We start from the raw sequence: 56,360 nt of genomic DNA on the forward strand, positions 1-56,360 counted from the left end.
CTAACAGAACCGTTGCTGCACCTGAATGAAAGCGGCCGCCATGGAATACATGGGTATTTGTCAGACGTTCATCGTCACCAGCAGACCCTCCGAACTGCGGAATACTGCCCAGCGCTGCATTCAGTGTAGCCAGTACCAGCTCCTCCCGGCTCGACAAACCATCGAGAAGCGTTATGGCGAAGGTATTACCTTTGATCGGTGCCAGTCTTGCGCCACGGCAATGGGACAACAATCCGTCTATGACGTTCTGGGCATCCTGCAACGTAAAACGATCCATTTCCCGGATCAGTGCACAATCAATCGAGAAATAACGACGGTCAAAACCGATGGCAGAAATACATCCGCGATCATATCCACGGGAGGTTATCTCGCCGGCCGAGGTACACCCGGAAACAGTGACACCCGGAAACTCTTTTTCCAGTGCCTCACCAAGGCGTGCAAGGTCATATTCAGCAGAACAGAAAAACAGCACAAACCCCAGGTATGGGTGCTGGAGTTCGGCGGCAAGATGAGCCGCAGCCATAGCCGGATCGCGAGTACCAGAACTTGCAACTCGAACCGCAGGCTGGGGCATCACTGACTGCATAGAAGACGATTCCACAGAAAAAGGGCTTCCCGGTAATTCTACGGCATCCGAATATCCCGCCAATGCGACTTCAGTGCTTTTCACAGGAGCGCCAAAGTTTTCATAAGCCATTGATTATATTACTCCTACATCAATAGTTGATGACGCGCCCATCCTGGGCACGACAAAACCGGCACTTTAGTCTTACAAATACGTCGATTTGGGGGTGACACGGAAAGGCTCCGGCCACCCCACACCAGGATCAGAACATCACGATCGCCCCGAGAGCGATTGTGTCCGCATCCGTGGTGGTTACGCCGGTTGAACGGTTTTTGTCCTCGTACATGCTGTACTCGGCAACAACTTTGAAATTGCTGTTGATATCGTGAAACAAACCGATGGTCGTGTTTTCAGTCTCCAGGTTCAGAATTTCCGCATCGGTTTCACCGTAGGAAAGCACCACACGATTGGCCCCAAAGGTATAAGAGCCCTGAACCAGATATCCATCAGCATCGTCTTCAGTCAAAGGGCCGTTAACAATGAGCACTGGGTTATCACCCTTGGATGAGAAGCCCGATGCCGCCAATGTAAGGCCTGCGACTGAAGCTTTCAGGCCGTAGCCAACAGCCGTGCTGTCAACTGTTGTGGCTCCGCTCTCGGCAGACTGATAGCGGCCATTCACCCAGCCAGTCAGGGCCAGGTTGTTCAGGTTAGTGCTGTAAGTAACCTCGGATTCAAATCGTGGCGCCGAATTCTCATCAGCCACGCCCGTAACTGTATCGGCCGGGTCCAGAGCACCCACAGCGATCTGTAAACCACTCATGTCGGGAGAGCGGTAGGTAATCTGCGCCGAAGGCGTCGGGTAAGCGTAACCGGTCCGGATATTACCGAAGGAAACACCACCCGGACTGCCACCCGGGGAACCAAAACCCATAAGGATTTCATCCAGGAAGATATTGGAGCGGGCATACAGGCCAAAATCCTTACCGATAAGGACCTGACCGAAACTACCGTCAACAGTGGCGTAGAACTGACGCACATCAATAGCGGTATCGGTTGGAGAATCAAGACTGTCGTTGATGGTTGTCCAGAAGGATGAACGGCCACCCAGGGTCAGATCGCCCATTTCCTTACTGAAATTAAACCCGATAGTGTTGGGCAAAAACCCCATCTTGATACGGGAATCCCGGGTGTCAGACACATCTTCACTCCGGTTTACATAAAACGCGTTAAAGTAGCCATCTACAGAAAAGGACGTCCCATCCTGGTTGTATAACTCGACGGCAGCATTTGCTCCCGCACTGGCACACAGAGCACCGGCCATCGCGATAGCCATGCCTGTTTTTCTGAAATTGTTGTTGTTCATAGTTCCCCCGATTGTTTTTGAAATTCTGGTTTGGGGTACCAATACTTCTGGCTACCCCAGGCGTGGTCTGTCGCCTGAGTTTCATCTTCTGTTAGGGGGAAGAGCGGGGGAATCAGCCAAGGGGGCTGGTTTTGTGCTCATTTGGGAGGGAGGCAAAACAGAACTTTGGGATTACGACCCTCCCGGGAATTGAGACAACTCCTGCAAACAGTCTTGCAGAAAATCTTCCGGGTCGGCCAGAATCGCGTCATCTGCGACTACACCGAACTGAACCTGCCCGGCATAACTGACAATGCTGATACCCAAGCCGATATTACCGGCCTGAGGCACCCAAAACATCTGTTCGTTAATCCGGCAGCCAGCGATATAGCGCACCTCGGGAGTACCGGGAACGTTCGACACGACAGCACTGGCTTTACGGTAAAAGATATCTGAAAGCGGCTGGCGCAGGGGCTCAGGAATCAGGGTTGAACAGGCCGATAAACTCCAGGCGATTCCGGGCTGCCAGCTCTTTTTCAACCGTCGGGTTTCCTGCTTTATGCGATAAAGCCGTTCCAGGGCACTCTCACCATCCACCGGCAACGGAACAAACACCGTGCCGAAGTAATTGCCAAGAGCACCCGGTTCAGGCCGCAAGTCATCAGGCAGACGACTGCGAATATCAACAGGAACGGCAGCATGCATAACGGCATCATCCAGAGTTGTACCGGAAATACCAAGGCGCGGGCGAACCGCTGCAGCCACACAGCTGAGCAATACATCATTGATGGTTACCCTGGTTGCTCTGGCGATAGACCGGAACCGCTCCAGTGGAACAGGCTCAGACCAACGGCAATGCCGACGGCCTGACAGCGGGCGTTTGAGGTCAGACGGCGTATCTTCCGGCTCAGCCAGAAAATCGCTGAATTCATTCACCAGTTTCAGGCCATTGCGTGCCAGTTGATCCAGCAATGCACCTGCTTGCTCCCACTGAGTTCCTGACTCCGCCTGAACCTCGTCAGTGGCAGTTTCCGACACCGGATCACAACCGAACAACTGCTCAATATGGCTTTTGGCTGCAGATACCCAGGGAGATAATCCGCCGGTTTGCCGGGCGCCATAAACCGCTGGATGCTGCTGCGGGGAAACAGGACAAAGATGGTCAAAAATACCCGTCAGCGACACCCCGTCTGCATAGCAGTGATGCAGGCGTAACAGCAATACCGAGCCGCCCTCTGCATTCGGTGCCAGCCAGAATTTCCACAGGGGCCGGTAAAAAGGCAGGGGCTGATTCAGGCGGGCAGAAACCCAGTCCTGTAGTTCGGCTTCCGTAAAACGATTAAGCACCACATCCAGGTGATGCCCGAGATCAAAATCCGGATCCGGTTCCCACCACCACGCAGCAGCCCGTTTGACCGGCATATACCGGAAGCGCTCCCAGGCCATCCAGTAAACCCGCAGAAACTCCCGGAGCCGGGGCGCAGTCAGGCCATCCACCCGCATCATGACGGTAATCGCCATTGGGTCCCGGGGGTTCTCCAGAGCCAGCCAGGCTGAATCCGCAGGAAGCATGGGATGCGTTTGCTCGTGACTCAAACCCGAAGGTCCCCGGAAGTGGTGGAGTTGAAAAAAGTGTGATCAGCATTGTGCCAGACATACACTACCGGCTCCACAAAGCCTCTGGCAGGGTGTATTACAAAAAAACTACACTCCGACACCCCCTCACTTCTATACTGACTATAGACTTGATCATCCAGCCCCAAAACGACTATGGCCGGGCCGGGAGGAATGCAGTATGAAAGCAAGCCACATCCGCAAACTGATAAAACCGATCAACAGCGCCTACTCTGAGATGTTTTCGGGGCGGGTCTATCGTGTAGGTGAAGGGGCAGTTTCTGTTCGCAATCACAGCGGTGAGGCAAAGCAAACGGTGATTGGCGTACACGGCTTTCTGGAAAATCACTGCTACTTTACCCAGACCTATGACGCGCCGACCACTGAGCTGATCCTTCTGACCTGCAGCAACTACCATATCCCGGTAAACGGTGTAACGCCGGAAACACCGGAATGGGAGGTGCCGATCAAGCATCTGGAAGGCACCGTTGAATACGATGCCTGCATCCTTAACCAGGCACTGACAAATCTGCCCAGCACCCGCAACATAAGAATTCACGGCCATTCACGGGGCGGCGCCGTGATTCTTGAAGCAATTGCACACCGGCCGGAGCTCTACGAAAACGTAGAAGTGGTTCTTGAAGCGCCGGCCCTGCCCCAGGGCAAGGTTTACCCATTGGTTTCAACCATTCTGGAACCCGTCAGCCACGGCATGTGGCCCTGGGTAGTCCGGCTGATCAACAGCGCACCGGCTTCAGCATACGGGCAGACTTTCTTTGGCAAGATGAACCCGAGAAAAAAACAGCTGCTCAGCAAACTGTTTTACGCTACCCGCGACCATCTCACTATTGTCCGCAATATCGAAAACCTGCTTGAGTGGATGTCGCGAACCCCCACAGATATCTACAGCCATGTGCGCCACGGTACCTTCCTGATTCCTGGCGTGGATCACATTCTGGACCGCCCGGCCATGCTCGCCAGCGCACAGCAAAGTCCGACGACAATGCGCATTATCGAAACCAGTGCTCCAAGCCACTTTATTACCCTGGACAGCAAGGAATGGCTACCAGGCTTCGAGTCACTGACAGCTGCCTCCCAAGGCTGAAATCCGAACCTGTATACCCGGGCATAGTTCGCAAACAAAAATCCGACAACTGCCAGGTATACTGCACCCGCGCTTTTCCTCCGGTAAACTACCCGCGCTAATCAAACTCTACCTGGTTTTATCGGAGCTGCCCCCATGTACCGTGAGCGCCTTACTGACACAGAAGTGCGCTCAGAGAGCGCCCGCCGCTTGCAGCAGCTGTTACTGGATTATCACGATTTCCGGCATGCCAAAGCCGGCCACCGGCTTCTCGAAAGCACTCATGACATCGCAGGCTGGCAAGCCAGCCGCCTCAAACTGACGCATCAGGATCTCTATCAGCAACCGGCCTACCAGGCTGGCCTTCAGTTTCTGCTCACTGATCTATACGCTCCCGCCAGCATGACCCGGCGTGACGACAATATAGACCGGGTCTTCCCGAAGATGGTCAAATGGCTACCAGATCACCTGCTGGAAACGCTTTCCGGGCTTGTAGAGCTGAACCTGATCACCCAACAGCTGGATCTTGAACTGGCTGAACGTCTTGACGAGCGTGATATACAAGCGTCATTTCTGACCACTGAGCAGTACTGCAAGGCGTATCGGGCCAGCCAGAAACTGGAACAACGCAAAAAACAGGTGATGCTCGTAGCCGATGTGGGACAACAGCTTGACCGCTACGTTCGTAATCGCACACTGGGCTGGCTGTTATCCATGAGCCGGACCCCGGCGGAAATGGCCAACCTCAGCGACCTGCACGACTTCCTCCACAGAGGTTATTCCGCTTTCCGGAAAATGGATAAAGTGGACTTGCTGATTGACAGGCTGGTGGCGCGGGAGCAACGGGTCATGGAGAATATCATCAACGGCCATCCGGAACCCTTCACCCTCCCGGACGACCTGTAATAAAAACCTGCGTGGCAGGTTACGCCTTCAGAATCTTATCAAGCTGGCTGTTAATCTCCTGCTCAATCCTCGATTTGAAAGGCCGCAGAAGCATACCCAGCTCCAGATGCACGTGCAGATCTTCACCGGTAATGTTCAGATGGCCTTTGGCGCCAGAGCGTTTGAACGTCAGATGATCACCTTCCCACTGGTAGTTCACATCAAACTGGCTGGAGAGATCCTGAGCAAGCGATTCCGCTGCTTCGAGGGCATGATCTTTATCAAGAGAGTGAGTGCGATGTACATCGATTACGGACATGAATCAGTTTTCTCTTCAAAATTGAACAGTTTTTATAGTGTAAGGCGGTATTAAACGACTAGCCACCCTTGTAGCAACCCCGTCAACCGTTAGAATACGGGGTTCAGATTCTGACAGGACATGCCCCATGAGCGAGCAACAAACGCCAGCCAGCCCCGGCAACGGCCAGGACGACGTAACCCACTTTGGTTTCAGCAACGTACCAAAGAGCCAGAAAGCTGGCCAGGTAGCGGAAGTGTTTCACAGTGTCGCGGGCAAATACGACCTCATGAATGATCTGATGTCCATGGGTGTCCACCGGTTATGGAAACGTTTTACCATTGAGCTTTCCGGCGTGCGGCCGGGCCATCAGGTTCTGGACATTGCCGGCGGAACCGGCGACCTGACAATGAAGTTTTCCGATCTGGTGGGAAGTGAAGGCAAGGTGATTCTCGCCGACATCAACGCCTCCATGCTGCAGGTTGGCCGCAGCCGCCTGACCGATCGTGGTTACGCAGGCAATATTGAGTATGTACAGGCAGATGCCGAACACCTTCCGTTCCCGGACAACAACTTCAACGCTGTATCCATTGCCTTCGGTCTGCGTAACGTAACCGACAAGGATCAGGCTTTACGTGACATGACCCGCGTACTGAAGCCCGGTGGCAAACTGATGGTGCTTGAGTTTTCCAAGCCTACCAATCCGCTGCTCAGCAAAGTCTATGACGCCTATTCATTCAAAGCACTGCCACTGATGGGCCAGCTCATTGCAGGCGATAGTGAGAGCTACAAATATCTTGCCGAGTCTATCCGCATGCACCCGGATCAGGACACACTCAAAAGCATGATGGAAGACGCAGGTCTGGTGAACTGCAAATACTACAATATGACCGGCGGCATTGTTGCCCTGCACGTGGGAATCAAACCCTGATGTTCCCCGGCCCGACCCTGCTTACGGCGGTAACCGCCATAATCGAGCGGGCACTGAACGAGGCCCTGGAACTGGATCCCGCCGGGCAACAGGCGCTACTGGATGCTCTTGAGGGGCCGGTACAGTTCCGCATCACAGAGCCGGTTTCACTAACCCTGTCTCTGCACCGCGCCGGCCAGCGTGTACAGGTACACGGCCAGCCAGCAGAAGAGCCATCCCTTGAAATCAGCGGCAGGCCCCTGGCTTTTGCGGCACTGGCCACCGGTGACAACCGCGTGTTCACAGACAAGCGGCTCGAAGTTACCGGTGATACAGGCCTCGCACACCAGTTTCAGCGCGCTCTGGATCAACTGAACCCGGACTGGGAAGCCTCCATGGCAGGGCATATTGGTGATATACCAGCCCATTTTATCGGCAAGCGCATTCGCAATGCCGTGAGCTGGAGCCGACAGGCTATCCGTACTTTGAACGCCAATATCGAAGAATACCTGCATGAGGAAAGCCGCGCGCTGCCCGGCCGTCGTGAACTGGAAGCCACATTCGAAGATATCGACATGCTCAGCCTGCGCACAGAGCGCCTGGAAGCTCGCATAAGCCTGATCACAAATCGTGGCACCACTGACAAACCGGAGACTCCGTGACCCGTCTGCAACGCCTGTTCCGAATTGCCTGGGTATTCTGCCGTTACCGGCTTGACACCTTTCTGCCTCTGGCAGAGCTTCCCGGGCCGTTAAAGATCTTCTTCCTGCTTGCGCCCTGGCACCTGTTTCCTCAACCAAAACTCAGCCGTGGCGATCGCCTGCGCCTGGCTCTGGAAGAACTCGGGCCGGTATTCGTCAAGTTTGGCCAGATTCTGTCTACCCGTCGTGATCTCCTGCCTGACGACATGGCGGAATCACTCAAAACCCTCCAGGATCGCGTCCCGCCCTTCCCCAGTGACGCAGCCCGTAACATTATTGAAACCTCCCTGGGCGCTCCGGTATCTGAACTGTTCAAAGAGTTCAGCGCAGACCCCATGGCATCCGCCTCGGTAGCCCAGGTTCATGCTGCCACCCTGTTGAACGGCCAGGAAGTTGTTGTAAAGGTGCTACGCCCGGGCATAGAAAAAGTGATCCGGCAGGATCTCGCCCTGATGTACCTGATGGCCAATCTGCTGGAGAAATACTGGACAGAAGGCAAGCGCCTGCACCCGGTAGAAGTGGTTGAAGATTATGACGCTACTATCCACGACGAACTGGACCTGCAGCGCGAAGCCGCCAATGCCAGCCAGTTACGCCGGAATTTCGAAAACTCTTCGCTGATATACATTCCCTTTATCGACTGGGACTATACCCGCAAGTCAGTCTTGGTGATGGAGCGTATCCACGGCATCCCCATTGCCGATGTTCCTGCCCTGAAAGCGGCGGGAGTCAACCTGAAGGTTCTGGCCGAGAAAGGGGTTGAGATCTTCTTTACCCAGGTATTCCGTGACAGCTTCTTCCACGCAGACATGCACCCGGGGAACATCTTTGTAGACGTCAGCAACCCTGCCGACCCGAAATACATTGCCATTGATTTCGGTATTGTCGGCACCCTTGCACCGGACGACCAGAGCTATCTGGCGCGTAATCTGCTGGCTTTCTTCCGCAGGGACTACAGGCAAGTAGCGCAGCTTCATATCCAGTCTGGCTGGGTACCACCCGATACCCGGGTAAACGAGTTTGAAGCCGCTATCCGCACCGTATGTGAGCCGATTTTTGAAAAACCCCTCAAGGATATTTCCTTCGGCCACTTCCTGCTCCGGCTGTTTCAAACCGCCCGCCGGTTCAACATGGAAGTCCAGCCGCAACTGGTGTTGCTGCAAAAAACCCTGCTGAATGTGGAAGGCCTCGGCCGCCAGCTGTATCCGGAACTCGACCTCTGGAGCACTGCCCAGCCATTCCTGGAAAGCTGGATGCACAAACGAATCGGACCCTCAGGCCTGATCAAATCCCTTCAGACCCACTTACCCTCGTGGCTGGAACAATCACCGGAAATGCCGCAACTGGTCCACGATGCCCTGCTACAGTTGCGCAGCTCCGGCCCCACCGAAAAACAGAACCAGGATGCACTGGCGCTACTGCGGGAACAGCAACACCGAACGGATCGGCGCTGGCGCCGCGGGATTACTGCTATGGTACTGGTTGCTGCCGCCATCATAGGGACTCAGCCAGAAGCCCTCACATGGGTACAAAGTGTACCCCTCTGGAGCTGGGCGCTGTTGGTTGCCGCCGGGGGGTTGGTCTTGCGGGGTGGCCGCTGAGCCATGCTTTAAACACAACCGGGGGAAATTCAGGCAACTGATGGTTTCATTATGCTCAGCCCTGAATATAATCAATCCTTGAGCCCGACCCCCAAAACCATCCTCGTATTAGAAGTGGAGTTCATTTATGCAGCCAAAAGACATCGTGGCTCAGTTCATCGCTGAGATACATGCCCAGCGTTTTGACAACGCAAAGACCTTACTGGTTGCAGAAGGTTTTGAGTATGTGGGCCCGAATATGCGCTTCCTGAGCCCGGATGACATGATGTCTTATCAGTTCGGTATGGCGGCCATACAGAAAGACCTGATTCTTCGCCAGCTCAGCGCCGACGGCGAACACGTATTCGCGATTCTGGACTATCAGACCAACTTTGAACCGATCGGAGATGTGCGGCTGGCACTCTGGTTCCGTGTCCAGGATGATAAAATCCAGACGATTGAAGCTTTCTATAATGCCGCAGTGGTTGAAAACATGCTGGGGGGTAACCTGCCTTCAGCAGTAAAATAATCCCTGCCCGGGCCCGATAAACCTGCCAGCACAATATTGTTCAGCGATGACGGCTTAACCATGTCAGAATTACCAGCTTCAGGGTTCTGAACAGCGCCAATGTTTCTGCTGCCGTTCACTCGGGAAAACCTGAGAAAACAGCGTTCACACGCTCAGGATTCATAAAAATGAAAGATGTACCAGATAATCTGGCCAACCTCGACTGGCTTGAAGCCATTCAATGGACTGCTGATGGGCTGGTTCCGGCAATTGCCCAGGATGCAGCCAGCGGCGACATTCTGATGATGGCCTGGATGAACCGTGAATCGCTTCAATTAACCGCCGAGGAAGGTCAGGCGGTTTACTGGTCGCGGTCACGGGGTAAACTATGGCGCAAAGGTGAAACCTCCGGGCACCAGCAAATAGTAAAAGATATTCGCCTCGACTGTGATGCAGATGTGATATTACTGAAAGTTGAGCAAAAAGGCGGGATTGCCTGCCATACGGGCCGGCGTAGCTGTTTTTATCGTTCTTTGACAGACGGCCAGTGGGTCAGTATTGAACCCGTTATCAAAGATCCGGATGCCATCTATGGCAAAAACTGAGGAGTGAGTGCATTGAGCAATGTCCTGGAAGATCTGACACGGGTTCTGGAAGCCCGGAAATCAGCCGACCCGGAGAAATCCTACGTTGCCAGCCTCCATTCCAAAGGTCTGAACAAGATACTGGAAAAGGTTGGTGAAGAGTGTACCGAGACTCTGCTGGCCGCCAAAGATGCCGAGCACTCGGGCGACACCCGCGCGGTGATTGGCGAAACTGCGGATCTCTGGTTTCACAGCATGGTGATGCTTTCTAATCTGGGGCTGACCTCTCAGGATATTCTTGACGAGCTTGCTCGCCGGTTTGACCTTTCCGGCCTGGAAGAAAAAGCCTCCCGGAGCCAGTAAGGCTGCAAGCCCCCTGATGAGGGTTTCCGCCAAACGTCTCCGGTAGCGTACAATACAAATGAACCGACACTTTACATTGAGGAACCCATGATGGGCGGCATAGGTATCTGGCAACTTCTTATCGTTCTGGGCATCGTTATTCTGTTGTTCGGAACAAAAAAACTGCGCAACATCGGCACCGATCTTGGTGGTGCCATTCGCGGCTTCAAAAAGTCCATGAATGACGAAGACAGCAAACCCGAAAATCCGGATTCTCTGGAAGGTCAGGCCGAAGAACAGACCCGGCAGGCAGCAGAAGAGAAACCCAAGGATAAAGCCAGCAGCTGAGACCAGACAGAATGTTTGATATCGGCTTCCTGGAATTGCTGATCTGCGGCGTTATTGCGTTGTTGGTACTTGGCCCTGAACGGCTACCAACGGCTGCGCGTGCGGCTGGGCGCTGGATCGGCGGTGCCCGCCGCATGGTGAACCAGTTTACGTCAGAGCTCGACAACCAGTTGAAGGCCGAAGAGTTCAGGAATGAGCTGCGTAAAGCAGGAGATGTTGGCCTTGATGATGTTCAGAAAACCGTGCGCGGAGCTCTGGACGAAGCCAAAAAGTACGAGCATATGATCTTGTCGGGCAAGCCAGAGACCGACAACCAAACTGCGACTGACCACAGCACAGAGGGCGACACCACCGCAGCCTTGGGTGAGAACAGGCCCGACGAGTCAGACGCCGCGCAAAAACCGTCGGATAAGCCTTCATGAATGCAAAAACAGATGGTAAAGAACCGGGCCATCAGAGTAACAACCAGAGCAGCAATTCCCAGCAACCCGAGATGCCTCTGGTTGAGCATCTTCTGGAACTTCGCAACCGCCTGCTGAAAATGGTTCTGGCTGTGATTATCTGCTTTGCAGCCATTTACCCCTTCGCTAACGAACTGTATCTCTGGCTGTCCGAGCCCATCCGCACACTGCTGCCAATCGGCCAGACCATGATTGCAACAGACATTACCTCGCCGTTTTTCGCGCCCCTGAAACTGGCCCTGTTCCTCTCGGTGTTTGCCGCGATCCCGGTCATCCTTTATCAGCTCTGGAGCTTCATCGCGCCCGGCCTTTATGCCCATGAAAAGCGCCTGGCCTTCCCGCTGCTGTTTACTTCGGTCATTCTGTTCTATCTGGGTGCCGCGTTTGCGTATTACGTGGTGTTTCCACTGGTATTCGGATTTTTTACCGCCATTGGCCCGGAAGGCATTGTTGAATTGCCGGACATCAGCAGTTATCTGAATTTTGTGCTGAAAATGTTCTTTGCATTCGGGGTCGCCTTTGAGATCCCTATCGCCACCATTCTGCTTATCCTCAGCGGCATAACAACGCCAGCAGACCTGGCAGCCAAACGGCCTTACGTTGTGGTCGCCTGTTTCATCATCGGCATGATGCTGACACCGCCAGACATTATCTCCCAGACGCTTCTGGCCGTCCCCATGTGGATACTGTTTGAGTTGGGCATTCTGTTCGGCCGGCTGGCCTCCCGTGAGGTATCCGGGCAGGAAGCCGACGAGCCACCAGCCGGATGAATATAGCGTTACTGTTTGATGAGGATTTTGTTGCGGAAAATCGCGTGGTGCTTCGCGGGCGCAGGCTGGAACACATCAAATCGGTACTTGGTGCATCCTCTGGCGACCAGTTGCCGGTAGGCCGAGTAAACGGCCAGATGGGGTTGGGTGAGGTGGTAAACCTCACCGATTCCAAAGCAGAACTGATAGTTGTACTGAATCAGCAACCACCGGCCCCACTGCCCCTCACGCTCATAATCGCCATGCCCCGCCCAAAAATGTTTCGCCGCATTCTGCAAACCAGCACGACACTGGGCGTAAAGGACATCTGGCTGATCAACAGCTACAAGGTCGAGAAAAGCTTCTGGCAAACGCCCTGGCTGTCCGATGAAAACCTGCGGGAAAACATGACTCTCGGGCTGGAGCAGGCAAAAGACACGGTTATGCCTCGCCTGCACACTCGCAAGCTTTTCAAACCATTCGTGGAAGATGAGTTACCCGCACTACTGCAAGGCAAGCGAGCTCTGGTTGCCCACCCTGGCACTTCCACACCCTGCCCTGTCCACGTGAACTGCCCCACGGCGCTGTGCGTCGGCCCGGAAGGCGGTTTCACCCCCTATGAAGTGGACAAGCTGGAAGAAGCGGGGTGCCAGAGCGTTCATCTGGGGCCGCGTATTCTCCGGATGGAAACGGCTGTTCCTGTTCTCATCAGCCGGCTGTTTGACGCCTGCCTCTGACTCAGGAAGCGCCGGACCTGCGCTCCCACATCCGCAACAATGGCGTAATCACCACAACCAGCAACGCACCAGCCAGCAAGCCAAACAGGCCATTTGCCAGTGTGGGCACCACTGCTGAGGAAACGCCCCCCAAATCCACCGAAAAATGATGGATGGCATCGTAAACCGGCGTTATACCGTGAACCAGGATGCCACCGCCCACCAGGAACATGGCAATCGTGCCGAGAATTGACAGGGTTTTCATCAGATAGGGTGCCAGCCAGAGGATACCCCGACCGGTTTTCTGTGCAATAACACCTTCTCTCTGGCTCAGGTACAGGCCAGCGTCATCCAGTTTCACAATACCGGCAACCAAACCGTAAACCACGACTGTGATCATCGCTGCCACCACGGCCAGTACCACAAACTGCATGCCGATACTCTCTCCGGTTACCACGCCGAGGGTTATGGCTATGATCTCAGCGGAAAGGATAAAATCCGTCCGGATAGCGCCTTTTATCTTCTGTTTTTCCAGCACTTTAAGGTCGGCCCCTGGCTTTTTCAACGCCTCCCTCAGCTCTTCCCTATGCTGCTCATCCTCTTCCGTGTGCAGAAACTTGTGGGCAAGCTTTTCCGCTCCCTCAAAACACAGAAAAGCCCCACCAAGCATCAATAGTGGTGTAACAAGCCAGGGGACAAAAAAACTGATCGCCACGGCAGCCGGTACAAGGATTGCTTTATTAACCATTGAACCTTTGGCCACCGCCCAGACCACTGGCAGCTCACGCGCCGGTTTCACACCGGTTACCTGTTGTGCATTCAGCGCAAGGTCATCTCCCAGTACGCCAGCAGTTTTTTTTGTAGCAGCTTTTGTCATCAGGGAGACATCGTCGAGAAGTGTCGCAATGTCATCGAGAAGCGCAAGCAGACTGGTTCCTGCCATCAGTGCAGTTCCTTCATTTTGATAGGGATTTAAGTAATAAGACCCATGGCCTCTGCCGCAATACGGTTTTTAACCGGAGCAACCCCGTCAAGCCAGCGCATACCGGTATTTCTGAGCCACCTAAACGGCAATTCATCACGGCCGAATAACTGTTTAAAGCCTTCCATGGCAAGCATCATGCTCAGATTGTCACCCTTACGGCGACGTTGATAACGCGCCAGGACCAGTTCATGCGCAGGACTCAAACCAGAATTCCTTGCCCGGGCCAGTTCTTCCAGTAAAACCCGTACATCACCGTATCCCAGGTTGGCACCTTGCCCTGCGAGGGGATGGATGGTGTGGGCAGCATCACCTATCAACACGACACCCTGTGCAACGTAGTCTTTGGCATGACGCTGTCTGAGCGGAAACGCAAAACGCCGGGAAACAGCTTCAATGGTGCCGAGCTCGCTTTCAATTGCCTGCTCAAGTTCCGAAACGAAGGCAGTATCATCCAACGTCATCAGACGCCGGGCCTCTATAGTGTCCTGTGACCAGACGATAGAGCTGAAATGCTCATCGCCACTTTCCGCAGATAGTGGCAGGAACGCCAGTGGTCCGGTCTGAGAAAATCGCTGCCAGGCAGTGTACTGGTGGGGCTGAGTTGTACGTACAGTGCAGACAATGGCCTCCTGGTCATAATCCCACTCACGGGTTGGCAGCCCGACCCACTGGCGCAATCTGGAGTTGGCTCCGTCGGCAGCAACCACAAGCCGGGCACCGGGCGTGCGACCATCAGAAAGCTCAAGGTTGCATTGATTGCCATTCAGCGAACACCCCGTAACCTGCACCTTGTCGATCAACTCGACAGAGCTGTTTTCCACAACTTCGAACAGCGCTCTGACCAGACTACGGTTTTCAACAATCGTTCCCAGCGCACGGGCCTGCAATTCTGCTGCATCAAAATGGATACGGCCGGTACCGTCTCCGTCCCATACGGTCATCCCCTGATAGGGACAATGACGTCCGGCAGCGACACTTTGCCAGGCTCCCAATGATTCCAGCAGCTGCTGACTGGCAACGGAAATAGCACTGACCCGCGGCTCAAAATCCGCCACATCTGCTGCCGCAGACGGAGCTTGTAACAGATCTGCGCGATCAGCCGCTTCGATCAGGCCCGTTTTCCACCCCTGCCGGGACAGACCAATAGCCAGCGCGGTCCCAGTCATGCCCCCGCCTACAACAAGAATGTCGAACACTTCGGGATCATTCATATTTTATCGCTTACCGACAGCCCGTTAATGACTGCCCTGCGTCCGCCGGTGCCCATGGCTTTGCGGGCAAACAGTCGCTTGGCACCAGGGAACAGATCCAGACCCACCAGCCCGGCATCACGGGCTACGGCCATTGGTGCCGGCGATTTACCAAAGATACGGATCAGAGAGTCCGAGAATTGTACAGTTTGCTTCCAGTCCGGGCGGTGCAACTCATGGTAACGGCGCAAAATCTGAAAGTCGCCCGGCGACCGGCCCTGTTCAGCAGCCAGCCGGAACTGCTCTGCCAGAGTCATCAGCCCCCGCAACGCCAGGTTAAAGCCCTGCCCGGCAACCGGATGCAAAGCGTGCGCGGCATTACCTACAAGTGCTACGCCTGGCCGTACCGGCTCATCAACCGTGGTCAGTGTCAGAGGGTAGTGATTACATTCACCAATCCGCGTAAACCGGCCCAGTCTCCAGCCAAACCTATCCTGAAGCCGCTGACATTTGTCCCCATCGGACATTGCCAGAACTTCTTCAAGTTCCTTATCACTCAGTGTCCAGACCAGTGTCGACTGCTGACCGGCACGAGACGGTGAGCCGTGAGGCAACAGGGCCATAGGCCCGGCATCGGTAAAGCGCTCGAATGCGGTGAACTGATGGCTGTCGCTGGTGGAGACGTTCGCAATCAGAGCATTCTGCTCATAGCCATGATGCCTGGGCTGGAACCCGAGTTTCTCTCTCAGCCCGGAACGACCACCATCTGCAACAATCAGACATTGACCAGTGATTGTGCAAGTTCCATCGCCAGTCTTTACGGCAACGCTCACACTTTGCGGGCAAGACTCCATACCAGTGACCTCCGCCGGCGCCTGCCACTGGGTATTCGTGTCCAGCAACGCCCGCATCAGGCACAAGCCCATCCACCGATTATCCACCACATAACCCAGGGCCTGCTGCCCGTATTCACTGGCTGCCAGGCGGGTGGCACCAAAGTGGCCCCGGTCGGAGACGTGAATATGCCGGATAGGCGTTGCATGCTCAGATAACCGTGTCCAGAGCCCCAGCTCTTCGAATACCAGCCGCGAGCCCCAGGCCAGCGCTGTAGAACGAGCGTCATAGCTGGGCTGGTAGGCATCGGGCAAGGCATCTGCAGACAATGGAAAAGCCTCGACCACGGTCACCCTCAACGCTGGCGCAGTTCTGGCAAGAGCCAGGGCCAGTGTCGCACCGGCAAGTCCGCCGCCAGCAATGATCACATCGGTATCGGAGTGTGTCACAGGCTCATCCCGCCATCAGTGCTTCGATCTCATCAACCGTTTTAGGCACGCCGTTTGTCAGTACCCGGCAACCCTCTTTGGTCACCACTACGTCGTCTTCAATACGGATTCCAATACCACGCCATTTTTCGTCCACATCGGTATTATTCGGCGCGATATACAGGCCTGGCTCAACCGTCAACACCATACCCGGCTCAAGCAACCGCCAGGCTTCACCAACTTTGTAATCGCCTACATCGTGCACATCCAGCCCCAACCAGTGGCCAGTACGGTGCATGAAGAAGGGTTTGAAGGCTTCGCTGGCAATGGCATCATCAACTGTGCCCGTCAAAATACCCAGATCAATCAACCCTGCAGTCAGCACTCTCAAGGCTGCTTCGTGGGGATGGTTCCAGTGATTACCGGGGCGAACCGCATCAATGGCCGCATACTGGGACTCCAGCACCACGTCGTAGACTGCCCGCTGTTCAGGGCTGAACTTGCCGCTGACAGGGAAGGTCCGGGTGATGTCAGATGCGTAGCATTCCACTTCACAGCCTGCATCAATCAGTACCAGATCGCCCTCATGCAGAGGCGCTGTATTCTCGATGTAATGCAGGATGCAGCCATTGGCACCACTACCAACAATGGACGGGTAAGCCGTAGACCGGGCCCCATGCTCCATGAAAGTATGAATCAGCTCGGCCTCAAGGTTATATTCATTACCACCCTTCCTGGCACGCTTCATCGCACGGACATGGGCTTCGGCACTGATTTCACCGGCGCGCGCCATAGCTTTGATCTCGTTCGCACTCTTGTATAGGCGCAGATCGTGCAGCAGATGCTCCAGCGATACGAACTCACCCGGCGGATGGGCACCGCTTTTTACCTTGCTGCGAAGAACCTTGACCCAGTCCATAACCCGGGTATCGAAACCCTGGTCTTTGCCCAGCGGGTAATACACCCGGCTGCGCCCTTCGATCATACCCGGCAGGATGTCATCGATATCGGATACCGGGAAGGCGTCGTCCAGTCCGTAACCTTCGATTGCCCCCTCGGGGCCTACAAGAAACCCATCCCATAGTTCCTTTTCGGGGTCTTTCTCTTTGCAGAACAGTACCGACTCCCCGTACTCCCGGCCCGGAATCAGTGCTAATACCGCCTCAGGCTCGCCAAAACCGGTCAGGTACTGGAAATCACTGTCCTGACGGAATGGGTGCAACACATCCCGGTTCCGGACACGTTCAGGCGCAGCCGGAATAATGGCTATGCTGTCTGGTGCCATGCGTTCCATCAGTTTGCGACGGCGCTCGGCAAATTCTTTGACGGGTATAATAGATGACATGGATTCTCCCGCAGTATGTGAGGTGCTTTAGTGCAGCGTTGGCGCTAGCGGTGCCGGTTTTTCCGGAGGATTGAACTCGGTGAATACGGCCAGAGCCCCGAGCCGGATGTACTCCGTTATCTCCATCAGCTGCTGCTCGCTTTCCTGGTCAGATTCCTGGTCTTCCGAAACCTGGCTGATAGCCACCATGTCTTCGATCAGCTCACGAATTTCTTCCGGAGCTTCGCCCAGGGATTCCCCCGCAGCCAGGGCCATACCTTCAAGAAAACCACGCACCCAGGCCACCAGGGCTTCCAGGCGTTGATCGATCGCATAGTCATCATCAGGCAGCAGTGGATGGAAGCTCATATCCGCTGACTTCAGGAAATTCAGTGTTTGTCCGTAGGCCTCGTTCATGAATACGGACAAGTCACTGGATTCTCCGGCCGCACTCTCGGGCAGCCCCATGTGTTCGCAAACCATGGCCAGCCACTCATCTTCCTCTATGCGTGATCCGGCCGCCAGGCGACCGCAAAGTGCACCGTGCAGTTCGGAAGGATGACTGAAGGCTTTATGAACGCTGAATACGTTGGCCCAGCGCTCGAATTCTGCGGCATAAGCAGTGTCGGTTTCTGACATGAACCAAGACAATCCTGTGTTGTGGAGTATGAGGGCTATCCTAGCATTCAGGCGCCATCAAGGCACTCGCCAGTTGATTTTCACAGAGCAAGGGAGGAATATGTTATAACATATCAATCACCTCTACAGGACAGCGAGATGTTCCCTAAAAAGCTCTTGGCATCATCCATTGTATCGGCACTTCTCACCGCGACCGTCAGCTCACACGTTATAGCCGCAGACAATCCTGGCGCGCATCAGCACGGGCACGCCGATATGCAGCTTGCATTCAGTGCTGATGAGGTTGAAGTCCTGCTGCAATCAGCAGCTGGAAACCTGCTTGGTTTTGAACACCTTCCGCGCACGCCAGAGGATCACCAGGCGATAGAGAAGCTTACCAACTGGCTTGAAGAAACCCCGCTGATTAACACGCCGGAATCAACCTGCATCGTGAAAACCACGACGGTTCAGCATGAAGTTACCGGCGGCCATCATGATGACCATGACCACGATGAGCACGAGCATCACGACCACGATGACCATGACGAACATGACCATGATGAACATGAGCATGACGAACACGAGCATGACGAACACGAGCATGACGAACACGAGCATGACCATGAAAGCCAGCATACCGATATCACAGTAACCCAGACGTTAAGCTGCCAGGGGCTCGACAAGGCATCCGCTCTGACCACACCGCTCACCACCCGTTTTTCTGGCATCGAAGATCTCGATGTTGCCTGGGCCGGTCCGGATGGACAGGGTGCATCGCGCCTGGAGCACGGAGAGAGCTCATTCAAACTCGGGCTCTAGGGTTATTCCCTGTAGGGCGTGACCGCTTCTGCCGTCATTGAATAGGAGGACGTACCTATGTCGGTTTCCGTACGATCGATAACCAGTGTACCTTCAACCCAGACGGGATCGTACAGAGCCTCGAGCTTGAACCCCTCCTTGTACTTGATGTGAATAATCTGGTTAGGCGGCGGGGGCGGCACATGGATACAGGCGCCATAATAGGGCACCAGAAAAAATTCCAGAATGAGCATGTCTTTGGTTGTTTTGAGTGGCACTACAAAACCGGGGATCCGGCCTTGAACGCTAGCCATCTCCGGAACAACCCTCCCGGTCATTATTTCGTCCGGCAGCAAAGGCGGGCCGTCGCCCTCGTGCTCAAGTTCTGGCATATTTTCAAGCAAAGCAAGATCTTCGGCAGGCATCAGGTCCAGCCAGTCGATTTCGCGCAATTCCTGCTTCGTTTCTGAGTGTGCCGGAAGGGTTGCACTCAGCAGCGCAACCAGCAGAACCGGAAAGAGCACCCCTGCAGGGCAACGTAAGGACTGGATCATCAGTAAAACTCTCCGAAAAACTGACAGCGAAGTATACGCCGGCGAATCTATGCCAGACATAATACACGGGGCGGGTAAGGATCAACATGAATAGCCAGTCAGAATCCAGTACGCAAAGACCTGCAGATGAAACCGCGGCCATTGAAGTCAAAGACCTCACATTCCGCTGGGACAAACATCAGCCGGCACTTACATTCCCGGATTTACGCCTGCCACAAGGCGAGCACCTTTTCCTTCACGGCCCCAGCGGAACCGGAAAGAGTACGTTTCTGAGCCTGCTGGCAGGCATGCTTCCGCCAGCAACTGGCAGCATCAGCCTGTTGGGAACAGCCATTCAGAAACTGGGTGCAGGTAAACGTGACCGATTCCGGGCTGACCATATTGGCGTTATCTTCCAGCAGTTCAATCTGGTGCCTTATCTCACGACCGAAGCCAACGTAACCTTGCCCTGCAGGCTCTCGCGAACGCGCAAGGCCTCAACAGGCGAGACTCCGGCTAGCTCCGCCCACCGGTTGCTGACCGCACTCGCCATTCCGGAAAGCCACTGGCAAAGAAAAGTCACGCAACTGAGTATTGGCCAGCAACAACGCATTGCCGCCGCCCGCGCGCTGATCGGAGCGCCTGAGATAATTCTGGCAGACGAACCCACATCTGCTCTGGACAGTGACAATCGTGACCGTTTCATCAATCTGTTGCTGACACTGGCTGAAGAACGCAACACCTCCGTGTTGTTTGTGAGCCATGACCGTTCTCTGGCTCAGCGTTTCCACCATCAGATTCAACTCGGGCAGGTACCGGCATGAAGGCTCGTCTGGCAATCTCACTGGCAACCGCGAGCCTCTGGCACAGACGTAAAGTACTGGCTCTGGTGTGCCTCACCCTCACTCTGAGCGTCACCTTACTGCTCGGCATCCAGTATCTGCGCACAGAAGTAAAACAGTCCTTTACCAGCACTATCAGCGATACAGACCTGATCATCGGTGCCCGCAGCGGTCAAATCAACTTGTTGCTGTACACGGTATTTCATATCGGCGATGCAACAAATAACATCCGGTGGTCTACATTTCAGGAACTCAAACAAGATACCCGCATTGACTGGCTGATCCCCATTTCGCTGGGCGACAGTTACAAAGGGTTTCGGGTTGTCGGCACAGACGAAAGCTTTGGCAAGCACTTCCGGTTCGGGCGTGGGCAGCCTCTGACTCTGGCGAGTGGCCAGTGGTTTGACGGAGTATTCGACGTGGTTCTGGGGGCGGGCGTGGCCAAAAAACTGAATCATGCCCTTGATGACAAAATTATACTTTCCCACGGCGGCGGCAGTACCAGCTTCTCCAACCACACAAATACACCGTTCACCGTGACCGGCATCCTTGAACCCACAGGGACACCGGTGGACCAGGCGGTCTATATCAGCCTGCAAGGAATGGAAGCCATACATGTAGGCTGGGAGTCCGGCGTTGCCATTCCGGGCCGTACACTCACGCCAGAACAAGCTGAGGGCCGGAATTTTACACCCAGCGCCATTACCGCCGTGTTCGCCGGACTGGATCGCAAGATCCTCACATTCCGCGTGCAGCGCGACCTGAATCAATACACGGGTGAACCTCTCTCTGCGATTCTGCCTGGCGTCGCCCTGAGCGAACTCTGGCGGCTGATGAGTCAGTTTGAGCGTGCGCTGCTGGGTATAACCGGTTTCGTGGTCATTACCAGCCTGATCGGATTAATTGCGGTTCTCCTCACACTGCAAACCCAGCGGGCTCATGAAATAGCAATCCTGCGGGCCACAGGCGCCTCCCCGGGCCTGATCGCAAGCCTGTACATCATTGAGTGCCTGGCCCTTGCAGTGGTGGCCTGCGTGATTTCACTGGCCTTGAGCACCTTCGTGGTTTCAATGCTGGGCCCCTGGCTACTCACCAATTACGGGCTTCAGGTTCAGCTCCGCCCACTGAACATTGAGGAATGGGCTCTCCTGGCGTCTGTGCCTCTGGCCGCCGTAGTGGTAGCGCTGATTCCTGCATTCAGTGCCTGGCAACAGAGCCGTTCACAAGGTTTTGGAAGCCCCGGCGAATCGTGATGCACGTCTCGCGGGCGAGCAAAAACAGCTAACAGTGCCTGATGAGATCTCTTATGACAGCCATGTAAATTGACCGTCATGGCGTGCACACTTATAGTTAGGCGCAATACCTTCAACCTATGCTGGGCACGTCATGGAACAGTCCGAAGTACAAGCATTAGCGGACAAGCTGGACAAGCTGATCGAACACTGTCAGAAACTGGAGCAGGACAACGCCACTCTGAGGCAGCTGCAGGATGACTGGAACCGGGAACGGTCCCAGCTTATGCACAAAAATGATCTTGCCAAAAACAAGATCGAAGCCATGATCGGCCGCCTTCGGGCGCTGGAGCATCACTGATGTCTAAGCAAGCCACTACCGTTGAGGTCAAAATTCTCGACAAGGAATACCTGGTCTCCTGCCCCCCGGAAGAACAGGAAGCCCTCATTCGTGCAGCCAGACACCTGGATAATAAAATGCGCGAAATACGCACCAGCGGTAAGGTATTCGGAACTGAGCGCATTGCCGTGATGGCAGCCCTGAACATGACCCACGAACTGCTTGAGCGGGATACCATGTCTGACGCCACCAGCAGCTTGTTAAAAGCCATGGACAGCAAGCTGGAAAACGCCCTCGGAAAGCCCTCCAGCCACTGAAACTGTGAAGATTCCGCGATAGGTGTTGCAATCAGCCCCGGGTCTGACCCTATAATGATTTTACTTCCTGGGCTGTTCGCTGGTCGGATTCGTCCTCGAGCCGATGCGCACTACCCAGGTGGCCACTACAGGGCATTGTGAGCATGTCCCCGTCAGGGGAAAGCCTAATATGTCACAGCGGCCACCGACCTTGAACTTTGGGTTCAAGGGCCACATCTGATAACGGCAGTCCGGGAAGTTTCATTTTGAGCCAACGTATCGACTCACTCTCTTCTGAATCCGGTTTACTCTCTTTATCCCGCAACCAACTGCGCAAACAACTGCGCCAGCGCAGACGTATGTTGTCGCCCCGTGAGCAGCAACAGGCCTCTGCTTCTCTTGCCCTTAATCTGAGCCGGAATCCGGATTTACACAGAGCCAGACACATCGCCATTTATCTTCCCAACGATGGCGAGATTGATCCACACCCCTATATGGCCCTGGGGCTCCGCAAAGGCGTTAACTTCTACCTGCCGGTACTGCACCCGATTCACCCGGGGAAACTGGTGTTCAGCCCTTATTACGATGGTGTCGAATTGACAACAAATCGTTTTGGTATTCCCGAACCCTCATTCAGCAAAGGGCTCAGGAGACCGAGCTGGGCACTGGATGCCGTATTGTTCCCGCTGGTGGGATTTGATGAAAATGGTGGACGGCTGGGAATGGGAGGCGGGTTTTACGATAGAACCTTTGCATTCAGCAGGCAGAAAGCAAGACCAGCACCAAAGCTGATAGGCTTGGCCCATGATTTCCAGAAGGTAGAAAAACTGCCCGTTGAACCCTGGGATGTGCCGCTTCACAGCATAGTGACAGACCACCGGGTTTACCGGGTTAAATGAACCGGAAGAGATTTTACCGTGTCAGCGACGTTTTGAGCGTCTGCGCGGAGCTTGCCGAAACAGCGCCTTTCATTACGGTCGCAGCGGACCTGTCTTCCGACGCCTGAAGTGAAGTGAATCCGGTAATCACAAGGCCGACCGCAAAAATCAGCACAATGGCCCGGATAATATCAGGCTTACCACCCATGACACGCATTCCTGTTTCAAATTAAGGTTAAAGCTATGGAAAATCAGGGAGCTATTCTTGGTTTCAAGAATGTGACAAAAGACTACCACGCACTCTGATTTTTACAATTTTTAACAGGTTAAAGTTCAGTAAGATAAAGATATGAGGAAGGCAAGAGCATATTGCCAATAGAAATCAGCCCGGCCATTCCTGTCCGGGCTGACTGTTTTTCTGGTCAGGATGCTTTTCCGTTACCTGCTCCAAGGAAAAGCTGGTAAGCCTCATTATCCGTCATGTTTTCATAACGGAAACCGACTTTTTCCAGCATGGACTCAAAGTCTTTTACTTCATCGTCTTCCACCTGGGCACCCAGCAGCACACGGCTGTATGCCGCGCCGTGATTGCGGTAGTGGAACATGGAGATATTCCAGCGTGTTCCCAGAGACATCAGGAATTTCAGCAGAGCTCCCGGGCGTTCGGGAAACTCGAACTGGAAGACTTTCTCGTTGGTAATCGTGGGAGCATGGCCACCGACCATGTAGCGAATATGCTGTTTGGCCATATCACTGTCAGTAAGATCAACAACCGAGTAGCCATTTGCACGAAGATCCTGAACCAGCTCATCCCTGCCCAGGCCACCAGTCTGGATCTGAATACCCACGAAAATTGTGGCCTGGCTCGCATCTGAATACCGATAATTAAACTCGGTAATGCTGCGCTTGTGCAACGCATTGATGAAGGTTTTGAACGCACCCGGCTTCTCGGGAATGGTGACTGCGAGAATGGCCTCCCGCTTCTCACCAATTTCCGTACGCTCGGAAATGTATCGCAGGCGATCAAAATTCATATTTGCGCCACTCAGGGTGGCGATAAGATTTTCATTCTCAATCTTTTCCCGCTCGATGTACTTCTTGATTCCGGCCACACCCAGCGCTCCGGCTGGCTCGGATATGGAGCGGGTATCTTCAAAGATATCCTTGATGGCAGCGCAGATTTCGTCGGTGGAGACGGTAATCACCTCATCCACATGATCCTTGCATATCTCCCAGGGGTGCTCGCCAATCTGTTTTACAGCTACGCCGTCAGCGAAAATGCCCACTTCGTCCAGAATCACACGCTTGCCTGCTTTCATGGCAGCCTGCAGGCAGTTGGAATCTTCCGGCTCAACGCCAATAATCTTGATTTCAGGACGCAGGTACTTGATATAGGCCGCCATGCCGGCAATCAGGCCACCACCACCCACACAGATAAACACCGCATGGATAGGCCTGGTGAACTGCCACATCATTTCCATTGCAACTGTGCCCTGCCCGGCAATAACATCCGGATCGTCATAGGGCGGGATGTAGGTATAACCGTGCTTCTCAATCAACTCATGGGCATGAGCGGCAGCCTCATCAAAGGCATCGCCTCTGAGCACTACCTTCGCGCCATGATCACGAACGGAACGCACTTTGATTTCCGGCGTCGTCTGCGGCATCACAATGATGGCCTTGATTCCAAGTTTCTTGGCAGCAAGAGCCACACCCTGCGCGTGGTTACCGGCAGAGGCGCAAATCACGCCCTTGGATTTCTGTTCCTCAGACAACTGAGCAATTCGGTTGTACGCGCCACGAATCTTGAAGGAAAACACCGGCTGAAGGTCCTCTCGCTTGAGCATAATATTGTTGCCAAAGCGTTTGGACAGACTGCGGGCTTCAGTGAGGGGTGTTTCGATGGCCACGTCATAGACGCGCGCATCGAGAATCTTCTTGATGTAGCGTTGCGGCATGCTGGTTCCGATTGCTGGTGAATGGTAGGGGAAACGTACAGTTTAGAAAGTTTGCATATCAGCCGTCTATAAGCAGACCTCCTATAGGCGCTATAATGGAGCCAAACTCACACGATTTGCATCCGGAGCGCCCGATGACCCAGGACGAACTGAAAAAAGCTGTTGCCAAAGCCGCAGTGGACTACATAGCACCGCGCCTTGACCAGGACAGCATAATTGGCGTTGGTACCGGAAGCACTGCCAACTTTTTTATCGATATGCTCGCGGATCTGAAAACCGAGTTCGATGGGGCGGTAGCCAGTTCAGAAGCCACTGCGGAACGCCTGAAGAGCCACGGCATTCCTGTCTATGATCTGAACAGTGCCGGTGCGCTGGAGTTCTATGTAGATGGCGCTGACGAAACCAATGAACGCCTTGAGCTGATCAAGGGCGGTGGCGGTGCACTGACCCGGGAGAAAATAGTTGCCGCGGTCGCCGAGACCTTTATCTGCATTGCCGACGAGTCCAAGAAAGTTAACGTTCTGGGCGATTTTCCCCTGCCGGTAGAAGTAATCCCCATGGCACGCAGCCACGTTGGCCGTGAAATCGTCAAACTGGGCGGAGACCCTGTGTACCGGGACGGGTTCACAACCGATAACGGCAACATCATTCTCGACATACACAATCTGGATATTTCCCGCCCAATCCAGATTGAAGAGAAGCTTAACAATATTGTCGGAGTTGTCACCAACGGGCTCTTTGCCATACGCCCTGCGGATCTGCTGCTGCTCGGCACCACTCACGGTGTAGAGAGTATTCCTCGCAAAGGCAGCTGATATCCATACTTTGCGGCTCCGACCTGGCCAACCTGCAAACCCGCGCGGATCGCTACACAGTTGCGGTGCGCCCGGGAATGCACCAATCAGCGCAATGCATCCATCGCAGGCTTTCAGTTAACTCGCAGAGCAAGCCAACGCTTTGGCAGCGGTACCACTGAAATCATGAAAGGATTGATTGCCAGACGGCTGAGGATTTAATAAGGCCGTTCCTTCACACCTTTGAGCAGACCCACGATCACATCGGTGCCGCTCATGGGGGCCATCTCAGGATAGTCTTTCATCTCGATGGCGCCTTCGATTTCCAGGTGGGCGTGGCGGAAGCTATCCACTTTGGTGTCCGTAGCCACCCAGCGGAACTCCCGTTCGGTTTCGCTGTATTTGCCGTCACTGATGAACAGTCGCCCCTTGCGCCCTGCTACAGTCATCTTGCTGGAGGCCAGAAACGCCATCAGCCCACTGTTGCGGCCGAGCTCTTCTTTCAGGGCGGAGGCGTTGTGGAAGGTCCCCCCCATCAGAACAAAGCGGGATCGCTTGCCATTGTAAAACTCCATGGCGTACCCCTCCCGCTCCGGGGTCACGGTATTCACCACCACGAATTCCCGATCCAGGCAGACTCCCGCTTTTTTATGGGGCCAGGGGTGGTACTCCACATCCCTAGCTCGTTCTTGCATCCGGGCCAGGCGCTCCTGGTAGATGGCTTTGTAGCCGGATTCGCTCCGCTGCACAACACCAAGCGCTCCCTGGCCCTGGATAGCAATGGCCTGCTCAACCTCGGGAAAATCCTTTTGAAAGTACGTTTCAAAAACATGAGCAGCAGTAGGGTCTTCACTTAAACCCGGGATTTTCCGATAATCCGCATAATAAACCAGCGTTTTTAGATTGCCCTCCAGATTTTGGTGCACATAACCCGTCTCAACTTTTTCTTTCAGGCGCTTTGCTTCCACCCGGGTCTGCCATTCCCCAACACGCTGTTCACCGCGGTAGGTAGTGTCGTGGACTTGTTCCTCCGGTGGGTACACCGAGACCAAAATAAGCTCATCATTGTATCCACTGTCGACCAGCTTCATGTCCGCCGGCAGCTCCAGTTGGTAACGACCCGCACAGTGCTCCGTGAATTGGAATTCCGGTGCCCCCTTGACGTCCGTTTTGCTCATGGCCATTCCTTGTGTGGCTTGTATCAGCAAACCCAGCAACAGCAGGACGTGTTGAGCTACTGATGCCATGTCGCCCTCCCGATTGAGACATACACCCGGACAAATCAGAACATCTAGGAATCTTTGGAGAGGACCTTCCGGAATCCCATCCAGATCCCGGCCAGCATCCCAAGCAACCCGAAGCCTCCAGCCATGAGCATAAGCCCTCCGGCCCGGGCAATGCCATCCCACCCCCTGGAGCCACTCTCAAAGAACTCCGTCATTCCAGGAGTGGAGCCTAAAACCAATCCGACAACTACTCCGGCAACAGCCCCCAGCAGGGTGATTCCGACAACAATGAGTATGGAGCGAAGCTTTCGTGCAAAACCTGCCATTATCGTTTCACATCCAGCATGCCGTACGGCCGCTCCTTCACTCCTTTGAGCAGACCCACGATCACATCGGTGCCGCTCATGGGGGCCATCTCAGGATAGTCTTTCATCTCGATGGCGCCTTCGATTTCCAGGTGGGCGTGGCGGAAGCTATCCACTTTGGTGTCCGTAGCCACCCAGCGGAACTCCCGTTCGGTTTCGCTGTATTTGCCGTCACTGATGAACAGTCGCCCCTTGCGCCCTGCTACAGTCATCTTGCTGGAGGCCAGAAAGGCCATGAGACCACTGTTGCGGCCGAGCTCTTCTTTCAGGGCGGAGGCGTTGTGGAAGGTCCCCCCCATCAGAACAAAGCGGGATCGCTTGCCATTGTAAAACTCCATGGCGTACCCCTCCCGCTCCGGGGTCACGGTATTCACCACCACGAATTCCCGGTCCAGGCAGACTCCCGCTTTTTTATGGGGCCAGGGGTGGTACTCCACATCGCCCGCCCGCTCTTGCATCCGAGCCAGACGCTCGCGGAAGATGGCTTTGTAATCCGGTTCATCACGGCTAATATTTCCATGCACCCCCTGCCCCTGAATGGCAATGGCCTGCTCTACCTCGGGAAAGTCTTTCAGAAAAAAGGTTTCGTACTTATGCCATTCAGTAGGATCTTCACGCATGCCTGGAATTTTCCTCCGGTCGGCATAATAAACCAGCGTCTTGAGGTTGCCCCCCAGGCTCTCATGCACATAGCCAGTTTCCACAATCTCCTTCTGACGTTCAATTTCCACCCGGTCTTTCCATTCCTCAACACGCTGTTCACCGCGGTAAGCCGTGTCGTGGACTCGTTCTTCCGGTGGGTACACCGAGGTCATGATCAGTTCATCGTTGTATCCGCTGTCGATGAGCTTCATGTCTGCCGGCAGCTCCAGTTGGTAACGACCCGCACAGTGCTCCGTGAATTGGAATTCTGGGGCTTCTGCCTCATTGACGTCCGTTTTGCTCATGGCCATTCCTTGTGTTGTCTGTGTCAGTAATACCAGCCCTGCCAGGGCGTTGCGGATAAGTGGTGACATTCAGCCTCCCAGTTTGCTGTGGATGTCGGGCAGCAGCGTTTGCAGCTCACCCACTACCAGATCCCTTACGTCCGGGCAGTTAAAAAATGTTTGGTGTGTCTCCGTAGCCGGCAGGGGTATGCGTTTCAATCCGCCTGCCGCTGAGGGGTGGTCACCGGCACCGGCGTGGACGGTGGCGTCCCCTGGGGCGGCTTCCGGTTGCAGTTTGAAGCCTGTCGTATTGGCTTTCGGGGGAGGTGGCGGTTCGTGCTCATACCGGGCCTGTTGGAGCCACGCATCAAGCGCGGCCTCATGGCGCTGTTTTTCTTCCGGGCCGTACAGGCTCACCGTACCGTCACCAAAGAATATGGCATGGTTTTCATGGCGGTACACCTGCCACTCGTCCCGGCTACCATCCGGGATCTTTTTCCCCTCCCACACACAACGGTCAAAGGAGAGATCATTCTTATTGTTGCTGTAAATGAGTGTGGTGGTATTGTGAAAGTTGTCCGCGAGAGATTGATGGAAAACTGAAAATGCTTTAAGTCTAGACTTCATAGCAAACTGATAATCACGTAGTTCAGCAGCCGAACGCGTACCCACTGGCAACTCCGGCGCCAACAATTCCGGCTGAATCATCCGGTACCACACATCAAACCGCGAATAGAAATCGAAAACAGCCTCACCCTGCCCGATATCCAGTACCTCCGGTCCCTGCTCGCCTGCTTTCAGGTGTAGCCATTCCGGTTTATTGTCCGCCGTGCGGTATAACTGGTTGGGCAGCAATTCCAGGCCGCCCTGACAGAAACCGAGAATGGCTGTAGTATCAGCCGCATTTTTACCCAGAACAAATTTTGTCATGCCGGACTCTCCCGCCCGGAATTTTTTATATGTGGCCGGGCTCCCGTGGGTGGGCATGGCACCGTGAATAACAGCTTCCACCTCAGCTTCGATACCGGACAAGACAAACCCGGCCCGGGAGGCATAGCCGCCCATGGAATGGCTAATGACCACAAACTTGACGTCGGATGAGGATAACCCTCTCTCATCCCCGTCCACAATCTGTTGGCGGAATTCCGTAAGACGCTCCTTCAGCCGGTCACCAGCCACCTCATTGCTGACCATCCAGTTATAGCCTACGGCAAATACAGGAAAGCGCAGGCCCGGGTAGAGCCGGGAAAGTGTCTGCCCCTTGTTCTCAAGGTATTTCAGGAAGCTGCCATAGCTGTCCCAGTGCACCTCACCCCAGCCCCGGCTGCGTTTTTCCTGCACCTGTGAGGGAGGGACCGCCGTGTAGATGCGAAAATAGTCATCGGTGCCCTCGTCGATATCCAACAGATCATCCTGCCGATCAACAACAGGTGTTCCTCGACGTTTTGCGTTACCGTTGACCAGTAGCTGCTTGCGCTTCACAGGCCCGGCAAACATAAGGTCACTCACGCGAGGCACCACACCAGCGTACCGGCGGGCAGTGCGGCCTTTCTCAACCCAGCTGTCGCGGGTTTCTTTAACACCAATCCAGCGCCGCTGAAACCATTTCCCGACGGATTCCCAGGTGCCATCGGAATTATTTCCCTGAGCTTCGGCCATCTCCTGCTCCCGCTGCGCCTTGGCTTCAATAGCTGCGCCACTTGCCCCCTCGAACCCCAGGCCGGCTGCAGGATCCCAGACCGAGTCACCGCTTTTGGCATTCTTCAGCCGCGTACCCATAATCCCCGGCACGAACACCAAGGCAACGGCACCGGGGCGACACTTGCAATCTTCACTGCAGCTCATCCACGCTCTCCTTGTGTTGTTTTCGTTCCTTTGCCCATTCCAGTATCCGCTCCGCCCGGAACTGCTCCAATGCACCGGAGTCCATATAGCCTTTCACCACCGGGTGCTTCAGTGCATCCGGCACGTAGTGCAATGCCTCCAGGAACAGAGTTGTTGCAGGCAGGCTGGTAAAGCCGGCCTCGGCGGCCAGACTCAACCCGGTTTCCAGCTCGGCCTTGCACCTGGGCCAGTCGGCCGGAGGGTCCGGCAACTCCATTAAATGACGAGCCAGGGCAAAGCACCGGACTCGCTGTTGCTGGGCAGGCATGTGATCTAGGTCTTCCTGTGTAAGTGTCCAGCCCATGATCAACCTACCGTCACCGCAGGATCGCCTTCCAGCACCACTCCCCCATGGGCAGTGGTACTTCCCTGAAGCACAACGGGAACTCCGTTTACTGTCAGGCCTGGAGATCCCTGCACCAGGGTATCCGGCCCGCCCACCTTGCAACTGCATTTGTGGCCTTTAAGCGCCACAGGTACACCATTTACGGTAAAACCCTGATCGCCTTCGCTAATAGCCCCGCCAATATGCGGGGTATTGCCTGCGAACATGGGGCACGCGTGGTAATGTCCTTTCAGGGATACGGGAATGCCCATCAAACTTCCTCCGTGAATACTAATGGACTATTGGTGAAGCCCGCGCCTTTGCCTGACTGTTGCCAGATCTGGAGCTGATGCGGGTGGTTATACGGGTTCAGGTCTGCGTGAACCAGCAGATCAAATGGCGCCAGAAAATCGTTTCGACGCTGCTGCGTGCAGTCTTCAAGATAGGGAAAAAGCACCCGGGGGTCGTACCAGCGAAAGCGGGTTGTCTCACCGCTGGGCAGTGCGGCGTATACCCTGCCCCTGAGCTGGTTAACCAGTGTTTTCTGGTCAAGAGGGCTGGCACACCAAAGGCTGGCGTGGCCGAGTGGGTCTTTCTTCAGACAGGTATCCACAAGGTCGGGATAGCTGTCTGCTCTTATCAGCCATGGGCCGCTGTCGGCCAGATCTTCATCCTGCTGCCTGAACAGGGATTGCAGTGGGGCACCCATTCCCCGGGCGTACCATAACGGTTCTGCACAGCTGGCGGCATCCAATACCAGCCACTGAGCGCCTGCACCCAGCAAGGTTGTCCGGCGCTGTTCGTTGTTCATGCGCCATCTCCGCATGCGGAACAAATGTCCACCAACGGCGTTCCTTCCCGTGCCGCACTTTCCAGGGTCCTGATCTGTGCCGCTGCTCCCGTGGCTACTGCGACAGGGCCATTCAGCTTGATGGAGGGAGAGTCCACGGTTACTCCGCCGGAACCTATGGTAATTTTCCCGCCCGGCCCCTGGATCACCACGCTTTCACTGCCGGTGAGGGTCAGGTTGCGTGTATGGATGAGTGCGCTTTCTCCCGCCTCAACCACCACTTTCCCTTGTACCTTCTGGGTATAGTGCCCCCCCACTTCCAGATCATGGTTGGCGTGGCTGAACTCGTGGCGACGATCAGTAACCTCCAAACGGTAGTGCCGGCCGATATTGGTAAACCGGTCCCGGCCAACGGTCAGAGTCTGGTCCTGAACGATGTTTGTCTTCTGGTCGCGCCCGATTTCAATTTCTTCATCGCGCGTCACATTCAGGCGCTGATCATTACCGATGTGTTTTTCCCGATCATTTCCGACCGAATATTTCTGGTCGTTATAAACTTCCAGCTCGTGGTCTTTTTGCGCCCGAAGATAGACCAGTTGCTTTTCCTTCTCGTCCTCAAAACTTAACTCGTTATACCCACCACCCTGGTGCGTCTGGGTTCTGAGCACGGTCCGCGTTCGGTTTGTGGGCAGGGAATACGGGGGCGTATTGGTAGCGTGATAGGTCCGCCCTGTAATAATGGGCTGGTCCGGGTCACCGTCCAGAAAGCTCACGATCACCTCATGGCCCACACGGGGTAAAGCCATAAAGCCATACTGCCCACCAGCCCAGCCCTGGCTTACCCGCAGCCAGGCACTGCTGTGCTCATCATCCGTACCGTATCTGTCCCAGGGGAACTTCACCTTGACCCTGCCATGGTCATCGCAATAGATCTCTTCGCCGGCAGGCCCCGTTACCCTGGCTATTTGGGGGCCATCCATCACAGGCCGACAGGTTTCGTTAGAAGGGCGCCAGTTTACGGTCGCCGGCACAGCAGAAAACTTATTGTGATAAGTGGTGGGTTCGCCTCCAGCTTCTTCTTCCAGAGCCTGAGGCTGAACTCCGTGGTGTATCACGCCGGTCAGCAGCCACTCGGTATTAGCGGCCTCATCAAAATGGTCTTCAAGAGAAACCCTGGCACCCGCTGTAAAATCGGCACGGTTGCTCTCACCATTTGCGGTGCTCGTATTTCGCCTGAGGCCATCAAGCCTGGCCCGGGCGAAAGGTTCACCGCTCGCATCCTGTTTGTACCTGCCAGGGTAATCGTAGTGTTCGTAGTCGGGGCGCTGGTGCTGCAGGTTGGCAGCCACTTCTACATGGTCGAGCCCGTATGCGGGGTTGCGAAAGGTATAATCTTTCATGGCGACACCGGCTACTCCCACTCGCTCAGTGGTTTCAAACCGGTATATGCAGCTTTGCCGGCTGCTCCCTCCGGCCATTGCATTGTATGGAGCATTTTCCAGTTTCAGTGAATCCCGGTGATGATCGGCGATGATAAGTTCAGAACGCTCCTCGCCATGTTCCACCCGAAAGTGCCAGCCTTCCTCGGCAGCCAACCGCTTCAGAAAAGCCAGATCGGACTCTCGGTGCTGCACACAGTATTCCCGCTCCTCCGGCTCCCGGACCAGATTGAAACGCGTATCCGCAACCCCATGATCATCCAGCATCACCCGCACAATCGACTCGGTATTCTTGTGCTGGAATATGCGGCTGTTCCGGCCGATGCCGAGGCGCCAGAGGGGGGAGCTGACCACCATCTCATATCGTGTCCGGTGATCTCCGGCAGCGCCACGGCAGAACTCTGCCACCACGCCCCTGAACTGCCGCAGCAACAGCCCGTCCTGATAGATTCGAAGGGTTACGTTTTGCTCCAGCACGTCAGCTGGCGCAACGTGACTGGCCTTGCTGAAGGCGGTAAGAGTGAGCGTAAAAACTTCTGAGAGTGTTTCAGCGATATCGAATTCATACACACTGAATGTATCGTCGGGCAGCTCACCTACCACCACGGTGAATTGTAAGCCTGTGGAATCCAGCATAACCAACATCCTTTGTCAGCGGGGTAGTAACACACTTGATCATTGAGTAAAGGAGAACGGAAAAGGGACTGACAGGAATCGTACCGATAAAGAAGGAAGCCACAGTGAGCCATTCCTTTGCCCAATCGATTCTCACATCCCTTGTGAACCAGCTCTATATGCCATACGGCCTGCACAAAACCTAGCAGACCCTTGTTATGGCGGCAATCTGTTGCATAAAGGTACAGACCAACGTTTAGTTTCGATCCACACCATTGTCCCGTATAATTACGGCCACTTTTTAACCGCAGTTAAACCCATCTCAATACCAAAAGGATCGCACATGCAATTCGACAACATCCCCGCAGGCAAAAACCCGCCTGAAGATATCTACGTTGCCATCGAAATTCCGGCAAACAGCTCTCCTGTAAAGTACGAGCTGGATAAGGATATGGGCGCTCTTCTGGTTGACCGTTTTATGGCCACGCCCATGTTCTACCCGGCCAACTACGGTTTCATCCCTCACACACTGGCTGATGACGGCGATCCCCTGGATGTTCTGGTTGTTACTCCATACCCGATTCAGGCTGGCTCAGTGATTCGCTGCCGCCCGGTTGGCGTCCTGAACATGGAAGACGAAGCCGGCGGTGACGCCAAGCTTGTCGCCGTACCCCATGACAAGCTGACTAACGCCTACAAAGACGTGAAAGATATCGACGATCTGCCTTCATTGCTGCGTGATCAGATCCAACACTTCTTTGAAAACTATAAAACGCTTGAGCCAGGAAAATGGGTCAAGGTTCAGGGTTGGGATAACGCTGCCGCAGCAAAGAACGCCATTGTTGAATCGATCAAGGCCTACAAAGGCTGATCGGGCATATCAGGCCCATAAAAAAAACCGGGCTATCATCGCCCGGTTTTTTTATGCCTGAACGAACTTCCTCAGCCCCGCGACAGCAGATCCCGCATATCACTGATCGCAGCATTCGCACGGGAAAGGTAAGCCGCCATTGTCAGTGAATGGTTTGCCAGAACACCAAACCCACTGCCGTTCAGGATAACCGGGCTCCACATGTCGCCCTGAGCCCCTTCAAGCTCAATGATTACCTGCTTAACGCTGGAGACGGCATTTTTATCCTGAAGCACCTTACGGAAATCCACTTCAATCGCCCGGAAGATGTGCAGCAGCGCCCAGGAACTGCCCCGGGCTTCGTAGAACACATCGTCAATCTTGGTCCAATCAGTTTTTATGTCACCTCCACTGGATTCTTCGTTCAGCGGATTGTCTGCGTCAACATTGGCCACCGCCTCTGAAACAGATGCTTTGCCAACGCTCTCTCCCAAGGTACGCGACAGGCTACCCAGACGGGTTTCCAGATCACCCAGCCAGTTTTCCAGGTTATCGGCTCTGGCATAAAACTGGGCGTTTGCCTGCTCGGGGCTGGAAAGGCGGTTGAGGTAACGCTTCAACGCAGTGATACCCCTGCGATACTCCGCCTCTGTCGAGGGGATAGCCCAGCTGGAACTGTCAAAGTGGAATTGCGGCTCGGCAATAATCAGGTCCGGATCTTCCGCAGACTGGCTCTGGGAGCGGCTGATATCTTTGCGCATGGCGCGGGACAGGTCACGTAATTGCACCAGCACCCCGTATTCCCAGTTCGGCATATTATCCAGCCAAAGGCCCGGCGGGAAAATATCGTTGGTAATATAGCCCCCCGGCTTGTCCAGAAGGGTTTCTGCTATACGGATCATTGTTACGGTCGTGGCAAAACCGGTTATCGGCTCTCTTTGCATCTCATTGGCAACGGCCCTGGTATGCTCACGCACAGAAAAAGGTTCCGGCTCACTGCTCCAGTACATCCCCACAACCACTGCCACCAACAGGTATACCAGCAGAACAACCGCTAAAAACTTGCCGATCACGCCGCTGTTGCCAGCATAATCCTGAGCATCGTCCTTTTTGTCCCTGAAATACTGTCTGATTTTGCCTGGCATATTACGTTAAGCCCCTTGTGTGTTAATTCGCTGAGCAAATAGTCTGTACTGATCGTAACCCATGGTGCCGCCCATATACATACCGCATAATTGACAATCGGTTACATAGTGCAACCTACGCCGACAACTCTAAACAATATAGACGCCTGAAACATACTAAGGTTGGCAAAATCGTCCATACCACAGGAAGGACGGCCCATACCTAAAAGAAACAGGCCGGAGCATAATGAGCGACGCAAGCCAGAAAGAAAAACTCAGGCAGCATTTTGCACGCCGCGTAACAACCCAGGCACGAGTTGTCCTGGACACCTGGCAAAAAATCCATACCAATAATGGTTCTTTTACAAGCCACCGCGACGAGCTTCTCTCAGCCGCTGACAAGCTGGTGCGTTATGCACAGCGCTTCGATATGGCAGGCCATGCAGAAGCTGGCAGCAATATTCTCGCGATTGTCCAGCGCTGGCCAAAAGACGAACCTCTGGACGAACCCACAGGGCAACAACTCCAGGACGCCATCGATGCACTTGCGCGCAGTACCCTGAGGCGCACCGACCAAAGCAACGCGGAAGCTCCCCATCAATTCCGACGCACACCGGTTTACATCGCGTTGGCGAACGGAGAGATGGCGAACAGACTGATTCGCCAGCTTGAGTTTTTTGGCTTCCGGGCTTCGGCTTATGATTCCGCTGAGGAACTGATCGAAGCCTGCGCTCTTCATAAACCCGAAACCATACTTGTGGATGTGAATTTTGGTGGCGAGCCCAATATGGGTATCGCTACTATTGAACAACTGCAGGAGCGACACGACACACCCATCCCGATTATTTTCATGAGCGATGAGGATGGCACCATTCAGACCCGTCTGCGTGCCTCCCGCTGCGGCGGCGAAGAGTTTTTTTACCCAGCAGTTGATCCGGGCCAGCTGATCGAAAAGATCGAAACCTATACCCACGGCAACACCGTTGAACCCTATCGCGTGCTGGTTCTGGACGACTCCAGAGCACAGGCTAAATTCATGGAAACGGTTTTAAAGCGTGCGGGCATGACTGCACATATTATTACCGACCCCATGGAGATCATTAACGCTCTCGACATGTTTTGCCCGGAAATCATCGTGCTCGATATGTACATGCCCGGATGCACCGGCATGGAGATTGCCCGGGTGATCCGCCAGCAGGACAAATTTCACAGCGTACCCATTATCTACCTCTCAGCCGAGGACGATGTCACCAAGCAGTTGCATGCCATGAGCCTGGGCGGCGATGACTTTCTGACCAAGCCAATTGATCCCAAGCACCTGATTTCAACGCTCCACAATCGTGGCCGGCGCGCACGTTCCCTGCTTGCGCTGATGATACGTGACAGCCTGACGGGGCTATACAACCACACCCATACGCTGTACCTGCTGGACCAGGAAATTGTCCGGGCACAACAGAAAAACCAGCCCCTGTGTTTTGCAATGATTGATATTGATTATTTCAAGAAGGTGAACGACACCTTCGGGCACCCTATCGGCGACCGGGTTCTTCGCAGCCTTTCCATGTTTCTCAAGCAGCGTTTGCGAAAAACTGACCATGTCGGCCGCTACGGCGGTGAAGAATTCGCAATCCTTCTGCCTGACACGCGTCCCAGTGACGCCCGCAATGTTCTCAACGAAATCCGCGAACGCTTCTCTGAGCTGAAGCAGCCTGCGGGTGACAGAGAGTTCAATGTCACCTTTAGTTGCGGTGTGGCTGCCTGGGATAACGAATCGTCCCAATCGTTGCGGGAGCGGGCGGATCGTGCGCTCTATGCTTCCAAAGAACACGGCCGCAACTGCGTCACACTTGCCGACACATGAAAGGTGAAGTAATGAGCCGGGCAGCTCCAGCGAGCTGCCCGTATGAAACCATCGTCGTATAGAAGTCCTCCCCTCCGATAACGACAATGATCAGCATTCTTAAAAGGGTCCCGTTCCGGCTTTGTCTGCCCTCTTGTGACAATCGGCGGACAACAGGATACATTGTCAAAAAGTGTTGATCTGAAGAAACAAAGCACACACCATTAGTGGAAAATGCCGTTATATTCGGCGATCCTGTAAAAAAGACAAATAAGGCAGACGCATCCATGTCGACAATTCTCGTGCTCCATGGCCCCAACCTGAACATGCTCGGCACCCGCGAGCCTGAGGTCTATGGCCACGAGACACTTGCAGATATTGACGAGCGCTTACGACAAAAGGCAGCAGATAACGGCCATCACCTGCTGCATCTGCAGTCAAACGCCGAGTACGAGCTTATTGACCGGGTTCACGAAGCCCGGGAGGAAGGCGTGGATTTTATCATTATCAATCCAGCTGCCTTTACTCACACCAGCGTTGCCTTACGGGATGCCATACTGGCCTCAGGAATTCCTTTTATAGAAGTACATCTTTCTAACGTGCATGCGCGGGAAGCTTTCCGCCACCACTCCTATTTTTCCGATATCGCCGAAGGCGTTATCTGCGGACTGGGTAGCCAGGGGTACGAACTCGCGCTCCAGGCTGCCATGCAACGAACTCACCGATAGACCTGACAAAACGGGACTGGATTGACTATGGATATTCGCAAAATCAAGAAACTGATCGAATTGCTTGAGGAGTCTGACGTCGAAGAACTTGAAATACACGAGGGCGATGATTCTGTTCGCATCTCCCGACGTCGTGAGCAGGTTTCTGGCGGCCAGCACATCAGCCACTATGCACCACCGCAGCCCCAGTTTGCCCCGGCTCCTGAAACCCCGGGCCCCGTCCAGGAAGAAAGCGCACAACCAGACGTTCACAACGGACATGCGCTGCGCTCCCCGATGGTAGGAACTTTTTACAGGGCACCTTCACCCTCTGCTGATTCTTTCGTAGAAATCGGCCAGCAGGTTAAAGCCGGCGATGTTGTCTGCATTGTGGAAGCCATGAAAATGATGAACCAGATCGAGGCAGACAAGAGCGGTACGGTCACTGAAATCCTGGTTGAGAACGGTCAGCCCGTAGAGTTTGACCAGCCGCTGTTAATCATTTCCTGAACCCGGTGATAGCTACTCATGGCCATGTTAGAAAAAGTTCTGATCGCAAACCGGGGTGAAATAGCCCTCCGGATCTTGCGTGCCTGCAAAGAGCTCGGTATCAAAACCGTAGCGGTTCACTCACAGGTTGACCGCGACCTGATGCACGTGCGCCTGGCCGATGAATCTGTATGTATCGGCCCAAACAGCCCCCTGGAAAGTTACCTCAATATTCCGGCGATTATCAGTGCCGCCGAGGTGACGGATTCCGTGGGTATCCACCCAGGGTATGGCTTTCTTGCCGAAAATGCTGATTTTGCCGAACAGGTCGAGAAAAGCGGATTCCGCTTCATTGGCCCCAGGGCAGAAACCATTCGCCTGATGGGCAACAAAGTATCAGCCATTAATGCGATGATTCGCGCCGGAGTTCCCACAGTTCCGGGCTCGGACGGCCCGCTGACCGATGACGAAGAGCGCACTCTGGAAGTTGCCCGTAAAATCGGCTACCCGGTAATGATCAAAGCTGCCTCAGGTGGCGGCGGTCGCGGCATGCAGGTGGTTCACTCCGAGGCAGCACTGCTCAAGGGTGTTCAGATTACCCAGACCGAAGCACGAAATGCGTTTGGCGACCCCACGGTTTATCTGGAGAAATTTCTGGAGGCTCCGCGCCACGTAGAGGTGCAGGTTCTCGCCGACATGCACGGCAACTGCATCCATCTGGGTGACCGCGACTGCTCTATGCAGCGTCGCAACCAGAAAGTGATAGAGGAAGCTCCGGCCCCGAACATCAATCCGGAATCCCGCGAGCGTACGCTCAAAGCCTGCGTAGATGCATGCAAGGAAATCGGCTATGTCGGTGCTGGCACATTTGAGTTCCTGTATCAGGACGGCGAGTTCTTTTTCATTGAGATGAACACGCGCGTCCAGGTGGAGCACCCGGTCTCTGAAATGGTGACTGGCGTAGATATTGTTCGTGAGCAACTACGCATCGCCAGCGGTCTCCCGCTCCAGTACAAGCAGGAAGACATTAACATCATGGGCCACGCTATCGAGTGTCGCATCAATGCGGAAGACCCGGATACATTTGTACCCAGCCCAGGCAAAGTGAAGCACTTTCACGCTCCCGGTGGTTATGGCGTACGGGTGGATTCTCACCTCTATAGTGGCTACACGGTGCCTCCGTTTTATGATTCACTGATTGCAAAACTGATCACCTGGGGCGACGATCGGCAGATAGCCCGTAGGCGAATGAAAAACGCTTTGGACGAACTGTTGGTCGATGGTATTAAAACCAATCAGCCCCTGCATCGAAAACTGGTACGCGATGGCGGCTTTAAAACGGTAGACTTCACCATCCACTACCTTGAGAAACTGATGCGGGACTAACACCCTGCATCACAATGCAGGAAAGCCTATGCCCTGGATACAACTTCAGATCCCGGCTGATCCCGATACGGCGGATCAGCTTGAGGACCTGCTTATGGAGATGGGTGCAGATGCCGTATCCATGGAAGATGCGGCAGACCAGCCACTCTACGAACCCGACCCTGGCACCACACCTCTGTGGAGCCAGACGACCGTCACCGGGCTCTTTCAATCTGACAGAGACATCGATCAGCTTTGTTCAGATGTACGCAACGCCTGGCATCAGCAAACCCAGAAAACTCTCGCAGATATTGACGTTACCCTGGTTGAAGACAAGGACTGGGAACGGGCGTGGATGGATGATTTTCACCCACTGCAATTCGGTGAGCGCCTCTGGATAGTACCAAGCTGGCATGAAGCACCGGATCCCGATGCAGCAAACCTTATGCTGGACCCCGGGCTCGCATTTGGCACCGGGACACACCCAACTACTGCCCTGTGCCTGGAATGGCTTGACGGACAGGATGTTAGTGGCAAGCAGGTTACCGACTACGGCTGCGGCTCGGGCATCCTCGGTCTTGCGGCGTTGTTACTGGGCGCAAACCATGTTGTTGGTGTAGATACTGACCCTCAGGCTCTCGAAGCCAGCCGGGAAAATGCCCGCCGCAACAACGTCGATGAATCCAGGCTTGATCTGTTTCTTCCGGCGAACGAGCCAGATACAAAAGCCGACATCATGCTTGCCAATATACTCGCGCAGCCTCTGATCGGCCTGGCGCCACATCTGGCAGCACTCACAAAGCCCGGGGGCGATCTGGTACTTTCAGGTATTCTGTCAAACCAGGCCCGCGAGGTAATGGCCGCCTATGAACCCTGGTTTATTATGGATGAGCCGGAACAGCGAGAAGAATGGATACGCCTCACAGGACGGCGTAACGAGAGATGACGAAGGCCGTCTTAACGACTAAACTCCCAGACTCGTAGTCCAGTCGCTTTCAGGAACGAAGCATGACCCAAAGTAGTCTGCAGACCCAGTGCCCAAAATGTCGTACCCGGTTCAGGGTTACCGATGAGCAACTTGGTATTGCCAAGGGCAAGGTGCGCTGCGGCCACTGCATGGAAGTATTCAACGCGGTCGACCATCAAGTGGCGGGCAGTGCAACCGGGCCGCGTGCAGGCAACAACACACCGGGAACTGCCGGCCGGCCGGAACACCCTTCCAGGGAGCGTTCCGCCACCGGCTTCACCAGCGACATAATTGAAGACGATTTCATCTTTGCCGACAATCCCGAGGAAGATGCAGAAGAAGGCCCTTACGCCGGCACAAAGCTGACTTTTTCAGAGGAAGAATTAAGCGATAGCTTTCGTGACGTAGACGCTCAGGATCCAACCTCACTGGGCAGTTCAGACAACGACGACCTTACCGGCGACATCGACGAAAGCTGGGCTGAAGCTATCCTCAATGAAGACAGCGCGCCTGCAAAGCCTCCTGCTGAGCCCGAGTTCGATAAGGCAAAGCCGGGGCCAGAACCACAACAAAAACTCCCGGTCGAACCTGAAGACTCCGGCACCGGAACACCATCAGAACCTCCTCAGGAGCAGGCGGATGCCACTGGGTTTTATGTAGATGAACAACCCGACCCCGCATTTGAGTCGTTTGCAAGCGAACATGGGGACGAACCGGAAAACGAGCATCAACAGAATGAGCCTTTCACAGCAAACGCTCCGTTTGACGATCTCAGATACGACCCCGTCTCTGTGGGAGCCAAGGACAGGAGTTGGCTACGCTCCCTCGTCTGGTCACTGATCATACTCGGCCTTGTAGGTGTCCTGGTTGCGCAGGTGACCTGGTTCCAGTTTGACCGGCTATCGACAATTCCAGAGCTTCGCCCCTTCTATGAAAAGGGCTGTGAGCTTGCCGGCTGTGAGCTGAAGCCCCTGATTAATATCGAATCAATCAAGAGCCGCAAGCTGGTGGTCCGCACCAATCCGGAAAACCGCAGTCAACTGGTCGTCGATGCAGTCATCATCAACCAGGCAGATTTTCAGCAGCCCTTCCCGGCCATTGCTCTCACTTTCTCCAATCTCAATGGCGACGTCGTTGCCCAGAGTATTTTCACACCAGAGGAATACCTTGCTGGTGAGGGTGAAGAGCTGGACATAATGCCGGTAGAGACTCCGGTACGCATTGCAATAAGTATTCGAGACCCGGGCCGGGATGCCGTGAATTACAACATAAGCTTTCAACCCTATGCCCCGTGAGATTGCTCGCAGGAAATAACCCGGCGGGCACGTCGGTCGTGACCTGATAGGACAAAAGTCAACCAGAAAGAACGAAAAATAATCAGTTTTTTCGGCTTACTGCCCCTTCAATCACAGTGCCCCCGGCGGTATCATTAGCGCCCTTCGGAACTGACGCCGGTCATTTATTGACCAACGCCGTTACTCCGACTTTTGCTTAATCTGCCGTGATACGGATTCAGACCATGTTGCCAATGGCAAAAATCGGGCCGTACACTCTGCCCAATCCGCTGATAGTTGCACCTATGGCGGGTGTAACAGACCGGCCATTTCGGTTGCTCTGCCGGAAAATGGGCGCTGGGCTGGCGGTGTCGGAAATGGTAATAGCAGACAGCAAACTCTGGCATACCCGTAAGTCCAGAACCCGCATGAATCATACCGGGGAGCCAGAACCAAGATCGGTACAGATCGCTGGCGGTGACCCGGAAATGCTGGCGAATGCGGCCCGGCTAAACGCAGAATCCGGCGCCCAGATTATTGACATCAACATGGGCTGTCCGGCCAAAAAAGTGTGCAACAAGGCAGCCGGCTCAGCACTGATGAAAGATGAAAGGCTGGTAAGGGACATACTGAGCGCAGTAGTCAACGCCGTTGATGTTCCCGTTACCCTGAAAATGCGCACCGGTTGGGATCAGAACAATCGCAATGCCCTGACCATCGCACGCATGGCTGAAGATATCGGCATTCAGGCCCTGGCAATTCATGGTCGTACCCGCGCAGACAAATACAATGGCGATGCTGAGTACGACACCATTGCAGAAGTAAAATCCAGTGTAGGCATTCCGATTTTCGCCAACGGCGATATCACATCACCGGAAAAGGCGCGATGGGTTATGGAATATACCGGTGCTGACGGCCTGCTTATAGGTCGTGCTGCACAGGGCAGCCCATGGATTTTCAGGGAAATATTGCATTTCCTCGAAACCGGCCAGCACCTTCCGGCGCCTCCACTTGATGAAGTGGAACAGATTCTGAGCGAACACCTGGACGCCCTGCACAGCTTTTACGGAGAGCTCATGGGCGTGCGTATTGCCAGAAAACATGTGGGTTGGTATCTGCAGTCCCACGACCCGGGCAAACAGTTCCGTAATCGCTTTAATGCGCTTAATGAATCACTTGCGCAAAAAGACAGTATTCAACAGTATTTTTCAGGTTTACGAAATGGAGAGGAATTCGCAGCATGACCGCTGAGACTTTGGCAAACAACACTCTGAACACACCGGCCAACGATGATATTCACCAATTGCAAACGGTGAACAGCAGCGGCAACACCGTTACCCTGCGCGACAACGTTGAAGTAGCACTGAAAAACTACTTCACCCAACTTGACGGAGCTCCCGTCACTGAGGTTTACCAACTGGTATTATCCGAAGTGGAAGCACCTCTGTTGGAGCAGGTAATGAAGTACACGCGCAACAACCAGACCAAGGCGTCCACCATGCTCGGACTGAATCGCGGAACCCTGCGCAAAAAACTTAAGCAGTACGGGCTGCTATAATCGAAACACCCTGACTTGATGAGGGCCTCCCGGACACCCTTGGCCAGGCCCTCGTTCGTTCACCCCAAGTGAAGAATGTAACCCCATGGCAAACCAGGCTAACACTCCCATCCGTCGCGCACTGATCAGCGTCAGTGATAAATCCGGCATCGTCGAGTTCGGGCAGGCGCTTTCCGCCCGCGGTATCGAACTGCTCTCCACCGGAGGCACCTTTCGCCTCCTGAAAGAACATCAGGTTCCCGTAACCGAAGTTTCGGACTACACCGGGTTTCCGGAAATGATGGATGGCCGGGTAAAGACTCTGCACCCGAAAATCCACGGCGGCATTCTGGGTCGCCGGGGTACAGACGATGCCATTATGAATGAGCATGGCATCACCCCGATTGATATGGTTGTAGTAAACCTGTATCCATTTGAAGCCACCGTTGCCAATCCGGATTGCGACCTGGCAACCGCCATCGAAAACATCGACATTGGCGGCCCGACTATGGTTCGTGCGGCGGCAAAAAATCACAACGACGTTGCCATTGTGGTCAACGCCTCCGATTACGGCCGGATCCTGCAAGAACTGGATGATAACGACGGCCAACTGAGCTACGGCACACGTTTTGATCTGGCGGTAAAAGCATTCGAGCACACCGCCGGCTATGACGGTGCCATCGCCAACTATCTGGGTGGCCGCACAGCGGATAATGACAACGCCGATTTTCCACGCACCTTCAATACCCAGTTCGTCAAAGTACAGGACATGCGCTACGGTGAAAATCCGCACCAGCGCGCAGCCTTTTACGCCGAGCGCAACCCCAAAGAAGCCAGTATTGCCACTGCAAAGCAGCTTCAGGGTAAAGAACTGTCCTACAACAACGTTGCAGACACCGACGCTGCCCTGGAGTGCGTGAAGCCCTTCGCAGATCCTGCCTGCGTTATCGTCAAGCATGCCAACCCCTGCGGCGTGGCGATTGGAGCAGATATCCTCCAGGCTTATGACCTGGCCTTTGCTACCGACCCTACCTCGGCCTTCGGCGGCATTATTGCCTTCAACCGTGAGCTGGACGCAAAAACCGCTAAAGCAATCATTGATCGCCAGTTTGTTGAAGTCATCATTGCACCTACTATTGCGCCTGAGGCCGTAGATCTGGTGGCCGCCAAGAAAAACGTACGACTGCTGGCCTGCGGTGAGTTCAGTGGTGAACGTTCCCCGGCCATGGACTACAAGCGTGTGACCGGAGGGCTCCTGGTACAGGATCGTGATCTGGGCATGGTGGCCATGTCCGATGTTAAAGTCGTAACCACCCGCCAGCCAACTGAACACGAACTGAACGATCTGCTGTTCGCCTGGGAAGTAGCGAAATACGTGAAATCCAATGCCATCGTTTATGCCCGCGCAGGCCGCACGATTGGCGTTGGTGCTGGCCAGATGAGCCGCGTTTACAGTGCCCGGATTGCAGGAATCAAAGCCGCCGATGAGAACCTGGAAGTAAAAGGTTCGGTGATGGCTTCCGATGCTTTCTTCCCCTTCCGCGATGGTATTGATGCTGCCGCAGCAGCCGGCATTACTGCGGTTATACAGCCCGGCGGCTCCATGCGCGATCAGGAAGTCATTGATGCCGCCAACGAACATGGCATCGCCATGGTATTTACCGGCATGCGCCATTTCCGGCACTGAGACAACACCTTGTAAACGTATAGGGCAACAAGATATGAATATTCTGGTAATCGGCAGTGGCGGACGCGAACACGCTCTGGCCTGGAAAGCGGCCCAGTCCCCGGATGCGGACACAGTTTTTGTAGCTCCGGGTAACGCCGGTACTGCACGCGAACCGGGTGTAGAGAACGTTAATCTGGACGTTCTGGACCTTGAAGGCCTGGCTGTATTTGCAGCCGATAATAATGTCGGCCTCACCATCGTTGGACCGGAAGCACCGCTGGTAGCAGGCATTGTGGACCTGTTTGAAGAGCGCGGTCTGCGCGTGTTCGGGCCCAGCGCCGGAGCCGCACAACTGGAAGGTTCCAAAGCGTTTACCAAGGACTTCCTGGCGCGCCAGAAGATTCCTACGGCCAGCTATGGCAACTTCACCGACGTAGACGAAGCCCTCGCCTATGTTCGTGAACAAGGCGCTCCCATTGTTGTCAAAGCCGACGGCCTTGCCGCAGGTAAAGGCGTTATCGTAGCCATGACCCTTGAGGAAGCCGAAAACGCTATCCGTGACATGCTTGCTGGCAACGCCTTTGGAGAGGCCGGCAGCCGTGTTGTCGTTGAAGAGTTTCTGGACGGCGAAGAAGCCAGCTTTATCGTAATGGTTGATGGTGAGCATGTGCTGCCCATGGCCACATCCCAGGATCACAAGCGCGTTGGCGACGGTGATACCGGTCCGAACACCGGCGGTATGGGGGCATACTCTCCTGCTCCGGTAGTAACCCCTGAGGTGCACCAGCGCATCATGGATGAAGTCATATACCCGACGGTGCGCGGCATGGCAGCGGAAGGTCATCCCTACAAGGGGTTCCTGTATGCAGGCTTGATGATCGACACCTCGGGAGCGCCCAAGGTGATCGAATTCAACTGTCGTTTTGGCGATCCGGAAACCCAGCCAATCCTGCTGCGGATGAAATCCGATATTGTCGGACTCTGTCAGGCCGCCATCGATGGTGAGCTGAATCAGTGCAACTCAGAGTGGGACGAGCGCGCTGCTGTAGGCATAGTTCTGGCTGCAGGAGGCTATCCCGGCAGTTATAATAAAGGCGATGTCATTTCCGGTCTTCCAGAAACAGAAACCGAAGGCGAGAAGGCGTTCCATGCAGGCACAGCCCTTGAAGGCAATGAAGTGGTCACAAGTGGTGGGCGGGTACTTTGCGCGACGGCGCTGGGTAACACTGTAACAGAAGCCCAGCAACGGGCTTACAAACTTGCTGGAAAAATTCGCTGGGATGGCGCATTTTATCGCAAAGACATCGCTTACCGGGCTATTGCACGCGAACAGGCGTGATCTGACACACTGAACGAAAGCCCGGCCATTGACCGGGCTTTTTTATGGAGGATCAACCCATATGCTGAAAAAGCCTCCCTATACTGCCGCTTTTCTCCTTTTAATCACTCTGCTTGTTAGCGCATGCTCCCGCAACGACCTGTACGAAACGGCCATGAACATGGAACGCTCCGCCGCAGGCCTGGAAGCTGACACCATTACTGTAGGCGATCTGAAGATTGCCTACCTGCGCAATTCAGAGATGAATAATGGCGACACTATAGTTCTGGTTCACGGCTTTGGCGCCAATAAGGATAACTGGACCCGTATCGCCCGGGAGCTCAGTGATGACTTTAATATTTATGCCATAGACCTACCCGGCCACGGCGAAAGCAGCAAGCCACTCAACCTGGGTTACCACCTGGAAGACCAGGTCAGCCATCTTGCCCGCATTATTGAAGCACTCGGCATAAACGAAATGCATATGATGGGCAACTCCATGGGCGGCGGGATTACAGCGCTTTACGCTGCCACTTTCCCCGAACAGATAAAAACCGCCGTATTGTTCGATCCGGCAGGTATTCTCGACTATCAAAACGAGATGGTTGATATGGTGTTAGCGGGGGACAACCCGCTGATACCCTCAAAACCAGGTGATTTTGAACGTCTTATGGATTTTGCACTTGAGAAAAAGCCTTTTATTCCCTGGCCCGTTTCGGAAGTTATGGAAGAGCAGGCTCTGGCAAACCGGGAAGTGAACGAAGTCATCTTTGCGGCCATCAGCGACACAGGCTTCGAACCGGAATTCCGCAACGTCATTAAAAGCATAGAAGATCCGGTGCTTATAGTCTGGGGTAAAGAAGACCGCATACTGAACTACCGCAACGGTGAAGTTTTTCTGGAGTCCATTCCTGGTGCGCGACTGGAAATACTGGAAGGTATTGGCCATGTGCCAATGATTGAGGCCCCGCAAGAGTCTGCCCGCCTCTTCCTGGAATTTGCCGAACCCTACGCCACACCTGCCGGATAATACTCACATGCATAAAGTTCTGCCCTTATCAGCTTCAACGATGCGGAAAAACAAGGTAGCCTTACGCGGAAGATGATTCGTTCCCCCTGAAAGAACCACTCATGCCTGAAGCTATCTGGATTTCTTTTGCATTTGGCCTCGGCCTGCTGATCAAAGCCATCGGGCTACCGCCATTGGTTGGTTACCTGGCAGCCGGTTTTGTGCTCAGCGGTCTTGCAGCCAGCCCCTCCGTCGGCATATCGGCGGAGCCCACATCCGTACTGGCACATATCGCTCATCTGGGCGTCTTGTTGATGCTGTTTACTGTCGGGCTCAAGCTTAAACTCAAATCGGTTATAAGCCCGGAAGTCATCGGCGGCAGCCTGCTGCACTTTTCCATCACCTGCTTTGTATTTACGCCCGGCCTTTACTTCCTTATGGACATAAGCTGGTACGTTGCCTTCATGCTGGCAGTTGCCTTGTCATTTTCATCTACCGTACTGGCTGCAAAGGTACTGGAAAACAAGCGAGAACTCCGGGCTTTTCACGGTCGTGTGGCCATTGGCATCCTGATTATGCAGGATCTGATTGCCTTGCTGGTGATGAGCCTCGCTGCGGGCCAGACACCCTCAGAATGGGCGCTGATTATTTTTGGTCTGCCACTGTTACGCCCCTTACTGTTCAAGCTTCTGGATGCAAGCGGCCATGACGAACTTCTGGTTCTTCTCGGCCTGCTGCTGGCATTGGTGGTAGGAGGCCTGGGTTTTGAAACTGTCGGACTCAGCTCAGAACTCGGAGCCCTGATTTTCGGAGCTATTCTTGCCAATCATCCCCGCAGCCAGGAACTGGCAAAATCCCTGTGGAGCGTGAAAGAAATTTTTCTGGTTGGCTTCTTTTTGCAGATTGGTATCGGCGGTCTGCCGGACACCAACGCTATAATCTTTGCGGTCGTGGCAGCACTGGCTTTACCTCTCAAGGGCATTCTGTTTTTCTTCCTGATGCTGTTGTTCCGTCTGCGGGCCCGTAGCGGTTTTCTGACTTCACTGGCCCTGACCAACTACAGTGAATTCGGACTGATCGTTGCGAGCATTGCACTGCCGGAGTGGCTGGTGCCTCTTGCAATAACTGTGGCACTCTCCTTTCTGATCTCCGCACCGATAAACCGCCTGGCACACCCTCTGTACGAGCGGCTGAGCCATCGCCTTGTGCGCTTCGAGAGTCATCAGCGACACCCGGATGAGCTTCCCATTTCCCTTGGTGATACCCGTGTTCTGGTTATGGGTATGGGGCGAACCGGAACAGCTGCCTATGACTGGCTAAAAGCTTCGGAAGCGAGGTTGATGGCTCTGGATTCCGATCTTCCTAAAGTGGCCCGACACCAGGCGGAAGGGCGGAATGTTGTTTACGCCGATGCTGAAGACAACACCTTCTGGGAAGCGCTGCACATGCCGTCTCTGGAAGCCGTCGTTCTGGCTATGAGCGATATCGAGGCGAAATTGATTGCTGCCCGTATGCTGAGGAAACTTGGCTTTACAGGCTACATCGTAGCTCACACCATGTATGAGGATGAAGCCAAACGCATTTGCGAAGCCGGCGCCGACAATGCCTATCTGACCATGAGCGAAACCGGTGTCGCCCTGGCCAGCCACCTTCTTGAAAAGGTTCCGGCCGCTTTAATACCCGTTTCAACCAAGGCAAGCTGATCTCAGCCTTCCGATAACTGACGTGAACCACGTTATTGATTAAACCCGAGCAAAGAGCTACTACACAAACATGGCGAAGGTGATTCCCAAGAGAGCATAAACACCCTTAAAACGTCAGTCCACTTTACAGTTTTCACAAACGCCAGAATGCCTGTCATTTGCAACTATTTGTATAGGCGCACCTATACATCTTCTGGCACACAAGCTGCCTGCAACCTATAAAACAATACAGTCATCGCAGGCCACACAGGAAGGTGGCCGGATCTTTAGTCGTACCGGTTAATCCATACAACCCTGAGCGGCTGGCAGTCCGATTTTCCAGGCACCACTTTCGTGGGGGTTCGCCATGGTGGAAAAGCGACCGCTTGTCTGGTTGTCAGCGGCAAACAGCAACACCCGTATTCGCAAGAGCATGGGGACAAACTGGGATCTGATTGATTTCAGTTTTGATGATACGGTGCCGCTTTATACGCTGCTTCCGGATAAGGCCAGAGTTGGCGTATTGGAACTCCCGGCACTATCACCTGAAAACATATCGAATCTGGAAGGCTGGGTAGAAACGCTTGACCTGACATACTGGATTGCCATTGCCCCCCAACGGCCCATAAGCGGCACACCGGCTACAAAACTTATCGCTCGCTACTGTTCAGATTTCCATACTCTGCCGGTGGACTACAAGCGCATCAACACGGTCCTCGGGCACTTGTGGGGCATGGCAACAATTCTTATGCCAGCCAACAATCCAGGCTGCCATAGCTACCAGAATCTGGCTCTGGAAGGAAAGTCCCAATCCATCCGCGATGTCCGCAACCTGCTCCGCCGGTTTGCCGCTACGCAGGAGCCGGTACTGATCTCCGGAGAAAATGGCACTGGCAAAGAAGCGGCTGCCCGATTTGTCCATACAAACTCCGCCCGGGCTCACGGCCCTCTGGTTTTTGTTAACTGTCCCGCCCTGCCCTCGGCTCTCACCCAAAGTGAGCTGTTCGGTTACGAAAAGGGCGCGTTTACCAGTGCCATGAGTTCCCGACAGGGGCGGCTTGAACAAGCGAACGGAGGATCACTGGTATTTTCCCGCATCGATGAACTGCACCTTGAACAACAATCCGCAATCCTCCGGTTTCTGCAGGAAGGCGAGATTGAACGAGTCGGAGGCAACGCCCGGATAAGGGCAGACGGCCGGATCATTGCAATTACCAGTCAGCAGTTACCCGATCTGGTTGCGCTTGGCCGCTTCCGCAGCGATGTCTACTTCCGGCTTGGCAGTCTTGAAGTAAAGCTCCCACCCTTAAAAAACCGACGCGAAGACATACCTGTAATTGCCGGTGCACTGCTTCAGACCTGCTGGCCGGAAGCCAGGCAAAAACGACTGAGCAAGGATGCAATTCAGAGTCTGGTCAATCATTCATGGCCCGGTAACCTTCAGGAGTTGCAGAATCGCTTGCGACAGGGGGTGTTGCTCAGCGACCGGGCAGTTATCGAAGCCGCTGACCTTGGGCTGAACCTGTCCGGATCCACCACCAATCCACTCTCCAATCTCAGCCTCAAAGAGTTCCGCGCCAGAGCGGACCGTCAGGCACTGCTGTGTGGCCTTCAAAGTGCAAACTACAACATGTCTGAGGCCGCAAGAGTCCTGAAAATATCGAGGGTCTCGTTATATCGGCTCCTGGAAAAATACAACCTGAACCTGCATAGCCACAACCCCCGACGAAAGCCTTACCGAAAGGGAGATTTGACATGAAAATCCAAAATCGTCTGCTGCTCACCATAAGTGTGTGCATGATTCCTGCTATAGGCAGCGCTCAGCCAGAAAATGACGAGACAGGCACAGCGTCGTCGTCCCGGGCCGAGGAATATACAGAGCAAGCCTCGGACATCGCCTCCATCACATCGGACAGAGGTATTGTCACCCATCCAGGCCGCTTCACTATTGAGCCCTCATTTTCTCATGCCCACAGTAATGCAACGCAGGTCGCAGTGGAGGGCTACACGGTGATTCCTGCTCTGTTGATAGGTCTGATTAATATTTCAGAAGTCCAGCGGGATATTTTTGTTGGCGCCCTGTCGCTTAAATACGGTTTTACCAGCCGGTTTGAAACTGCGGTCCGGATACCCTATCTGAGCATTCACGAAGACCTGCGGGAACGGCAGGCGTTTGAAGGAAGCCCTGTAGACACCCTGCGGGAGTCTTCAGGAGATGGCCTTGGAGACGTAGAACTGTCTTTGCGTTACCAGCTGAACGATGGACTTGAAGGCTGGCCTTATGTCATCGGTTCCCTCCGGGTGAAAGCCCCCACAGGGGATAGCCCGTACGACGTTGATCAACAGGTCATTAACGACAGCCAGGGCAACCCCATAGGTATTGAGCTTGAGGAACGGCCGACCGGCTCCGGGTTCTGGTCCTTCGAGCCTGGAATCTCCTTCATTTATCCTTCAGATCCTGCGGTTCTCTACGGCAATTTAAGTTATGTCTACACACTGAAAGACGAAAAGGGCTATGAGAACGGCAACACCGTTGATCCGGGCGATGTGATCCGATTCGGTTTTGGCATGGGATTCGCGTTCAATGAGCGGACATCATTCAGCCTTGGCTACGATCATTCGATTATCAGGAAAACAACCTATGAGCGAGATCTTGATCTGTTTGGCGCTCACTTTGACAGCATCCAGATAGGCTCCCTGGCATTCGGGCTATCTCAAAGACTGACGTCCAGCACGACACTGAGTCTCACCGTCAATGTCGGGGTAACCGAGAATGCGCCCAACAGTGAAATCACGCTGAAGCTGCCCATCAGCCTCTAGTTGACAGGCAACTGGAGGCGCCTGATAACTAGCGGCCGAGAAACTGAAGAATGGGATCCCGGAGGTTGTCCGGCATGGGATAGCCGGCTCCCAGGTTGTTCAGTTCGATATTCAGTTGGCGCGCGTTCCGGATGACCGACCCGTGCAAGTCATTCTGAATCAGCGTCATCCACCCTCCTGCGCCGGAAGAGGCTGAAACAAGTGCTTGCCCGTCCTGCCCCGAGTTGATGATACCGAGCACCGTCTCCATCTGCTGAGGTATCGCTCTCCCGCTCACCACCTGACTCAGGTTGGGGATAATCAGACGATTAATCGCCAGGGTTTCTCCGTTCACAGAAACAATCTGTTCCAGTCCGATCGAAATTTCGAGGTTGTTGAGACTGAAACCGCCCTTCTGCGAAGCCAGTTCGTCGTCATTCATCACCTGGGGCAGAAAAGTTCCTTCAGCCAAGGCGGCCGGGGTCATCACGCTTCCAAGGGCCAGGGCCAGTCCCATGGCTGCAAAACGCTGCAGGCTAACCATTTTGTTACCACTCCCTTGTGGATGGCCAATATGGCAATGTATGACCAAGGGACGGCCCCTGCTGCGCCTTGAACAGAGGCGCCCGGACAATCTGCGGCCAGTTCCCGCTCGTAAGAAACGTGCTACGGCCCCGCCGTATATGGCTCCGAATAACAAAGGCGGAACCATTCCAATACTCTTCGAACTCCGCTTTGGTGTATGTTTTGAGCCCACGCGCGGGGTCGCCGACAAACACCTCATTTTCACTGATACCCTTGATAACAACAAAATGCCGGAAGCCGTTCAGGTTCAACAGCACAATGACCGGAAGACGGACCCTGTCCCGCAGACCGGTCAAGGCCATACGAAAGCCGTCAGCCTTATAGCCCTCGGACTCCAGAAACCGCTTCATATCCAGCATGGAGAAACCTTCCCGGCGTACCTTTTCCGGATCTGCCAATGAGAACATTCCAGAGAAGACTTCCTGTTCTGTCACCGGATGGTCGTAATGGTAGGAAAGCAGGGAGGCGATCGCAGCTGAACCGCAACTGAAGTCGTACTGCTGCTGCATCACCGAGCTGAACCGCTGCTCCTTGAAACTGCGAACCTCCAACTGTAGCCCGCCGTCCAGCCCCGGCAACACAACATTCCCGGCATAAGCGGTGGGCCAGAGCAGCGCAGCGACCATCATGAAAGTCACAGGCATCTGCTTTGCCATGGCCCACCTCCTGTCAGCGATTGATAAGAATATTCACCTGAGTACTGTCCTGAATCACCACCTGGTTACCGCTGTTCTGGATAACAGTGGCAATACCACTCATATTTCCAAACGCGTAATCCGATATCATGTTGTTGCCGGTCACCGAAGGGCCCGACAGGGTATTTCCTGATACCACCGCGCTTTGTTGGTTGTCATTTAACTGTAACTGGAAGGGGATCCCCTGGCGTCCACTGGCCTCCTCCAGCTGGTCTTCGCTCAGCGCAGGCTGATTCATCCATTCTTCAGCGCTTGCTCCCGCCGTCAGTCCCATGACAGCGAATACACAGCCAGCCCTCAAGATCCCTCTGATGACGTTATCCATGAAATGCCTCCCGGCAGGGGCTTGGGCCACGCGCCTCGGCGTGTGGCCCGCCTTGCTCATTCTGAACCGCCACCTGTGGACAGGTTAGACATGACGCTCACATTGGCCTGGGTAACGCTTCCAACGCCAGCGTTCTGGGCAAACGCACCCACACCGGTGAAGTTAGCCGAGCCCCCGGAGATCTCGTTGGAGGCACGGACTTCTGTATAGGCGCTATCGCCTGTGGCTTCCCCATACGTCACGGTGGTGCCAGTGACGTAGCCATCAAGATCCGCATCATTCATGAATACTTCCAGGGAAAGGCTCAACTCGGTAACGCTGTTATCAGAGCTGTCACTGTTTCCGCTGTCAGAAATATTGAACGAATCGGTCACAGCTGTGCTGTTATCCGAGTTGTCAGAATTATCCGAGTTGTCGGAATTATCAGAGTTATCCGAATTATCCGAGTTGTCGGAATTATCCGAATTGTCCGAGTTATCAGACATGTCATTGCCACTGTCGGCAATTTTGAACGCGTCGTTCAGGTCTGTGCTGTTGTCAGAATTATCGGAGTTATTCGTATTATCGGTATTCACGGAACTGTCATTTCCGGAATCGTTGTTTGCAGTAGATGTGTTATCTGCGTTGGTATTCGGGCTTCCGTCTCCACCCTGATCGTCGGCCAGTGCCGCGCCTGAAATACCCAGCCCTATGGCTATAGCAATCGCTAGCATGCTTTTTTTGGTATTCATAACATCAATTCCTTTGAGGTTGTTGGCTTATCAGGGATCCAGACCCAACTCACTGGCTTCTTAATACATAAGGGCTCAGATCCACACCTGAAAAGGAGCGATTCCCGTGCCAGCCTCAAAAGATAACGCATAACTATTTGATTTTTAAAGAGTTTATCAAAACAAGACAAGAGTGATAACAGACACCAAAACTCAAAGCTGTTTCAGAATTGAAACACCGATTCGGGAGGAAACCGGAAGAAAGCAGATTTTCTTCAGTTTTTCATGGAGATAAGCAATATAACCTGGTGTAAAGACAAAAGGTGTTGATGACATGCCCGAAGCACACACAAAAAAACCCTGCCATTGGCAGGGTTTTCTGACGCCCGGGCAAGCCCGGGCGTGGTAACCAGAGCGTTCGATTAACCGAACTGGTTCATGGTGTTGTCTGCACCACCGGCTTTCAGCGCAGCATCACCTGCGAAGAACTCCTTGTGGTCGTCGCCGATGTTAGAACCAGCCATATCCTGGTGCTTAACAGTAGCGATGCCCTGACGAATTTCTTCACGCTGTACGCCTTTAACGTAGGCCAGCATGCCTTCGTCACCGAAGTAACCTTTAGCCAGGTTATCGGTAGACAGAGCAGCAGTGTGGTAAGTCGGCAGAGTGATCAGGTGATGGAACACGCCTGCTTCACGAGCTGCATCGCGCTGGAAGTTAGCAGTCCACTCGTCGGCCAGCTTGCCAAGTTCAGTGTCGTCGTACTCAGCACTCATCAGGTTAGCGCGGTCGTAGGCAGATACATCCTTGCCTTCTTCCTTCATTGCATCGAATACCTGCTGACGGAAGTTCAGAGTCCAGTTGAAGGACGGGCTGTTGTTGTAAACCAGCTTGGCGTCAGGCACAACTTCCTTGATGCGGTTAACCATGGAAGCGATCTGACCAACGTGAGGCTTCTCGGTTTCGATCCACAGCAGGTCAGCGCCGTTCTGCAAAGAAGTGATGCAGTCCAGAACAACACGGTCTTCACCGGAGCCCGGCTTGAAGCAGAACAGGCCAGAAGGCAGACGCTTCGGCTTCAGCAGCTTGCCGTTGGATTTAACCACAACGTCGCCGTTTGCGATCTGGTCGGCGCTTTCAATGTATTCGCCATCCAGGAATGCGTTGTACTTGTCGCCCAGGTCGCCAGGCTCATTGGTAACAGCGATCTGCTTGGTCAGGCCAGCACCCAGAGAGTCAGTACGGGCAACGATAACACCGTCATCCACACCCAGTTCCAGGAACGCCAGACGAACAGCATTGATCTTGGCCAGGAAGTCAGCGTGAGGAACGGTTACTTTACCGTCCTGGTGACCACATTGTTTCTCGTCGGAAACCTGGTTTTCGATCTGGATGCAGCAGGCACCCGCTTCAATCATCTGCTTGGCCAGCAGGTAAGTCGCTTCAGCATTACCGAAGCCTGCGTCGATATCAGCAATGATCGGCACGATGTGAGTTTCGTGGTTGTCGATCTGATTGATCAGGTCAGCAGCCTTGGCACTGTCGCCAGCTTTTTCAGCAGCTTCCAGATCACGGAACAGGTGGTTCAGTTCCCATGCATCCGCTTGACGCAGGAAGGTGTAAAGTTCTTCGATCAGACCAGAAACAACAGTCTTCTCGTGCATGGACTGGTCAGGCAGAGGACCGAACTCGGAACGCAGGGCGGCAACCATCCAGCCAGACAGGTACAGGTAACGACGCTTGGTGCTACCGAAGTGCTTCTTGATAGAGATCATCTTCTGCTGGCCGATAAAACCGTGCCAGCAACCCAGTGACTGGGTGTACTGGGAAGTGTCTTTATCGTAGTTAGCCATGTCTTCGCGCATGATCTTGGCGGTGTACTTGGCTATATCCAGACCAGTCTTGAATTTGTTCTGGGCACGCATACGGGCTGCGTGCTTAGGGTTGATAGCGTGCCAGGTCGGGTGTTGCTTCAGGAGAGAAGCAATGGTATCGACGTCTTTTGCGTAAGGCATGATCTCGATCCTTTGTGTGTTAACGGTGGTTCTGATGGCTTATTTCCCGGGCAAACCATCATGTGATTTGCCTGTGTTGCCGAGTACTCT

At 54.3% G+C, this 56,360-nt stretch carries 60 protein-coding genes and 1 other RNA gene (1 of these 61 running past the window's edge); 35 read left to right on the forward strand and 26 right to left on the reverse strand.

Features of this window, described 5'->3' with window-relative positions; all coding sequences use genetic code 11:
- The 3 genes from nosP to DS878_RS12505 all read right to left on the reverse strand — a co-directional run.
- On the reverse strand, nt 1–697 hold the 5' portion of the coding sequence (gene nosP / locus DS878_RS12495) for a nitric oxide-sensing protein NosP (RefSeq protein WP_113816256.1). Its footprint begins 578 nt before the window's first position; 697 of the gene's 1,275 nt are visible here — the first part of the coding sequence; its start codon is at nt 695–697; the stop codon falls past the left edge of the window.
- Nucleotides 698–827: 130 nt separating this feature from the next.
- Nucleotides 828–1,931, reverse strand: coding sequence for a porin (locus tag DS878_RS12500; protein WP_113816257.1), 1,104 nt, complete (start codon nt 1,929–1,931; stop codon nt 828–830).
- 171 nt (nt 1,932–2,102) lie between these two features.
- Complete coding sequence (locus DS878_RS12505; RefSeq protein WP_113816258.1) at nt 2,103–3,506, reverse strand: WS/DGAT domain-containing protein; 1,404 nt, start codon at nt 3,504–3,506, stop codon at nt 2,103–2,105.
- 199 nt (nt 3,507–3,705) lie between these two features.
- On the opposite strand from DS878_RS12505, the gene DS878_RS12510 reads away from it, so the two are divergent.
- Nucleotides 3,706–4,629 carry an alpha/beta hydrolase gene (locus tag DS878_RS12510; RefSeq protein ID WP_113816259.1) on the forward strand — a complete coding sequence of 308 codons (924 nt, stop codon included), beginning with the start codon at nt 3,706–3,708 and terminating at the stop codon, nt 4,627–4,629.
- Nucleotides 4,630–4,764: 135 nt separating this feature from the next.
- The gene (locus DS878_RS12515; protein WP_113816260.1) at nt 4,765–5,514 is read left to right on the forward strand and encodes an FFLEELY motif protein; all 750 of its coding nucleotides are present in this window, start codon (nt 4,765–4,767) and stop codon (nt 5,512–5,514) included.
- Between the two features lie 19 nt (nt 5,515–5,533).
- Here DS878_RS12515 and DS878_RS12520 read toward each other — a convergent pair whose 3' ends face one another.
- Nucleotides 5,534–5,812, reverse strand: a complete 279-nt coding sequence (locus tag DS878_RS12520) for a polyhydroxyalkanoic acid system family protein (RefSeq protein ID WP_113816261.1) — start codon at nt 5,810–5,812, stop codon at nt 5,534–5,536.
- 127 nt (nt 5,813–5,939) lie between these two features.
- Here DS878_RS12520 and ubiE point away from each other — a divergent pair, with 127 nt between their 5' ends.
- The 10 genes from ubiE (at nt 5,940) to DS878_RS12570 (ending at nt 12,711) form a co-directional block, all read left to right on the forward strand.
- Nucleotides 5,940–6,722, forward strand: a complete 783-nt coding sequence (gene ubiE / locus DS878_RS12525; protein ID WP_113816262.1) for a bifunctional demethylmenaquinone methyltransferase/2-methoxy-6-polyprenyl-1,4-benzoquinol methylase UbiE — start codon at nt 5,940–5,942, stop codon at nt 6,720–6,722.
- Nucleotides 6,722–7,363 (forward strand): SCP2 domain-containing protein, encoded by a 642-nt coding sequence (locus tag DS878_RS12530; RefSeq protein WP_113816263.1) that lies wholly within the window; start codon nt 6,722–6,724, stop codon nt 7,361–7,363. The genes ubiE and DS878_RS12530 overlap by 1 nt, the downstream gene beginning before the upstream one ends.
- A complete protein-coding gene (ubiB, locus tag DS878_RS12535; protein WP_113816264.1) occupies nt 7,360–9,003 on the forward strand; it encodes a ubiquinone biosynthesis regulatory protein kinase UbiB in 1,644 nt (547 codons plus the stop codon). The genes DS878_RS12530 and ubiB overlap by 4 nt, the downstream gene beginning before the upstream one ends.
- A 127-nt stretch (nt 9,004–9,130) precedes the next feature.
- Entirely contained in the window at nt 9,131–9,511 is a 381-nt protein-coding gene (locus DS878_RS12540; RefSeq protein ID WP_113816265.1) for a nuclear transport factor 2 family protein, read from the forward strand.
- A gap of 167 nt (nt 9,512–9,678) precedes the next feature.
- Complete coding sequence (gene hisI, locus DS878_RS12545; protein ID WP_113816266.1) at nt 9,679–10,095, forward strand: phosphoribosyl-AMP cyclohydrolase; 417 nt, start codon at nt 9,679–9,681, stop codon at nt 10,093–10,095.
- 12 nt (nt 10,096–10,107) lie between these two features.
- Nucleotides 10,108–10,437 carry a phosphoribosyl-ATP diphosphatase gene (locus tag DS878_RS12550; RefSeq protein ID WP_113816267.1) on the forward strand — a complete coding sequence of 110 codons (330 nt, stop codon included), beginning with the start codon at nt 10,108–10,110 and terminating at the stop codon, nt 10,435–10,437.
- A gap of 90 nt (nt 10,438–10,527) precedes the next feature.
- Nucleotides 10,528–10,764 carry a Sec-independent protein translocase subunit TatA gene (tatA, locus tag DS878_RS12555; RefSeq protein ID WP_113816268.1) on the forward strand — a complete coding sequence of 79 codons (237 nt, stop codon included), beginning with the start codon at nt 10,528–10,530 and terminating at the stop codon, nt 10,762–10,764.
- 11 nt (nt 10,765–10,775) lie between these two features.
- Complete coding sequence (gene tatB / locus DS878_RS12560) at nt 10,776–11,186, forward strand: Sec-independent protein translocase protein TatB (RefSeq protein ID WP_113816269.1); 411 nt, start codon at nt 10,776–10,778, stop codon at nt 11,184–11,186.
- On the forward strand, nt 11,183–11,995 hold the full coding sequence (tatC, locus tag DS878_RS12565; protein WP_410003474.1) for a twin-arginine translocase subunit TatC: 813 nt from the start codon (nt 11,183–11,185) through the stop codon (nt 11,993–11,995). Before tatB ends, tatC begins: the two co-directional genes overlap by 4 nt.
- A complete protein-coding gene (locus DS878_RS12570; RefSeq protein WP_113816270.1) occupies nt 11,992–12,711 on the forward strand; it encodes a 16S rRNA (uracil(1498)-N(3))-methyltransferase in 720 nt (239 codons plus the stop codon). Before tatC ends, DS878_RS12570 begins: the two co-directional genes overlap by 4 nt.
- A 1-nt stretch (nt 12,712) precedes the next feature.
- Here DS878_RS12570 and DS878_RS12575 read toward each other — a convergent pair whose 3' ends face one another.
- Genes DS878_RS12575 through DS878_RS12595 form a run of 5 tightly spaced genes read right to left on the reverse strand, consistent with a single transcriptional unit; the run spans nt 12,713 to nt 18,090 of the window.
- Complete coding sequence (locus DS878_RS12575) at nt 12,713–13,633, reverse strand: DUF808 domain-containing protein (RefSeq protein ID WP_113816271.1); 921 nt, start codon at nt 13,631–13,633, stop codon at nt 12,713–12,715.
- A 29-nt stretch (nt 13,634–13,662) separates the two neighbouring features.
- The gene (locus DS878_RS12580) at nt 13,663–14,886 is read right to left on the reverse strand and encodes a UbiH/UbiF/VisC/COQ6 family ubiquinone biosynthesis hydroxylase (protein WP_113816272.1); all 1,224 of its coding nucleotides are present in this window, start codon (nt 14,884–14,886) and stop codon (nt 13,663–13,665) included.
- Complete coding sequence (ubiH, locus tag DS878_RS12585) at nt 14,883–16,148, reverse strand: 2-octaprenyl-6-methoxyphenyl hydroxylase (protein WP_113816273.1); 1,266 nt, start codon at nt 16,146–16,148, stop codon at nt 14,883–14,885. The genes DS878_RS12580 and ubiH overlap by 4 nt, the downstream gene beginning before the upstream one ends.
- Before the next feature lie 4 nt (nt 16,149–16,152).
- Complete coding sequence (gene pepP, locus DS878_RS12590; RefSeq protein WP_113816274.1) at nt 16,153–17,472, reverse strand: Xaa-Pro aminopeptidase; 1,320 nt, start codon at nt 17,470–17,472, stop codon at nt 16,153–16,155.
- 27 nt (nt 17,473–17,499) lie between these two features.
- Nucleotides 17,500–18,090, reverse strand: a complete 591-nt coding sequence (locus DS878_RS12595) for a UPF0149 family protein (protein ID WP_113816275.1) — start codon at nt 18,088–18,090, stop codon at nt 17,500–17,502.
- A gap of 138 nt (nt 18,091–18,228) precedes the next feature.
- Between DS878_RS12595 and DS878_RS12600 the strand changes: the two genes are divergently transcribed.
- Complete coding sequence (locus tag DS878_RS12600) at nt 18,229–18,888, forward strand: ZrgA family zinc uptake protein (RefSeq protein ID WP_113816276.1); 660 nt, start codon at nt 18,229–18,231, stop codon at nt 18,886–18,888.
- Nucleotides 18,889–18,890: 2 nt separating this feature from the next.
- Here DS878_RS12600 and DS878_RS12605 read toward each other — a convergent pair whose 3' ends face one another.
- Nucleotides 18,891–19,421: a DUF3299 domain-containing protein gene (locus DS878_RS12605; RefSeq protein WP_113816277.1), complete on the reverse strand. Its 531-nt coding sequence runs from the start codon at nt 19,419–19,421 to the stop codon at nt 18,891–18,893.
- An 86-nt stretch (nt 19,422–19,507) separates the two neighbouring features.
- On the opposite strand from DS878_RS12605, the gene DS878_RS12610 reads away from it, so the two are divergent.
- From DS878_RS12610 to DS878_RS12635, 6 genes are all read left to right on the forward strand, one after another.
- Entirely contained in the window at nt 19,508–20,224 is a 717-nt protein-coding gene (locus tag DS878_RS12610) for an ABC transporter ATP-binding protein (RefSeq protein WP_113816278.1), read from the forward strand.
- Nucleotides 20,221–21,495: an ABC transporter permease gene (locus DS878_RS12615; protein WP_113816279.1), complete on the forward strand. Its 1,275-nt coding sequence runs from the start codon at nt 20,221–20,223 to the stop codon at nt 21,493–21,495. The genes DS878_RS12610 and DS878_RS12615 overlap by 4 nt, the downstream gene beginning before the upstream one ends.
- A 133-nt stretch (nt 21,496–21,628) precedes the next feature.
- Nucleotides 21,629–21,835, forward strand: coding sequence for a TIGR02449 family protein (locus tag DS878_RS12620; protein WP_113816280.1), 207 nt, complete (start codon nt 21,629–21,631; stop codon nt 21,833–21,835).
- On the forward strand, nt 21,835–22,131 hold the full coding sequence (locus DS878_RS12625) for a cell division protein ZapA (protein WP_113816281.1): 297 nt from the start codon (nt 21,835–21,837) through the stop codon (nt 22,129–22,131). The genes DS878_RS12620 and DS878_RS12625 overlap by 1 nt, the downstream gene beginning before the upstream one ends.
- 61 nt (nt 22,132–22,192) lie before the next feature.
- Nucleotides 22,193–22,372: non-coding RNA, 6S RNA (gene ssrS / locus DS878_RS12630), on the forward strand.
- A 4-nt stretch (nt 22,373–22,376) separates the two neighbouring features.
- Nucleotides 22,377–23,009 carry a 5-formyltetrahydrofolate cyclo-ligase gene (locus tag DS878_RS12635; RefSeq protein WP_113816282.1) on the forward strand — a complete coding sequence of 211 codons (633 nt, stop codon included), beginning with the start codon at nt 22,377–22,379 and terminating at the stop codon, nt 23,007–23,009.
- A gap of 13 nt (nt 23,010–23,022) precedes the next feature.
- Here DS878_RS12635 and DS878_RS15490 read toward each other — a convergent pair whose 3' ends face one another.
- Nucleotides 23,023–23,196, reverse strand: coding sequence for a hypothetical protein (locus DS878_RS15490; protein ID WP_187298788.1), 174 nt, complete (start codon nt 23,194–23,196; stop codon nt 23,023–23,025).
- A 214-nt stretch (nt 23,197–23,410) separates the two neighbouring features.
- Entirely contained in the window at nt 23,411–24,946 is a 1,536-nt protein-coding gene (gene ilvA / locus DS878_RS12640; RefSeq protein WP_113816283.1) for a threonine ammonia-lyase, biosynthetic, read from the reverse strand.
- Nucleotides 24,947–25,080: 134 nt separating this feature from the next.
- Here ilvA and rpiA point away from each other — a divergent pair, with 134 nt between their 5' ends.
- Entirely contained in the window at nt 25,081–25,761 is a 681-nt protein-coding gene (rpiA, locus tag DS878_RS12645) for a ribose-5-phosphate isomerase RpiA (RefSeq protein WP_113816284.1), read from the forward strand.
- A gap of 197 nt (nt 25,762–25,958) precedes the next feature.
- Here rpiA and DS878_RS12650 read toward each other — a convergent pair whose 3' ends face one another.
- From DS878_RS12650 to DS878_RS12685, 8 genes are read right to left on the reverse strand one after another with little or no spacing between them, the layout of a single operon-like run.
- A complete protein-coding gene (locus DS878_RS12650) occupies nt 25,959–26,987 on the reverse strand; it encodes a hypothetical protein (RefSeq protein WP_113816285.1) in 1,029 nt (342 codons plus the stop codon).
- A 44-nt stretch (nt 26,988–27,031) separates the two neighbouring features.
- Nucleotides 27,032–27,292, reverse strand: a complete 261-nt coding sequence (locus tag DS878_RS12655; RefSeq protein ID WP_113816286.1) for a hypothetical protein — start codon at nt 27,290–27,292, stop codon at nt 27,032–27,034.
- Nucleotides 27,292–28,347, reverse strand: a complete 1,056-nt coding sequence (locus DS878_RS12660; protein ID WP_113816287.1) for a hypothetical protein — start codon at nt 28,345–28,347, stop codon at nt 27,292–27,294. Before DS878_RS12660 ends, DS878_RS12655 begins: the two co-directional genes overlap by 1 nt.
- The gene (locus DS878_RS12665) at nt 28,348–30,102 is read right to left on the reverse strand and encodes a hypothetical protein (protein ID WP_113816288.1); all 1,755 of its coding nucleotides are present in this window, start codon (nt 30,100–30,102) and stop codon (nt 28,348–28,350) included.
- Complete coding sequence (locus tag DS878_RS12670; protein WP_113816289.1) at nt 30,089–30,445, reverse strand: hypothetical protein; 357 nt, start codon at nt 30,443–30,445, stop codon at nt 30,089–30,091. The genes DS878_RS12665 and DS878_RS12670 overlap by 14 nt, the downstream gene beginning before the upstream one ends.
- A 2-nt stretch (nt 30,446–30,447) precedes the next feature.
- A complete protein-coding gene (locus DS878_RS12675) occupies nt 30,448–30,738 on the reverse strand; it encodes a PAAR domain-containing protein (RefSeq protein WP_113816290.1) in 291 nt (96 codons plus the stop codon).
- Nucleotides 30,738–31,277, reverse strand: coding sequence for a DUF4123 domain-containing protein (locus DS878_RS12680; RefSeq protein ID WP_187298789.1), 540 nt, complete (start codon nt 31,275–31,277; stop codon nt 30,738–30,740). The genes DS878_RS12675 and DS878_RS12680 overlap by 1 nt, the downstream gene beginning before the upstream one ends.
- A complete protein-coding gene (locus tag DS878_RS12685; protein WP_113816292.1) occupies nt 31,274–33,331 on the reverse strand; it encodes a type VI secretion system Vgr family protein in 2,058 nt (685 codons plus the stop codon). Before DS878_RS12685 ends, DS878_RS12680 begins: the two co-directional genes overlap by 4 nt.
- A 322-nt stretch (nt 33,332–33,653) precedes the next feature.
- Here DS878_RS12685 and ppa point away from each other — a divergent pair, with 322 nt between their 5' ends.
- Nucleotides 33,654–34,181, forward strand: coding sequence for an inorganic diphosphatase (ppa, locus tag DS878_RS12690; RefSeq protein WP_113816293.1), 528 nt, complete (start codon nt 33,654–33,656; stop codon nt 34,179–34,181).
- Between the two features lie 71 nt (nt 34,182–34,252).
- Here the strand turns inward: ppa and DS878_RS12695 are convergent, their stop codons facing one another.
- Nucleotides 34,253–35,305, reverse strand: a complete 1,053-nt coding sequence (locus tag DS878_RS12695; RefSeq protein ID WP_113816294.1) for a DUF2333 family protein — start codon at nt 35,303–35,305, stop codon at nt 34,253–34,255.
- Nucleotides 35,306–35,531: 226 nt separating this feature from the next.
- Here DS878_RS12695 and DS878_RS12700 point away from each other — a divergent pair, with 226 nt between their 5' ends.
- From DS878_RS12700 to DS878_RS12765, 14 genes are all read left to right on the forward strand, one after another.
- A complete protein-coding gene (locus tag DS878_RS12700) occupies nt 35,532–37,145 on the forward strand; it encodes a diguanylate cyclase (RefSeq protein ID WP_113816295.1) in 1,614 nt (537 codons plus the stop codon).
- Between the two features lie 266 nt (nt 37,146–37,411).
- Nucleotides 37,412–37,852, forward strand: a complete 441-nt coding sequence (aroQ, locus tag DS878_RS12705) for a type II 3-dehydroquinate dehydratase (RefSeq protein WP_113816296.1) — start codon at nt 37,412–37,414, stop codon at nt 37,850–37,852.
- 27 nt (nt 37,853–37,879) lie between these two features.
- Nucleotides 37,880–38,341, forward strand: coding sequence for an acetyl-CoA carboxylase biotin carboxyl carrier protein (gene accB, locus DS878_RS12710; RefSeq protein WP_113816297.1), 462 nt, complete (start codon nt 37,880–37,882; stop codon nt 38,339–38,341).
- Between the two features lie 18 nt (nt 38,342–38,359).
- Nucleotides 38,360–39,706 carry an acetyl-CoA carboxylase biotin carboxylase subunit gene (gene accC, locus DS878_RS12715; RefSeq protein WP_113816298.1) on the forward strand — a complete coding sequence of 449 codons (1,347 nt, stop codon included), beginning with the start codon at nt 38,360–38,362 and terminating at the stop codon, nt 39,704–39,706.
- 28 nt (nt 39,707–39,734) lie between these two features.
- Complete coding sequence (gene prmA, locus DS878_RS12720; protein ID WP_113816299.1) at nt 39,735–40,631, forward strand: 50S ribosomal protein L11 methyltransferase; 897 nt, start codon at nt 39,735–39,737, stop codon at nt 40,629–40,631.
- Nucleotides 40,632–40,693: 62 nt separating this feature from the next.
- Entirely contained in the window at nt 40,694–41,947 is a 1,254-nt protein-coding gene (locus tag DS878_RS12725; RefSeq protein ID WP_113816300.1) for a DUF3426 domain-containing protein, read from the forward strand.
- A 224-nt stretch (nt 41,948–42,171) separates the two neighbouring features.
- Nucleotides 42,172–43,170 (forward strand): tRNA dihydrouridine synthase DusB, encoded by a 999-nt coding sequence (gene dusB / locus DS878_RS12730; protein ID WP_113816301.1) that lies wholly within the window; start codon nt 42,172–42,174, stop codon nt 43,168–43,170.
- Entirely contained in the window at nt 43,167–43,484 is a 318-nt protein-coding gene (fis, locus tag DS878_RS12735) for a DNA-binding transcriptional regulator Fis (RefSeq protein ID WP_096780479.1), read from the forward strand. Before dusB ends, fis begins: the two co-directional genes overlap by 4 nt.
- An 85-nt stretch (nt 43,485–43,569) precedes the next feature.
- A complete protein-coding gene (purH, locus tag DS878_RS12740) occupies nt 43,570–45,150 on the forward strand; it encodes a bifunctional phosphoribosylaminoimidazolecarboxamide formyltransferase/IMP cyclohydrolase (RefSeq protein WP_113816302.1) in 1,581 nt (526 codons plus the stop codon).
- 34 nt (nt 45,151–45,184) lie between these two features.
- The gene (gene purD, locus DS878_RS12745) at nt 45,185–46,471 is read left to right on the forward strand and encodes a phosphoribosylamine--glycine ligase (protein WP_113816303.1); all 1,287 of its coding nucleotides are present in this window, start codon (nt 45,185–45,187) and stop codon (nt 46,469–46,471) included.
- Nucleotides 46,472–46,532: 61 nt separating this feature from the next.
- The gene (locus DS878_RS12750) at nt 46,533–47,480 is read left to right on the forward strand and encodes an alpha/beta fold hydrolase (protein WP_113816304.1); all 948 of its coding nucleotides are present in this window, start codon (nt 46,533–46,535) and stop codon (nt 47,478–47,480) included.
- A 101-nt stretch (nt 47,481–47,581) separates the two neighbouring features.
- Nucleotides 47,582–49,162 carry a cation:proton antiporter family protein gene (locus tag DS878_RS12755; protein ID WP_113816305.1) on the forward strand — a complete coding sequence of 527 codons (1,581 nt, stop codon included), beginning with the start codon at nt 47,582–47,584 and terminating at the stop codon, nt 49,160–49,162.
- A 346-nt stretch (nt 49,163–49,508) separates the two neighbouring features.
- Nucleotides 49,509–50,900, forward strand: coding sequence for a sigma-54 dependent transcriptional regulator (locus DS878_RS12760; RefSeq protein WP_113816306.1), 1,392 nt, complete (start codon nt 49,509–49,511; stop codon nt 50,898–50,900).
- Nucleotides 50,897–51,961: a transporter gene (locus DS878_RS12765; protein WP_261977816.1), complete on the forward strand. Its 1,065-nt coding sequence runs from the start codon at nt 50,897–50,899 to the stop codon at nt 51,959–51,961. Before DS878_RS12760 ends, DS878_RS12765 begins: the two co-directional genes overlap by 4 nt.
- Nucleotides 51,962–51,989: 28 nt before the next feature.
- Here the strand turns inward: DS878_RS12765 and DS878_RS12770 are convergent, their stop codons facing one another.
- From DS878_RS12770 to DS878_RS12790, 5 genes are all read right to left on the reverse strand, one after another.
- Complete coding sequence (locus DS878_RS12770; RefSeq protein WP_113816307.1) at nt 51,990–52,484, reverse strand: hypothetical protein; 495 nt, start codon at nt 52,482–52,484, stop codon at nt 51,990–51,992.
- A gap of 4 nt (nt 52,485–52,488) precedes the next feature.
- Nucleotides 52,489–53,181, reverse strand: a complete 693-nt coding sequence (locus tag DS878_RS12775; RefSeq protein ID WP_113816308.1) for a C39 family peptidase — start codon at nt 53,179–53,181, stop codon at nt 52,489–52,491.
- A gap of 13 nt (nt 53,182–53,194) precedes the next feature.
- Entirely contained in the window at nt 53,195–53,545 is a 351-nt protein-coding gene (locus DS878_RS12780; protein ID WP_113816309.1) for a hypothetical protein, read from the reverse strand.
- A 56-nt stretch (nt 53,546–53,601) separates the two neighbouring features.
- Nucleotides 53,602–54,276, reverse strand: a complete 675-nt coding sequence (locus DS878_RS12785; protein WP_113816310.1) for a dentin sialophosphoprotein — start codon at nt 54,274–54,276, stop codon at nt 53,602–53,604.
- Nucleotides 54,277–54,677: 401 nt separating this feature from the next.
- Nucleotides 54,678–56,270, reverse strand: coding sequence for an isocitrate lyase (locus tag DS878_RS12790; RefSeq protein ID WP_113816311.1), 1,593 nt, complete (start codon nt 56,268–56,270; stop codon nt 54,678–54,680).
- Between the last annotated feature and the right edge of the window lie 90 nt (nt 56,271–56,360).

The sequence above is a fragment of the Marinobacter sp. F3R11 genome (assembly GCF_003318275.1).
GTDB lineage: Bacteria > Pseudomonadota > Gammaproteobacteria > Pseudomonadales > Oleiphilaceae > Marinobacter.

Excerpts from the sequence above, each read along its gene's own strand:
- DS878_RS12500 (WP_113816257.1), bottom strand. The coding sequence starts at position 1,931 with ATGAACAACAACAATTTCAGAAAAACAGGCATGGCTATCGCGATGGCC.
- DS878_RS12510 (WP_113816259.1), top strand. The coding sequence starts at position 3,706 with ATGAAAGCAAGCCACATCCGCAAACTGATAAAACCGATCAACAGCGCC.
- DS878_RS12515 (WP_113816260.1), top strand. The coding sequence starts at position 4,765 with ATGTACCGTGAGCGCCTTACTGACACAGAAGTGCGCTCAGAGAGCGCC.
- DS878_RS12520 (WP_113816261.1), bottom strand. The coding sequence starts at position 5,812 with ATGTCCGTAATCGATGTACATCGCACTCACTCTCTTGATAAAGATCAT.
- ubiE (WP_113816262.1), top strand. The coding sequence starts at position 5,940 with ATGAGCGAGCAACAAACGCCAGCCAGCCCCGGCAACGGCCAGGACGAC.
- DS878_RS12530 (WP_113816263.1), top strand. The coding sequence starts at position 6,722 with ATGTTCCCCGGCCCGACCCTGCTTACGGCGGTAACCGCCATAATCGAG.
- DS878_RS12540 (WP_113816265.1), top strand. The coding sequence starts at position 9,131 with ATGCAGCCAAAAGACATCGTGGCTCAGTTCATCGCTGAGATACATGCC.
- hisI (WP_113816266.1), top strand. The coding sequence starts at position 9,679 with ATGAAAGATGTACCAGATAATCTGGCCAACCTCGACTGGCTTGAAGCC.
- tatA (WP_113816268.1), top strand. The coding sequence starts at position 10,528 with ATGGGCGGCATAGGTATCTGGCAACTTCTTATCGTTCTGGGCATCGTT.
- tatB (WP_113816269.1), top strand. The coding sequence starts at position 10,776 with ATGTTTGATATCGGCTTCCTGGAATTGCTGATCTGCGGCGTTATTGCG.
- tatC (WP_410003474.1), top strand. The coding sequence starts at position 11,183 with ATGAATGCAAAAACAGATGGTAAAGAACCGGGCCATCAGAGTAACAAC.
- DS878_RS12570 (WP_113816270.1), top strand. The coding sequence starts at position 11,992 with ATGAATATAGCGTTACTGTTTGATGAGGATTTTGTTGCGGAAAATCGC.
- DS878_RS12575 (WP_113816271.1), bottom strand. The coding sequence starts at position 13,633 with ATGGCAGGAACCAGTCTGCTTGCGCTTCTCGATGACATTGCGACACTT.
- DS878_RS12580 (WP_113816272.1), bottom strand. The coding sequence starts at position 14,886 with ATGAATGATCCCGAAGTGTTCGACATTCTTGTTGTAGGCGGGGGCATG.
- pepP (WP_113816274.1), bottom strand. The coding sequence starts at position 17,472 with ATGTCATCTATTATACCCGTCAAAGAATTTGCCGAGCGCCGTCGCAAA.
- DS878_RS12595 (WP_113816275.1), bottom strand. The coding sequence starts at position 18,090 with ATGTCAGAAACCGACACTGCTTATGCCGCAGAATTCGAGCGCTGGGCC.
- DS878_RS12600 (WP_113816276.1), top strand. The coding sequence starts at position 18,229 with ATGTTCCCTAAAAAGCTCTTGGCATCATCCATTGTATCGGCACTTCTC.
- DS878_RS12605 (WP_113816277.1), bottom strand. The coding sequence starts at position 19,421 with ATGATCCAGTCCTTACGTTGCCCTGCAGGGGTGCTCTTTCCGGTTCTG.
- DS878_RS12610 (WP_113816278.1), top strand. The coding sequence starts at position 19,508 with ATGAATAGCCAGTCAGAATCCAGTACGCAAAGACCTGCAGATGAAACC.
- DS878_RS12615 (WP_113816279.1), top strand. The coding sequence starts at position 20,221 with ATGAAGGCTCGTCTGGCAATCTCACTGGCAACCGCGAGCCTCTGGCAC.
- DS878_RS12620 (WP_113816280.1), top strand. The coding sequence starts at position 21,629 with ATGGAACAGTCCGAAGTACAAGCATTAGCGGACAAGCTGGACAAGCTG.
- DS878_RS12625 (WP_113816281.1), top strand. The coding sequence starts at position 21,835 with ATGTCTAAGCAAGCCACTACCGTTGAGGTCAAAATTCTCGACAAGGAA.
- DS878_RS15490 (WP_187298788.1), bottom strand. The coding sequence starts at position 23,196 with ATGGGTGGTAAGCCTGATATTATCCGGGCCATTGTGCTGATTTTTGCG.
- ilvA (WP_113816283.1), bottom strand. The coding sequence starts at position 24,946 with ATGCCGCAACGCTACATCAAGAAGATTCTCGATGCGCGCGTCTATGAC.
- rpiA (WP_113816284.1), top strand. The coding sequence starts at position 25,081 with ATGACCCAGGACGAACTGAAAAAAGCTGTTGCCAAAGCCGCAGTGGAC.
- DS878_RS12650 (WP_113816285.1), bottom strand. The coding sequence starts at position 26,987 with ATGGCATCAGTAGCTCAACACGTCCTGCTGTTGCTGGGTTTGCTGATA.
- DS878_RS12655 (WP_113816286.1), bottom strand. The coding sequence starts at position 27,292 with ATGGCAGGTTTTGCACGAAAGCTTCGCTCCATACTCATTGTTGTCGGA.
- DS878_RS12660 (WP_113816287.1), bottom strand. The coding sequence starts at position 28,347 with ATGTCACCACTTATCCGCAACGCCCTGGCAGGGCTGGTATTACTGACA.
- DS878_RS12665 (WP_113816288.1), bottom strand. The coding sequence starts at position 30,102 with ATGAGCTGCAGTGAAGATTGCAAGTGTCGCCCCGGTGCCGTTGCCTTG.
- DS878_RS12670 (WP_113816289.1), bottom strand. The coding sequence starts at position 30,445 with ATGGGCTGGACACTTACACAGGAAGACCTAGATCACATGCCTGCCCAG.
- DS878_RS12675 (WP_113816290.1), bottom strand. The coding sequence starts at position 30,738 with ATGGGCATTCCCGTATCCCTGAAAGGACATTACCACGCGTGCCCCATG.
- DS878_RS12680 (WP_187298789.1), bottom strand. The coding sequence starts at position 31,277 with ATGAACAACGAACAGCGCCGGACAACCTTGCTGGGTGCAGGCGCTCAG.
- DS878_RS12685 (WP_113816292.1), bottom strand. The coding sequence starts at position 33,331 with ATGCTGGATTCCACAGGCTTACAATTCACCGTGGTGGTAGGTGAGCTG.
- ppa (WP_113816293.1), top strand. The coding sequence starts at position 33,654 with ATGCAATTCGACAACATCCCCGCAGGCAAAAACCCGCCTGAAGATATC.
- DS878_RS12695 (WP_113816294.1), bottom strand. The coding sequence starts at position 35,305 with ATGCCAGGCAAAATCAGACAGTATTTCAGGGACAAAAAGGACGATGCT.
- DS878_RS12700 (WP_113816295.1), top strand. The coding sequence starts at position 35,532 with ATGAGCGACGCAAGCCAGAAAGAAAAACTCAGGCAGCATTTTGCACGC.
- aroQ (WP_113816296.1), top strand. The coding sequence starts at position 37,412 with ATGTCGACAATTCTCGTGCTCCATGGCCCCAACCTGAACATGCTCGGC.
- accB (WP_113816297.1), top strand. The coding sequence starts at position 37,880 with ATGGATATTCGCAAAATCAAGAAACTGATCGAATTGCTTGAGGAGTCT.
- accC (WP_113816298.1), top strand. The coding sequence starts at position 38,360 with ATGGCCATGTTAGAAAAAGTTCTGATCGCAAACCGGGGTGAAATAGCC.
- prmA (WP_113816299.1), top strand. The coding sequence starts at position 39,735 with ATGCCCTGGATACAACTTCAGATCCCGGCTGATCCCGATACGGCGGAT.
- DS878_RS12725 (WP_113816300.1), top strand. The coding sequence starts at position 40,694 with ATGACCCAAAGTAGTCTGCAGACCCAGTGCCCAAAATGTCGTACCCGG.
- dusB (WP_113816301.1), top strand. The coding sequence starts at position 42,172 with ATGTTGCCAATGGCAAAAATCGGGCCGTACACTCTGCCCAATCCGCTG.
- fis (WP_096780479.1), top strand. The coding sequence starts at position 43,167 with ATGACCGCTGAGACTTTGGCAAACAACACTCTGAACACACCGGCCAAC.
- purH (WP_113816302.1), top strand. The coding sequence starts at position 43,570 with ATGGCAAACCAGGCTAACACTCCCATCCGTCGCGCACTGATCAGCGTC.
- purD (WP_113816303.1), top strand. The coding sequence starts at position 45,185 with ATGAATATTCTGGTAATCGGCAGTGGCGGACGCGAACACGCTCTGGCC.
- DS878_RS12750 (WP_113816304.1), top strand. The coding sequence starts at position 46,533 with ATGCTGAAAAAGCCTCCCTATACTGCCGCTTTTCTCCTTTTAATCACT.
- DS878_RS12755 (WP_113816305.1), top strand. The coding sequence starts at position 47,582 with ATGCCTGAAGCTATCTGGATTTCTTTTGCATTTGGCCTCGGCCTGCTG.
- DS878_RS12760 (WP_113816306.1), top strand. The coding sequence starts at position 49,509 with ATGGTGGAAAAGCGACCGCTTGTCTGGTTGTCAGCGGCAAACAGCAAC.
- DS878_RS12765 (WP_261977816.1), top strand. The coding sequence starts at position 50,897 with ATGAAAATCCAAAATCGTCTGCTGCTCACCATAAGTGTGTGCATGATT.
- DS878_RS12770 (WP_113816307.1), bottom strand. The coding sequence starts at position 52,484 with ATGGTTAGCCTGCAGCGTTTTGCAGCCATGGGACTGGCCCTGGCCCTT.
- DS878_RS12775 (WP_113816308.1), bottom strand. The coding sequence starts at position 53,181 with ATGGCAAAGCAGATGCCTGTGACTTTCATGATGGTCGCTGCGCTGCTC.
- DS878_RS12780 (WP_113816309.1), bottom strand. The coding sequence starts at position 53,545 with ATGGATAACGTCATCAGAGGGATCTTGAGGGCTGGCTGTGTATTCGCT.
- DS878_RS12785 (WP_113816310.1), bottom strand. The coding sequence starts at position 54,276 with ATGAATACCAAAAAAAGCATGCTAGCGATTGCTATAGCCATAGGGCTG.
- DS878_RS12790 (WP_113816311.1), bottom strand. The coding sequence starts at position 56,270 with ATGCCTTACGCAAAAGACGTCGATACCATTGCTTCTCTCCTGAAGCAA.